At 76.0% G+C, this 56440-nt stretch carries 56 protein-coding genes, 1 tRNA gene, 1 pseudogene and 1 riboswitch (1 of these 59 cut by a window edge); of the genes and pseudogenes, 22 read left to right on the top strand and 36 right to left on the bottom strand.

The window, feature by feature from the left end:
- A protein-coding gene (locus ACI79V_RS17935) for a transglycosylase domain-containing protein (RefSeq protein WP_456891347.1) crosses the window boundary here: on the top strand, nt 1–2119 show its 3' portion. Its footprint begins 425 nt before the window's first position; only the last 2119 of its 2544 coding nucleotides appear in the window; its start codon lies beyond the left edge, outside the window; the stop codon is at nt 2117–2119.
- Between the two features lie 38 nt (nt 2120–2157).
- On the opposite strand, the pseudogene ACI79V_RS17930 reads toward ACI79V_RS17935, so the two are convergent.
- Both ACI79V_RS17930 and ACI79V_RS17925 read right to left on the bottom strand, forming a co-directional pair.
- Nucleotides 2158–2976, bottom strand: a pseudogene (locus ACI79V_RS17930) (YhjD/YihY/BrkB family envelope integrity protein); the annotation flags it as partial.
- Between the two features lie 55 nt (nt 2977–3031).
- Nucleotides 3032–3253 carry a hypothetical protein gene (locus ACI79V_RS17925; RefSeq protein WP_456891345.1) on the bottom strand — a complete coding sequence of 74 codons (222 nt, stop codon included), beginning with the start codon at nt 3251–3253 and terminating at the stop codon, nt 3032–3034.
- A 189-nt stretch (nt 3254–3442) separates the two neighbouring features.
- Nucleotides 3443–3578: riboswitch (cyclic di-AMP (ydaO/yuaA leader) on the top strand.
- A gap of 7 nt (nt 3579–3585) precedes the next feature.
- On the opposite strand from ACI79V_RS17925, the gene ACI79V_RS17920 reads away from it, so the two are divergent.
- The 3 genes from ACI79V_RS17920 (at nt 3586) to ACI79V_RS17910 (ending at nt 6508) form a co-directional block, all read left to right on the top strand.
- On the top strand, nt 3586–4713 hold the full coding sequence (locus tag ACI79V_RS17920; RefSeq protein ID WP_456891343.1) for a C40 family peptidase: 1128 nt from the start codon (nt 3586–3588) through the stop codon (nt 4711–4713).
- Between the two features lie 136 nt (nt 4714–4849).
- Nucleotides 4850–5167, top strand: coding sequence for a DUF3817 domain-containing protein (locus ACI79V_RS17915; RefSeq protein ID WP_456877639.1), 318 nt, complete (start codon nt 4850–4852; stop codon nt 5165–5167).
- A 15-nt stretch (nt 5168–5182) separates the two neighbouring features.
- On the top strand, nt 5183–6508 hold the full coding sequence (locus tag ACI79V_RS17910; RefSeq protein WP_456891341.1) for a serine hydrolase domain-containing protein: 1326 nt from the start codon (nt 5183–5185) through the stop codon (nt 6506–6508).
- An 83-nt stretch (nt 6509–6591) separates the two neighbouring features.
- Here ACI79V_RS17910 and ACI79V_RS17905 read toward each other — a convergent pair whose 3' ends face one another.
- A complete protein-coding gene (locus ACI79V_RS17905) occupies nt 6592–7110 on the bottom strand; it encodes a hypothetical protein (protein WP_456891339.1) in 519 nt (172 codons plus the stop codon).
- A 53-nt stretch (nt 7111–7163) separates the two neighbouring features.
- Here ACI79V_RS17905 and ACI79V_RS17900 point away from each other — a divergent pair, with 53 nt between their 5' ends.
- Nucleotides 7164–7418 (top strand): DUF3253 domain-containing protein, encoded by a 255-nt coding sequence (locus tag ACI79V_RS17900; RefSeq protein ID WP_456877636.1) that lies wholly within the window; start codon nt 7164–7166, stop codon nt 7416–7418.
- Here ACI79V_RS17900 and ACI79V_RS17895 read toward each other — a convergent pair.
- Nucleotides 7408–8484, bottom strand: a complete 1077-nt coding sequence (locus tag ACI79V_RS17895; RefSeq protein WP_456891337.1) for a M42 family metallopeptidase — start codon at nt 8482–8484, stop codon at nt 7408–7410. The two genes, ACI79V_RS17900 and ACI79V_RS17895, sit on opposite strands and share 11 nt — an antisense overlap.
- Before the next feature lie 9 nt (nt 8485–8493).
- Complete coding sequence (locus ACI79V_RS17890) at nt 8494–8991, bottom strand: Lrp/AsnC family transcriptional regulator (RefSeq protein WP_456877634.1); 498 nt, start codon at nt 8989–8991, stop codon at nt 8494–8496.
- 216 nt (nt 8992–9207) lie between these two features.
- On the opposite strand from ACI79V_RS17890, the gene pdhA reads away from it, so the two are divergent.
- The 3 genes from pdhA to ACI79V_RS17875 are packed head-to-tail and all read left to right on the top strand — an operon-like array spanning nt 9208 to nt 12887.
- Nucleotides 9208–10347 carry a pyruvate dehydrogenase (acetyl-transferring) E1 component subunit alpha gene (gene pdhA, locus ACI79V_RS17885; protein ID WP_456891335.1) on the top strand — a complete coding sequence of 380 codons (1140 nt, stop codon included), beginning with the start codon at nt 9208–9210 and terminating at the stop codon, nt 10345–10347.
- Complete coding sequence (locus ACI79V_RS17880; protein WP_456877632.1) at nt 10347–11324, top strand: alpha-ketoacid dehydrogenase subunit beta; 978 nt, start codon at nt 10347–10349, stop codon at nt 11322–11324. Before pdhA ends, ACI79V_RS17880 begins: the two co-directional genes overlap by 1 nt.
- A gap of 3 nt (nt 11325–11327) precedes the next feature.
- Nucleotides 11328–12887, top strand: a complete 1560-nt coding sequence (locus ACI79V_RS17875; protein WP_456891333.1) for a dihydrolipoamide acetyltransferase family protein — start codon at nt 11328–11330, stop codon at nt 12885–12887.
- 61 nt (nt 12888–12948) lie between these two features.
- Here the strand turns inward: ACI79V_RS17875 and ACI79V_RS17870 are convergent, their stop codons facing one another.
- A complete protein-coding gene (locus tag ACI79V_RS17870; protein WP_456891332.1) occupies nt 12949–13512 on the bottom strand; it encodes a hypothetical protein in 564 nt (187 codons plus the stop codon).
- A 199-nt stretch (nt 13513–13711) separates the two neighbouring features.
- On the opposite strand from ACI79V_RS17870, the gene ACI79V_RS17865 reads away from it, so the two are divergent.
- The 4 genes from ACI79V_RS17865 (at nt 13712) to ACI79V_RS17850 (ending at nt 17289) form a co-directional block, all read left to right on the top strand.
- Nucleotides 13712–14908: a sensor histidine kinase gene (locus ACI79V_RS17865; RefSeq protein ID WP_456891330.1), complete on the top strand. Its 1197-nt coding sequence runs from the start codon at nt 13712–13714 to the stop codon at nt 14906–14908.
- The gene (locus ACI79V_RS17860; RefSeq protein ID WP_456891329.1) at nt 14905–15576 is read left to right on the top strand and encodes a response regulator; all 672 of its coding nucleotides are present in this window, start codon (nt 14905–14907) and stop codon (nt 15574–15576) included. The genes ACI79V_RS17865 and ACI79V_RS17860 overlap by 4 nt, the downstream gene beginning before the upstream one ends.
- A gap of 4 nt (nt 15577–15580) precedes the next feature.
- On the top strand, nt 15581–16744 hold the full coding sequence (locus tag ACI79V_RS17855) for an AGE family epimerase/isomerase (protein ID WP_456891327.1): 1164 nt from the start codon (nt 15581–15583) through the stop codon (nt 16742–16744).
- A gap of 77 nt (nt 16745–16821) precedes the next feature.
- Nucleotides 16822–17289 carry an SRPBCC family protein gene (locus ACI79V_RS17850; RefSeq protein ID WP_456877626.1) on the top strand — a complete coding sequence of 156 codons (468 nt, stop codon included), beginning with the start codon at nt 16822–16824 and terminating at the stop codon, nt 17287–17289.
- 173 nt (nt 17290–17462) lie between these two features.
- Here the strand turns inward: ACI79V_RS17850 and ACI79V_RS17845 are convergent, their stop codons facing one another.
- From ACI79V_RS17845 to ACI79V_RS17830, 4 genes are read right to left on the bottom strand one after another with little or no spacing between them, the layout of a single operon-like run.
- Nucleotides 17463–17723 (bottom strand): HPr family phosphocarrier protein, encoded by a 261-nt coding sequence (locus tag ACI79V_RS17845; RefSeq protein WP_089402746.1) that lies wholly within the window; start codon nt 17721–17723, stop codon nt 17463–17465.
- A 54-nt stretch (nt 17724–17777) separates the two neighbouring features.
- Nucleotides 17778–19931 carry a PTS fructose transporter subunit IIABC gene (locus ACI79V_RS17840; protein WP_456891324.1) on the bottom strand — a complete coding sequence of 718 codons (2154 nt, stop codon included), beginning with the start codon at nt 19929–19931 and terminating at the stop codon, nt 17778–17780.
- A 17-nt stretch (nt 19932–19948) separates the two neighbouring features.
- Entirely contained in the window at nt 19949–20965 is a 1017-nt protein-coding gene (locus ACI79V_RS17835) for a 1-phosphofructokinase family hexose kinase (RefSeq protein ID WP_456891322.1), read from the bottom strand.
- Nucleotides 20962–21729, bottom strand: a complete 768-nt coding sequence (locus ACI79V_RS17830) for a DeoR/GlpR family DNA-binding transcription regulator (RefSeq protein ID WP_456891320.1) — start codon at nt 21727–21729, stop codon at nt 20962–20964. Before ACI79V_RS17830 ends, ACI79V_RS17835 begins: the two co-directional genes overlap by 4 nt.
- Nucleotides 21730–21890: 161 nt before the next feature.
- On the opposite strand from ACI79V_RS17830, the gene ACI79V_RS17825 reads away from it, so the two are divergent.
- Nucleotides 21891–23573 (top strand): putative PEP-binding protein, encoded by a 1683-nt coding sequence (locus ACI79V_RS17825; protein ID WP_456891318.1) that lies wholly within the window; start codon nt 21891–21893, stop codon nt 23571–23573.
- On the opposite strand, the gene ACI79V_RS17820 is transcribed toward ACI79V_RS17825, so the two are convergent.
- The gene (locus tag ACI79V_RS17820; protein WP_456891316.1) at nt 23560–24258 is read right to left on the bottom strand and encodes a MerR family transcriptional regulator; all 699 of its coding nucleotides are present in this window, start codon (nt 24256–24258) and stop codon (nt 23560–23562) included. The genes ACI79V_RS17825 and ACI79V_RS17820 overlap by 14 nt on opposite strands.
- 63 nt (nt 24259–24321) lie before the next feature.
- Here ACI79V_RS17820 and ACI79V_RS17815 point away from each other — a divergent pair, with 63 nt between their 5' ends.
- From ACI79V_RS17815 to ACI79V_RS17805, 3 genes are all read left to right on the top strand, one after another.
- Complete coding sequence (locus tag ACI79V_RS17815; RefSeq protein ID WP_456891315.1) at nt 24322–24852, top strand: DUF6194 family protein; 531 nt, start codon at nt 24322–24324, stop codon at nt 24850–24852.
- 91 nt (nt 24853–24943) lie between these two features.
- Entirely contained in the window at nt 24944–25081 is a 138-nt protein-coding gene (locus ACI79V_RS17810; RefSeq protein ID WP_456877940.1) for a hypothetical protein, read from the top strand.
- 142 nt (nt 25082–25223) lie between these two features.
- Nucleotides 25224–27353 (top strand): diguanylate cyclase domain-containing protein, encoded by a 2130-nt coding sequence (locus ACI79V_RS17805; protein WP_456891313.1) that lies wholly within the window; start codon nt 25224–25226, stop codon nt 27351–27353.
- Here the strand turns inward: ACI79V_RS17805 and ACI79V_RS17800 are convergent.
- Entirely contained in the window at nt 27350–28171 is an 822-nt protein-coding gene (locus ACI79V_RS17800) for a tyrosine-protein phosphatase (RefSeq protein ID WP_456891311.1), read from the bottom strand. The genes ACI79V_RS17805 and ACI79V_RS17800 overlap by 4 nt on opposite strands.
- A gap of 169 nt (nt 28172–28340) precedes the next feature.
- The gene (locus ACI79V_RS17795) at nt 28341–29219 is read right to left on the bottom strand and encodes a 3-methyladenine DNA glycosylase (RefSeq protein WP_456891309.1); all 879 of its coding nucleotides are present in this window, start codon (nt 29217–29219) and stop codon (nt 28341–28343) included.
- Between the two features lie 93 nt (nt 29220–29312).
- Here ACI79V_RS17795 and ACI79V_RS17790 point away from each other — a divergent pair, with 93 nt between their 5' ends.
- A complete protein-coding gene (locus ACI79V_RS17790; RefSeq protein WP_456891307.1) occupies nt 29313–29495 on the top strand; it encodes a hypothetical protein in 183 nt (60 codons plus the stop codon).
- On the opposite strand, the gene ACI79V_RS17785 is transcribed toward ACI79V_RS17790, so the two are convergent.
- The 12 genes from ACI79V_RS17785 to ACI79V_RS17730 all read right to left on the bottom strand — a co-directional run bounded on the left by ACI79V_RS17785 (nt 29492) and on the right by ACI79V_RS17730 (nt 38828).
- Nucleotides 29492–31441 (bottom strand): helix-turn-helix domain-containing protein, encoded by a 1950-nt coding sequence (locus tag ACI79V_RS17785; RefSeq protein WP_456891352.1) that lies wholly within the window; start codon nt 31439–31441, stop codon nt 29492–29494. The two genes, ACI79V_RS17790 and ACI79V_RS17785, sit on opposite strands and share 4 nt — an antisense overlap.
- Nucleotides 31442–31458: 17 nt before the next feature.
- On the bottom strand, nt 31459–32211 hold the full coding sequence (locus ACI79V_RS17780; RefSeq protein WP_456891305.1) for a 3-hydroxybutyrate dehydrogenase: 753 nt from the start codon (nt 32209–32211) through the stop codon (nt 31459–31461).
- Between the two features lie 110 nt (nt 32212–32321).
- Complete coding sequence (locus ACI79V_RS17775; protein WP_456876380.1) at nt 32322–32513, bottom strand: hypothetical protein; 192 nt, start codon at nt 32511–32513, stop codon at nt 32322–32324.
- Nucleotides 32513–32764 (bottom strand): hypothetical protein, encoded by a 252-nt coding sequence (locus ACI79V_RS17770; protein WP_456891303.1) that lies wholly within the window; start codon nt 32762–32764, stop codon nt 32513–32515. The genes ACI79V_RS17775 and ACI79V_RS17770 overlap by 1 nt, the downstream gene beginning before the upstream one ends.
- A 226-nt stretch (nt 32765–32990) precedes the next feature.
- Complete coding sequence (locus tag ACI79V_RS17765) at nt 32991–34835, bottom strand: acyl-CoA dehydrogenase (RefSeq protein ID WP_456891301.1); 1845 nt, start codon at nt 34833–34835, stop codon at nt 32991–32993.
- A gap of 179 nt (nt 34836–35014) precedes the next feature.
- Nucleotides 35015–35401, bottom strand: coding sequence for a LapA family protein (locus tag ACI79V_RS17760; RefSeq protein ID WP_456876377.1), 387 nt, complete (start codon nt 35399–35401; stop codon nt 35015–35017).
- Between the two features lie 65 nt (nt 35402–35466).
- Entirely contained in the window at nt 35467–35655 is a 189-nt protein-coding gene (locus ACI79V_RS17755) for a hypothetical protein (RefSeq protein ID WP_456891299.1), read from the bottom strand.
- Nucleotides 35656–35701: 46 nt separating this feature from the next.
- Nucleotides 35702–36127 (bottom strand): hypothetical protein, encoded by a 426-nt coding sequence (locus ACI79V_RS17750; protein WP_456891297.1) that lies wholly within the window; start codon nt 36125–36127, stop codon nt 35702–35704.
- Between the two features lie 57 nt (nt 36128–36184).
- Entirely contained in the window at nt 36185–36817 is a 633-nt protein-coding gene (locus tag ACI79V_RS17745) for a TetR/AcrR family transcriptional regulator (protein ID WP_456876374.1), read from the bottom strand.
- Nucleotides 36818–37080: 263 nt separating this feature from the next.
- Nucleotides 37081–37233 carry a hypothetical protein gene (locus tag ACI79V_RS17740; RefSeq protein WP_456876373.1) on the bottom strand — a complete coding sequence of 51 codons (153 nt, stop codon included), beginning with the start codon at nt 37231–37233 and terminating at the stop codon, nt 37081–37083.
- Nucleotides 37234–37301: 68 nt separating this feature from the next.
- Nucleotides 37302–38228, bottom strand: a complete 927-nt coding sequence (locus ACI79V_RS17735) for a PfkB family carbohydrate kinase (protein WP_456891296.1) — start codon at nt 38226–38228, stop codon at nt 37302–37304.
- Between the two features lie 33 nt (nt 38229–38261).
- Nucleotides 38262–38828, bottom strand: a complete 567-nt coding sequence (locus ACI79V_RS17730; RefSeq protein ID WP_456891294.1) for a DUF6328 family protein — start codon at nt 38826–38828, stop codon at nt 38262–38264.
- 113 nt (nt 38829–38941) lie between these two features.
- Between ACI79V_RS17730 and ACI79V_RS17725 the strand changes: the two genes are divergently transcribed.
- The 4 genes from ACI79V_RS17725 (at nt 38942) to ACI79V_RS17710 (ending at nt 41843) form a co-directional block, all read left to right on the top strand.
- The gene (locus ACI79V_RS17725) at nt 38942–39286 is read left to right on the top strand and encodes a DUF3140 domain-containing protein (RefSeq protein ID WP_456891292.1); all 345 of its coding nucleotides are present in this window, start codon (nt 38942–38944) and stop codon (nt 39284–39286) included.
- A complete protein-coding gene (locus ACI79V_RS17720) occupies nt 39286–40110 on the top strand; it encodes a methyltransferase domain-containing protein (protein ID WP_456891290.1) in 825 nt (274 codons plus the stop codon). The genes ACI79V_RS17725 and ACI79V_RS17720 overlap by 1 nt, the downstream gene beginning before the upstream one ends.
- On the top strand, nt 40107–41135 hold the full coding sequence (locus ACI79V_RS17715; protein WP_456891288.1) for a type III polyketide synthase: 1029 nt from the start codon (nt 40107–40109) through the stop codon (nt 41133–41135). The genes ACI79V_RS17720 and ACI79V_RS17715 overlap by 4 nt, the downstream gene beginning before the upstream one ends.
- A 66-nt stretch (nt 41136–41201) precedes the next feature.
- Entirely contained in the window at nt 41202–41843 is a 642-nt protein-coding gene (locus tag ACI79V_RS17710) for a response regulator (RefSeq protein ID WP_456876367.1), read from the top strand.
- Between the two features lie 10 nt (nt 41844–41853).
- Here the strand turns inward: ACI79V_RS17710 and ACI79V_RS17705 are convergent, their stop codons facing one another.
- The 8 genes from ACI79V_RS17705 to ACI79V_RS17670 form a co-directional block, all read right to left on the bottom strand.
- On the bottom strand, nt 41854–43563 hold the full coding sequence (locus ACI79V_RS17705) for a GAF domain-containing protein (RefSeq protein WP_456891286.1): 1710 nt from the start codon (nt 43561–43563) through the stop codon (nt 41854–41856).
- Nucleotides 43560–44021 (bottom strand): universal stress protein, encoded by a 462-nt coding sequence (locus ACI79V_RS17700; RefSeq protein ID WP_456876365.1) that lies wholly within the window; start codon nt 44019–44021, stop codon nt 43560–43562. The genes ACI79V_RS17705 and ACI79V_RS17700 overlap by 4 nt, the downstream gene beginning before the upstream one ends.
- 61 nt (nt 44022–44082) lie before the next feature.
- Complete coding sequence (locus ACI79V_RS17695; RefSeq protein WP_456891284.1) at nt 44083–44892, bottom strand: putative protein N(5)-glutamine methyltransferase; 810 nt, start codon at nt 44890–44892, stop codon at nt 44083–44085.
- A gap of 72 nt (nt 44893–44964) precedes the next feature.
- Nucleotides 44965–45705 carry an alpha/beta fold hydrolase gene (locus ACI79V_RS17690; RefSeq protein ID WP_456891282.1) on the bottom strand — a complete coding sequence of 247 codons (741 nt, stop codon included), beginning with the start codon at nt 45703–45705 and terminating at the stop codon, nt 44965–44967.
- Nucleotides 45706–45983: 278 nt separating this feature from the next.
- Nucleotides 45984–46054, bottom strand: a tRNA-Gly gene (locus ACI79V_RS17685).
- Between the two features lie 76 nt (nt 46055–46130).
- Nucleotides 46131–48833 carry an ATP-binding protein gene (locus ACI79V_RS17680; protein ID WP_456891280.1) on the bottom strand — a complete coding sequence of 901 codons (2703 nt, stop codon included), beginning with the start codon at nt 48831–48833 and terminating at the stop codon, nt 46131–46133.
- 161 nt (nt 48834–48994) lie between these two features.
- Nucleotides 48995–49945 carry a methyl-accepting chemotaxis protein gene (locus ACI79V_RS17675; RefSeq protein WP_456891278.1) on the bottom strand — a complete coding sequence of 317 codons (951 nt, stop codon included), beginning with the start codon at nt 49943–49945 and terminating at the stop codon, nt 48995–48997.
- A gap of 1 nt (nt 49946) precedes the next feature.
- Entirely contained in the window at nt 49947–50525 is a 579-nt protein-coding gene (locus tag ACI79V_RS17670; protein WP_456891276.1) for a PAS domain-containing protein, read from the bottom strand.
- Between the two features lie 144 nt (nt 50526–50669).
- On the opposite strand from ACI79V_RS17670, the gene dcd reads away from it, so the two are divergent.
- Nucleotides 50670–51260: a dCTP deaminase gene (dcd, locus tag ACI79V_RS17665; RefSeq protein WP_456891274.1), complete on the top strand. Its 591-nt coding sequence runs from the start codon at nt 50670–50672 to the stop codon at nt 51258–51260.
- On the opposite strand, the gene ACI79V_RS17660 is transcribed toward dcd, so the two are convergent.
- The 3 genes from ACI79V_RS17660 to ACI79V_RS17650 form a co-directional block, all read right to left on the bottom strand.
- Nucleotides 51226–52503, bottom strand: coding sequence for a CynX/NimT family MFS transporter (locus tag ACI79V_RS17660; RefSeq protein WP_456891273.1), 1278 nt, complete (start codon nt 52501–52503; stop codon nt 51226–51228). The two genes, dcd and ACI79V_RS17660, sit on opposite strands and share 35 nt — an antisense overlap.
- A 65-nt stretch (nt 52504–52568) precedes the next feature.
- Entirely contained in the window at nt 52569–53540 is a 972-nt protein-coding gene (locus tag ACI79V_RS17655) for a DUF389 domain-containing protein (RefSeq protein WP_456891270.1), read from the bottom strand.
- Between the two features lie 97 nt (nt 53541–53637).
- Entirely contained in the window at nt 53638–55932 is a 2295-nt protein-coding gene (locus ACI79V_RS17650; RefSeq protein ID WP_456891269.1) for a heterodisulfide reductase-related iron-sulfur binding cluster, read from the bottom strand.
- Nucleotides 55933–56440 lie beyond the last annotated feature (508 nt).

Below are 56440 nucleotides of genomic sequence, written 5' to 3'. Positions count from 1 at the left end.
GACCCTGCTGCAGGCCGCCGACACCCCGGAGGAGCGGGTGTCGGCCACCGAGCAGACCGTCGGCCGCAAGGTGCGCGAGGCACGCCTGGCCCTGGCGATCGAGGACCTCTACACCAAGGACGAGATCCTCACCCGCTACCTCAACACCGTCTACTTCGGCTCCAACGCCTACGGCGTGCAGCCCGCCGCCCGCGCCCTGTTCGGCGTCGACGCCTCCGCGCTGACGCTGCCGCAGGCCGCGCTGCTGGCCGGCCTGGTGCAGAGCCCCACCGAGGACGACCCGTTCGTCGACCCCGAGGCCGCCACCGCGCGGCGCGACGAGGTCCTCTCGCGGATGGCCGAGCAGGGCATGGTCACCGCCGCCGAGGCCGCCGCCGCGCAGGCCGAGCCCCTGGGCCTCGCGCCGGGGCCGCCGCCGCGCCGGGGCTGCGTCGAGGCCAGCGTCGGGCCGTTCGTCTGCGACTTCGTCCAGCGGTACCTCATCCAGGAGCTGGGGCTGACCCAGGAGCAGCTGGACAACGGCGGCTACGTCGTCCAGACGACGCTGGACCCGGACCTGCAGCGCTCCGGTGACGCCGCGGTGCTGCGGACCGTGCCGCTGGAGGACTCGCTGGCCGGCATGTTCACCGCCGTCGAGCCCGGCACCGGCCACCTGCTGGCGATGAGCGTCAACCGCACGTTCGGCTACGACCGGTCCGACCCGACGCAGGAGTCGTTCAACCTCAACACCTGGCCCAGCCAGGGCTCGGGCTCGACGTACAAGGTCTTCGTGGCCGCCGCGGCGCTGGCCCGGGGATACTCCTCCACCTACACGCTCACCGCCGCCGACCCCTACGTCTCCCGCGTGTACTCCGGCCCCTGTCAGGGCCGCGACACCGACGGCCGGTACTGCGTGCGCAACGCCGGGTCGGGCTACCGCCCGACGCTGGACCTGACCACCGCGCTCTACCAGTCCTCCAACACCTACTTCCTCGCGCTCGAGGACGCCCTCGGCAGCGTCGAGGAGCCGGTGCGGATGGCCGAGGCCGCGGGCCTGTTCCAGTTCAGCCCGCCGGAGCTGCCGCAGCAGATCATCGACGAGAACCGCGGCTCGTTCACCTTCGGCGCCGAGGCCACCAGCCCGCTCGCCCTGGCCAGCGCCTACTCGACGTTCGCGGCCGGCGGCACGCAGTGCGACGTCGTCCCGGTGACCGCCGTGCTCGACGCCGCCGGGCAGCCGGCCCGGGGTGCCGACGGCGAGCCGCTGCCGGTGGGCGACCGGTGCACGCCCGAGGCCATCCCTCCGGGCGTGGCCACCACGATGAACCAGATCCTCCGCAAGGACGTCGAGCCGGGGTACCGCGGGCAGACCGGGGCGCGCGCCTACGTCCGCGGGCACCAGATCGCCGGCAAGACCGGGACCTCGCAGGACAACTACTCGGTGGCCTTCGTCGGCTACACGCCCGAGATCACCGCGAGCGTCATGGTGCTCAACCCCAAGGAGAACGAGGACGTCGGCGGCTTCGGTGGCGGCAAGGGCGCCACGATCTGGCGGGACGCGATGGAGCCGATCCTCACCGCCCGGGGCAGCGGTGAGTTCCCGCCGGCCGACGAGACGGTGGAGCACGGCAACACCAGGCCGGTGCCCGGCTGCTCGGGCGCGCGCAGCTGCGAGCGGGTCCTCGCCGAGGCCGGCTTCACGCCGCAGACGCTGCGGGTCGACAGCGACGAGCCGGCCGGCGCCTTCCTCGGGACCAGCCCGCCCCGGGGTGCCCGGGCGGTGCCCGGCCAGGTCGTGTCGATCCTGGTGAGCAACGGCAGCGACTACGTCGAGCCGGCTCCCGAGCCGGTCACCCCCGACCCCGCCCCCGATCCCGAGCCGCCCGCCCCGGCGCCGGAGCCCGCTCCGGAACCCCCGCCCGGGCCCCCGCCGCCGGAACCGGCTCCGGAACCGGCTCCGGAACCGGCTCCGGAACCCCCGCCCGGACCCCCGCTGCCCGGCACCGTGCCGGAGGATCCGGCCGGGGCGCTGCCGGCCCCGGGGGAGGGCGCGCCCCCGGCGCCCGCGGCGCCGCCGCCCCCGGCGCCCGCGGAGCCGGCACCCGCGCCGGCCGAGGGGGCGCCCTGGAGCCCGGGGTAGTGGGCGCCGGCCCGACGCCGGGCGAGCCGCTCGTCGAGCGACTGGGTGAGCAGCCACCCGGCCAGCAGCACCAGGTGCAGCAGGAACAGCCACAGCCCGACGGCGACCACCGCCCCGACGACGACCAGGCCGCCGAACGGGGCGCCGAGGTCCAGCGGCAGGGACAGGAACAGGACGAAGCCCTGCAGGAACCCCGACAGGCAGGCCGCGGTGAACAGCGCCCCGCTGGTGAGCGCCGTCCAGCGGAAGCGCCCGCCGGACACCACGCCGTAGCCCCACAGCAGCGGCACCGTGAGGACGAACAGCACCGAGTAGTAGCCGACGGCGAGGCGGCCGACCACCGCCCCGGCGCCGTCCTCGCGGGCCAGGTCGGCCATCACCCGGGCCGCGAGCAGCAGCGGGTACAGCAGCAGCGGTGAGACGACCACCAGCGGCAGGCTCAGCAGGCGGCCGCGCCAGCCGGTCAGGCTCTCCCGGCGGGGGCTGAACCGCAGCAGCGCCCGGCGCAGCCCCTCGCCGTAGAACGTCAGCGGCACCAGTGCCAGCACGAAGCCCAGGAGGTCCAGGCGGGTGCCGGCGTCGACCAGGCGCTCGACCGCCTCCGGGGCGCCCAGCGGGGTGGGCAGCAGCTCGGTCAGCCGGGCGGCGAGCGCGCGCACCTCGTCGGCCGAGGTCGCCAGCGCGGTCAGCCGCACCGCGACCAGCAGCAGCGGCACCACCGCGATGCCGGCGTAGAAGGTCAGTCCCGCCGCGATCAGGGCGAGGTCGCGCCCGCGGAGCAGCTGCTGGGCGCCGGCCAGCAGGCCCCTCGTCTCGGTTCGTAGGCGGGCTGCGGTCCACCTGCGTTCCGGAGTCACCCGCCCATGCCACCAGCCCCCGCGACCGGGCGCCCGTCGGGGGGCCGGTGGACGGTCAGTCCTCGGAGGTGTCGTCGGTGGTGGGCGCGTCGTTGCCGGGGTTGGGGCCGGTCTCCTGGCACGCGGCGTCGTTCTCGTTGCTGGCGTTCTCGCCGCTCGCGTCGCAGTTGGTGGGCCCGCGGGAGAAGTCGGTGTTGTCGCCGCAGGCGGTCAGGGAGCCGAACAGCGCGAGCACGACCAGCGGCCGGGTCAGGCGCATCCGGGTGGAGGTGGACATGCCTGACTCCTACACGCCCCGGAGCCCGGCCAAACCGCCAGGGGCAGGCAGTCCGGTGACCGGGCGACCACGGAATGTCACCGATGTGATTACACCGGGGTGATTGTCACGCGTCCGTCACGACCCTTACTCTGTGTGCGTCCAACGGGGCGCTCCGTCACTGACCTGGGTGACACCCCGAGGACGCCGTCGAGCCGGTCGCCCCGCGGGGCGCCGGGCCGGGGACCCACCGCAGTCCTGGGGTGCAGCGCGTGTCCGCACGCGCCGGGCGAGTCCACGCCCGAACCCGTCAGCTAACCCGGTAGGCGGCCTGGGAAGAGGAGAACCGCCGCGTGGCGTCCCTGCGCACGTCTGTCCCCGGCACGCCCGTGACCGGCCGCCCGGCCCGCCGCCGGCAGGGTCGCCGCGCCGCCCTCGTCCTCGCCGGGGCCGTGGGGCTCGGCGTGGGGGTTGGGGTGGTCCCCTCGTCCGCCCTGGCCGAGGAGCCCACGACGGCGGCTGAGGCCGCACAGCTCGTGGCCGCCCGCGGGCACGAGCTCGAGGTCGTCACCGAGCAGTTCAACGAGGCCCGCGAGGTGCTCGCCGCGCAGCAGGCCGCGGCCGAGACCGCCGCCGCCTCCCTCGCCCAGGCCCAGGCCGCCGTCGGCACCGCCCGCGAGCAGGTCGTCGGCATCGCCCGCTCCGCCTACACCGGCAACGGCATGGGTTCGCTGCAGGCGCTCCTGACCAGCGAGGACGCCGACGAGTTCGTCAACCGCGTCAGCCTCCTGCAGGGCGTCGCCGGCTACCAGGGCGAGCTGCTCGGCCAGGCGGTCGCGGCGACCGACACCGCCACCGCCGCCCAGGCCGCCGCCACCGATGCCGCCGTCGAGGCGCAGCGCCAGTACGACGCCGTCGCTGCCCAGCAGGTCGACCTCGAGGACCAGATCGCCGCCTACCAGGCCGACTTCGCCCGGCTGACCGCCGAGGAGCAGCGCGCCGCGCTCGAGGCCGCCGCGGCCGCGCACGCCGCCGAGGACGAGCGGGCCAGCCGCGACGACGAGCGCGAGGAGCCCGCCGCGGCGCAGCCCGCCGAGGAGGCGCCGGCAGCGGCGGCCGCGCCGGCCAGCGGCGTCGCCGGCACCGTCGTGGCCACCGCCATGGCGCAGCGGGGCGACCCCTACGTGTGGGCCGCCGCCGGCCCGGACTCCTTCGACTGCTCGGGCCTGACCCAGTACGCCTTCAAGGCCGCCGGGATCAGCCTCCCGCACTCGAGCCGGATGCAGTCGCAGATGGGCACCGCGGTCTCCCGGGCCGACCTGCAGCCCGGTGACCTGGTGTTCTTCTACAGCCCGGTCAGCCACGTGGGCATCTACATCGGCAACGGCCAGATGGTGCACGCGCCCACCTCCGGCGACGTCGTCAAGGTGGCCGGCGTCGACTCGATGGGCGGCTACGCCGGCGCCCGCCGCATCGGCTGAGGAAGGGCCACCCTCCTCCCCGGGAGGGTGGCCGTTCCGGCGCGTTGCCGGGGTCACACCCGGTCCGGGACCTCCGGCGGAGCCTGCCGCGTTGCACCCTGCGGAGCCGCCGCCGATCCGTGAGGACCGCATCCCCGTGAACCCCCGCACCGTCGCCACCGCCTTCCGCGTCGTCGCCGTCGCCGAGGCGCTGTCCTGGGTGGGCCTGCTGGCCGGGATGTACGTGAAGTACGTGCCGGAGACCTCCGAGGTCGGCGTGCAGGTGTTCGGCCCGGTCCACGGCGCGGTGTTCGTCGCCTACGTCGTCGTGGCGCTGGTCGCGGCCCGGGTGCTCCGCTGGTCCCCGGGGACGACGCTGCTGGCGCTCGCCGCCTCGATCCCGCCGCTGGTCACCGTCGTCTTCGAGCGCTGGGCCGGCCGCACGGGGAGGCTGGCGGTCCCCGCGCGGGCCTGACCTACGGTTCCGGGCATGCCGACCGTGCTGCCCGCCACCGCCCGCACCCTGCTGGCCCGCACCGCCCGGGTGCAGCGCGACGGCCGCGCGCCGAGCCTGGTGGCCGGCGTCGTACGGGACGGCGGCCTGGCGTGGTCGGCCGGCCGCGGCGACGTCGCCGAGCCGCACACCGACGTCCAGTACCGGCTCGGCTCGATCAGCAAGACGGTCACCGCGGTCGCCGTCCTGCGGCTGCGCGACGAGGGCCGGCTCGGCCTCGACGACCCGCTCGACCGGCACCTGCCCGGCACCCCGCTGGGCGACCGCTCGATCGGGCAGCTGCTGTCGCACCTGGCCGGCGCGTCCGCCGAGAGCCCCGGCGGCTGGTGGGAGCGGGTGCCCGGCGGGTCCCTGGCCGACCTGGCGCTCGGCGGGGACGACGTCGTCCTGGGCGAGGCCCGGCGCTTCCACTACTCCAACCTCGGCTTCGGCCTGCTCGGCGAGCTCGTGGCCCGGCTGCGCGGGCGGGCGTGGGACGACGTCGTCACCGCCGAGGTGCTCGGGCCGCTGGGCATGACCCGGACGACGCCACGCCCGTCCGGCCGCGCCGCGCAGGGCTGGGCCGTGCACCCGTGGGCCGACGTCGCGCTGCCCGAGCCCGAGCACCACGCCGGCGTGATGGCCGCCGCGGGTCAGCTGTGGGCCACCCTCGCCGACCTCGCCCGGTTCGCCGCGTTCCTGCTCGGCGACACCGGCGACGTGCTGTCCCCGGCCACCCTGGAGGAGATGGCGGTGCCGGCCGGCGTCGACCCGTCGTCCCCGGCCTGGTCGGCGTACGGGCTCGGGCTGCAGGTGCTGCGGGTCGACGGCCGCACGCTGACCGGGCACGGCGGCTCGATGCCGGGCTTCCTCGCCGGGGTGTTCGTCGACCGCGAGGAGGGCACCGGCGGGGTCTCCCTGGCCAACACCACCAGCGGCCTGGACGCGCTGCTGCCCGGGCTGCTCGCCGACCTGCGCGCCGCCGAGCCGCGGGTGGTCGACCCCTGGCGCCCGTCGGAGCCGCCAGTACCGCTCGAGCAGCTCGGCGTCTGGTACTGGGGCCCGGCGCCGCACGCCCTGCGGGCGGTGGCCGGCGGACTGCTGCACCTGGGGCCGCTGCCGGGACGGGCCGGACGGGCCAGCCGCTTCCGCCGGGGCGACGACGGCCGGTGGGTCGGGCTGGACGGCTACTACGCCGGGGAGACGCTGCGGATCGCCCCTGACCACCTCGACCTGGGCACGTTCGTCTTCACCCGGCAGCCCTACGACCCCGCGGCCCCCGTCCCCGGCGGCGTCGACCCCCGCGGCTGGACGGTGCCCTGAACCGTCGAGATCACGTGATCTCGACGCCATCGACGCCCTGGACCGTCGAGATCACGTGATCTCGACGGGCATCGTGTACACGGTCAGGGCCGGTCGAAGGCGTCCATCGTGGTCTTGACGACGGCGCCGTAGGCCAGGTGCGGCACGAGGTCGCTGACCCAGTCGGTGGCCGACCACGTGCGGGGGTCGGTGACGCCCAGCGCCGTCATGGGCCCGTTCGCGGCCACCAGCACGCCGAGGGTGGTCAGCAGCGTGCCCACCAGCGGCTGTGACCGGAACCCCGACGCCCGCGCCAGCCCGGTCAGCACGCCGACGCCGACGCCGGCGACCAGGCCGGTGATCGGCCCGAGGCCCTGGAGCCGGTTCTGCCGGTGCTCCTCGTCGCCGGGGATCGGCACGTGCGCCTTCTCGGCGAGCCGCTCCACCGTCTGCTCGGGCGTGGAGCTCGTGCCGCGGCCGCGGACGGTCATGTCCAGGTAGGTGACGGCGTTCAGCGCGGTGGACCCGGCCGCCCCCGCCGCCGCGCCGCGCAGCGCCCAGCCCAGCGTGCTGATGCCCCGCCTGCCCTTGCCGAAGGTCCCCACCGGGGTGCGCCTTGCCATGGCTCCGCCGGTACCCGGGCGCGCGACCTGCGCAAACGGCGCACCATGGGCGGGTGGACGACGCCGGCCCGGCCCTCGAGCGCGCCATCGACGCGCTGCTCGACGCCCGCGCAGCGGGGGCCACGATCTGCCCGTCGGAGGCGGCCCGCGCCGTCGACCCGGAGGGCTGGCGGGCGCTCATGCCGCAGGCGCGCGCGGCCGCGGGCCGGCTGGCCGCACGCGGCGCGGTCGAGGTGACCCAGCGCGGCGCGGTGGTCGACGTCGGCACCGCGCGCGGGCCGGTGCGGATCCGGCGGGTCAGCCGCTGACCGGCAGCGGCCGGGACAGGAAGGCGGCGAGCAGCCGGGCGGTGCGGTCGACCGTGCCGGCGTGGAGCACCTCGTAGCCGTGGGTGCTCAGCGTGGGCAGGCTCAGCAGGGCCGCCCGCGCCGTCTGGCCCGACGCCTGCGCCTGGGAGGCGTCGGAGTCGAAGGACTGCCACACCGCCGTCTGCGGGTCCAGGCCGAGCTCGGTGCCGACGTCGACCAGCGCGTCGGCGACGGCCCGGTCGTAGACGACGGCGTCGTCGGCGTAGGCCACCACCGGCCCGCCGTCCAGGGTGACCTGGTACTCGGGCTCCGCGGGGCCGACGTCGAGGGCGAGGGTGAGGTCGCCGGGCAGCGTCCGGGCGGCGTGGGAGGCGCCGATCCCGCCCATCTCCTCGTTGGTGGTGGCCACCAGGTACACGTCGCCGTGCGGGCGCCCGCGCAGCAGCCGCGCCGCCCCGACCAGCGCGGTCAGCGCGGCCCGGTCGTCGAGGAAGTACGAGCCGACGTGGTCGCCGAACCGGGTCAGCCCGCGCCGGTCGGCGTGCACGCAGACCCGCGTCCCCGGGTGCACCCCGGCGGCGGTGAGGTCCTCGGCCGGGCAGCCGGTGAAGACGTACACGTGCGACCAGTCCATCGCCTTGTCGCCCTGGTCGGGCTTGGTCTGCCAGATCCGCTGGCTCTCGGCGGTCGTGTGCTCCGAGCCGAGCGTGAGGACGCCGGTGAGCGTCCGGTGCCGGCCGAGGACGGCGACCGGGCCGAGGCCGAAGTTGCCCGGGTACATGACGCCCAGCGAGGTCACCCGCAGCGTGCCGTCGGGCTCGACCCGCTTGACCATCATCGACAGCTCGTCGAGGTGGGCCACGACCCGGACGGCGGGGGCGGACCGGTCCGTCCCGTGCAGGAGCGCCACGAGGTTCCCGGCGGCGTCGACGGTCACCTCGTCGGCCAGCGGCTCGAGCTCCCGGCGGACGACGTCGCGCACCGCCTCCTCGTGCCCGCCGGGGCCGTACGTGCGCAGCAGTTCGTCGAGCAGGTCGGGCAGCGGGGTGGGCGCCTCGGAGGTCACCCCGGACCCCTACCCGGACGGCGGGCGCTCTCCCGCCGCGCGCTCGAGCAGCGGGTCGACCCGGTGCTCGACGTAGCGGCGCAGCGCCAGGGCGGTGTCGGTGCGCTCCACCCCGGGCAGCGCGAGCACCTGCTCGGTCAGCCGCCAGAGGTCGTCGGCGTCGACGGCGACCACCCGCACCAGCAGGTCGGCCGCCCCCGACAGTGCCGTCACCTCCAGCACCTCGGGCATCGCGGCGAGCGCGGCCGCGACCTCCTCGAGACCGCGCTGCACGACCTGCACCGTCACGTAGGCGCCCAGCCGGTAGCCGAGGGCCTCCGGGCGCACGCGGGAGGCGAAGGGGGCGAGCAGTCCGCCGGACTCCAGCCGGGCCAGCCGCGCCTGGACGGTGTTGCGGGCCAGCCCGAGCTGCTGGGACAGCGCCAGCACCGTGGCCCGCGGGTCGGCGTCCAGCGCCTGCACGAGCCGTGCGTCGGTGGCGTCGAGGCGCTCGGGGCCGGCGGGCACGGTGGCAGTCTGACACGTCCGGAGGACGCGGGGCACGCATCCTGCTCAGAGCACCGTCGCGGGCTTGCGCATCGCGCCTCCGGGGTGGTGTGCTCCTCCGCGGCGTGGGACGTGTCACGATGTGTGAGTGGAGCCACAACCCCGGCGCCACAGGACGTCCAGCACCGCGACCGGCCGGCGACCCCGGCAGCCGCGGACGACGGCGAGGAGCAGCGCGTGAGCGTGTCGAGCGCGACCACCGAGATGGTCGACCCCGTACCCGGGGCGGCCGCGCCCCACCTGCCGCAGCAGCCCGACCTGGTGCAGCTGCTCACCCCCGAGGGCGAGCGCGTCGAGCACCCCGACTACCCGCTCGACGTCTCCGCCGACGAGCTGCGCGGGCTCTACCGCGACCTCGTGCTGGTCCGGCGGTGGGACGTCGAGGCCACCGCGCTGCAGCGCCAGGGCGAGCTGGGCATCTGGGCCTCGCTGCTGGGCCAGGAGGCCGCGCAGATCGGCGCCGGCCGGGCGATGGCCCCCGACGACATGGCCTTCCCGACCTACCGCGAGCACGGCGTCGCCTGGACCCGCGGGGTCGACCCGCTGCACGTCATCAGCCTCTTCCGCGGCGTGGACAACGGCGGCTGGGACCCGGTGGCGACCGGCTTCAACCTCTACACCGTCGTCATCGGCGCGCAGTGCCTGCACGCCACCGGCTACGCCATGGGCCTGCAGCGCGACGGCGCCGAGACCGCGACGCTGGCCTTCCTCGGCGACGGCGCGACCAGCCAGGGCGAGGTCAACGAGGCGCTGATCTGGGCGGCCAGCTTCTCCGCGCCGGTCGTCTTCTTCTGCCAGAACAACCAGTACGCGATCAGCGTGCCGCTGGAGCGGCAGACCCGGATCCCGCTGTACCAGCGCGCGGCCGGGTTCGGCTTCCCCGGCGTGCGGGTCGACGGCAACGACGTCCTCGCCGTGCTCGCCGTGACCCGGGCGGCGCTGACCGCCGCCCGCGAGGGCCAGGGCCCGACGTTCATCGAGGCCTTCACCTACCGGATGGGCGCGCACACCACCTCCGACGACCCCACCCGCTACCGGCTCGCCAGCGAGCTGGAGGAGTGGAAGCTGCGCGACCCGATCGCGCGCCTGAAGGCCTACGTCTCGCGCACCGGGGTCGCCGACGCCGGGTTCTTCGACGCCGTCGAGGCCGAGGCCGACGAGCTGGCGGCGCGGATCCGCTCGGGCACCACCGAGATGGCCGACCCGCCCGGGACGGCGATGTTCGACCAGGTCTACGCCGAGCAGACGCCGCTCGTCGCCGCGCAGCAGGCGGAGTTCGAGGCCTACCAGGCGTCCTTCGAGGAGGGCGGGCACTGATGTCCGAGACGCTGACCATCGGCAAGGCCCTCAACCTGGGCCTGCGCCGCGCCATGGAGGACGACGCCAAGGTCGTGCTCATGGGGGAGGACATCGGCCGCCTCGGCGGGGTCTTCCGGATCACCGACGGCCTGCAGAAGGACTTCGGCGAGGACCGCGTCGTCGACACCCCGCTGGCCGAGGCCGGCATCCTCGGCACCGCCGTCGGGCTGGCCATGCGCGGCTACCGGCCGGTCTGCGAGATCCAGTTCGACGGGTTCGTCTTCCCGGCCTACAACCAGATCGTCACGCAGGTCGCCAAGATCCACGCCCGCTCGCGCGGCCGGCTGCCCATGCCGATCGTCATCCGGATCCCCTTCGGTGGCGGCATCGGCGCGGTCGAGCACCACAGCGAGAGCCCGGAGGCGTACTTCGCGCACACCCCGGGGCTGAAGGTGGTCGCCGTCAGCAACCCGGTCGACGCCTACTGGGGCATCCAGCAGGCCATCGCCCACCCCGACCCGATCGTCTTCCTGGAGCCCAAGCGGCGGTACTGGGAGAAGGCGGAGGTCGACACCGACGCGACGCCGGACCCGCTGTTCGCCTCCCGGGTCGTCCGCGGCGGCGACGACGTCACCGTGCTGGCCTACGGCCCGATGGTGAAGACCGCGCTGCAGGCCGCCGAGGCCGCCGCCGAGGAGGACCGCTCGCTCGAGGTCGTCGACCTGCGCACCCTCTCGCCGCTGGACCTCGACCCGGTGTTCGACTCGGTACGGCGCACCGGGCGCTGCGTCGTCGTCCACGAGGCGCCGGTGACCCTGGGCCTGGGTGCGGAGATCGCCGCGCGGGTGACCGAGACGTGCTTCCACTCGCTGGAGGCGCCGGTGCTGCGGGTGGGTGGTTACGACACCCCGTACCCGCCGTCGAAGCTCGAGGAGGAGTACCTCCCCGACCTCGACCGGGTGCTCGACGCCGTCGACCGCGTGATGGAGTTCTGACCGATGGCACTGCGCCAGTTCAAGCTGCCCGACGTCGGGGAGGGCCTGACCGACGGGGAGATCCTGCAGTGGCTCGTCGCGGTGGGTGACACCGTGACGGTCAACCAGCCGCTGTGCGAGGTCGAGACGGCCAAGGCCGCCGTCGAGCTGCCCTCCCCGTACGCCGGCACGGTGACCGAGCTGCTGTTCGAGGCGGGCACGACCGTCGACGTCGGCACGCCGATCATCACGATCGACACCGGTGGGGACGCCCCGGCGCCCGCGCCGGCGGCCGGCGGTGCCGCGCCCGCGGCGGAGTCCGCCGAGCCCGCCGCCGGGTTGATCGGCGGGGCGGCGCCCGGCGGGCGGACGGCGGTGCTCGTGGGCTACGGCCCGCGGAACACCGAGGCCCGCCGCCGGCCGCGCCGCGCGGTGCACTCCGCGCCGGCCCCGGTCGGCGCCGACTACGGCTCGGGCGGGCAGGACCGGCCGCCGCTGCTGGCCACCGCCCCCGACGCCACCGTCAAGCCGGTGCGGCACGGCGGGCTCGAGGTCGGCCGGCAGGCCGAGGCGCACGCCCGCGCCGAGGCGGCCGCCCCCTCCCGGCCGGTCGCGCCGGGGCACGGGCGGGTCCGGCCGCTGGCCAAGCCGCCGGTGCGCAAGCTGGCCCGCGACCTCGGCGTCGACCTCACCGCGCTCACCGGCAGCGGCGCCGGCGGCGTGATCACCCGCGAGGACGTCACCGCCGCGGCCGCGGCACCGCCGGCGGAGGCGACCGCTCCGGCGGCGGCCCCCGCGCCGGCTGCCGACCCGGCCCGGGACCTCGCCCAGGACCTCACCCAGGACCTGGTGCCCGACCTCGCCACGGTCCCGGCCGGTGCACCGGCCGCCGGCGAGCGGGTGCCGGTCAAGGGCGTGCGCAAGGCGACCGCGGCGGCGATGGTGGCCAGCGCGTTCACCGCGCCGCACGTCACCGAGTTCCTCACCGTCGACGTCACGCGGATGATGAAGCTGCGGTCGCGGACCGCCGCCCGGCCGGAGTTCGCCGGGGTGAAGGTCAGCCCGCTGCTGTTCGTCGCGAAGGCGCTGCTGCTCGCGGCCAACCGGCACCCGATGGTGAACAGCTCCTGGGACGAGGCCGCGCAGGAGATCGTCGTCCACGGGCAGGTCAACCTCGGCATCGCCGCGGCCACCCCGCGCGGGCTGATCGTGCCCAACGTCAAGGGCGCCGACCGGCTCTCGCTGCGCGAGCTCGCCGCGGCGCTCACCGAGCTGACCGAGACCGCCCGGGCCGGGCGGACGGCGCCGGCCGACATGTCCGGCGGGACGATCACGATCACCAACGTCGGCGTGTTCGGCGTCGACACCGGCACGCCGATCCTCAACCCCGGCGAGTCGGCGATCCTGGCCTTCGGCGCGGTCCGCGAGACGCCGTGGGTGCACAAGGGCAGGGTGCGGGTGCGGCAGGTGACCCAGCTCGCGCTGTCGTTCGACCACCGGGTGATCGACGGGGAGCTCGGCAGCCGGTTCCTCGCCGACGTGGGCGCCCTGCTGTCCGATCCCCGGACCGCGCTCGCCTACTGATCGCACACGCCAGCGGGCCCTGCCGGATCACCGGCAGGGCCCGCCGGCGTCGCCGGGAGGGTCAGGCCCGGCGGTCGAGCTGCCCGCGCAGCAGCAGCCAGCCGACGACGGCCAGGTAGGCGCCCACCGGCACCCCGCCGCCGGTCTGGGACAGGACCAGGAAGACCGGCGTCACCAGCGGCAGCAGCGCCACGAGCGGGCGGGACACCCGCCGCGAGCGCCACAGGGCGACGGCCAGGGCGACCGATCCGAGGAACCACAGCGCGTTGGCGACCAGCGCCACGGCGGGGAAGAAGGACAGGTCCTCGCCGTTGACGGCGCTCGACAGCATGCCGCCGCTGAGCAGCACGGTGCCGGCCGAGGCGACGTACGCCGTCCACCGCGCGCCGGCCAGCGTGGCGAGCCGGAGGTAGAGCACCGGCAGCGCCCACAGCATGACGCTGGTGCCCACGAGGATCGCGGCGGTCCGCGGCTCGATCGCCGGGTCGGTGTCCTGCGGGTGGAGCACCTGGGTGACACCCACGGCGACGGAGATGCCCGCGGCGACGAGCGCGGCGGTGCCGGCCCGGGTGTCGGGGCGCCGGCCGGCCGGGGCGGTGGCGGGGGTGGGCAGCGTGGTGGTCACGAGAGCTCCTCGGGGTGCAGGGAGTCGCCTGGTCAGGCGGTCGCCGAGGACGCTAGGGACGGCCGGGACCGGCGACATCGGCCTGCGGTCCACATCCGCACCGCGGCCGGTCGCGACCGCGGTGTCGACCATCGTCGAACCCCCGTGTCGCCCCGAGGTGGACGTGCGGGCGGGCCGGTGACCCGTAGGTTCGGCGTCCGTGACGACGACCGCCGGGGCCGCCCGGCACCCCGCCGTCGCCGCGGCGTCGGTGCCCCGCTGGACCAGCGGGCTGGACCTGGCCGTCGCGGCCGGCCTCGCGGTGTGGGGGCTGGTGGAGGTCGTCCTCTCACCCGACCTCGCCCCGGTGCCCGGCACGCTGTTCGTCCTGGTCGCGACCCTCCCGCTGGCGCTGCGCCGCCGGTTCCCCGGATCGGTCACCGCCGTGGTCGCGGCCGCCCTCGTCGTGCACGCGGCGACCGCGGAGGCGGCGGCGACCTTCACGCCGTTCCCCAGCCTGCTGCTGGCGGCCTTCACCGTCGCCGTGCACGTCCGCTCGCTGCCCGCGGCCGTGGGCCTGGGTGCGCTGCCGGTGGTCGCGATGGGGGTGGCCGGGCAGCTCGGCTACTTCGGCGTCGAGGCCGCCCGGCCGCGCTCGCTGGTGCTGCTGCTCTTCTTCGTCGCCGGCGCCTGGACCGGCGGGCGCGTCGTCCACCACCGGGCACTGGCCGCGCTGCGGGCCGAGGAGGACTCGGCCGCCGCGGCCGGCGAGGCCGTCGCGCTCGAGCGCGCCCGCATCGCCCGCGAGCTGCACGACGTCGTCGCCCACTCGGTCTCGGTCGTCGTGCTGCAGACCGGTGCCGCCGAGGCGTTCGTCGTCCGCGACCCCGACCGCGCGCTCGCCCACCTCGGCATGGCCCGGCGCACCGCCGCCGAGGCGATGCGGGAGATGCGCCACCTGCTCGACGTGCTGCGCGAGGGGCACCCGGACTACACGCCGCAGCCGGGCATCTCCCGGCTCGAGGACCTCGCCCGCGACGCCCGCGACGCCGGTCTCGACGTCGACCTGGCCGTGGGCGGTGAGGTCGCCGCGGTCCCCGACGGGCCCTCGCTCGCGGTCTACCGGCTGGTGCAGGAGTCGCTGACCAACGTGCTCAAGCACGCCCCCGGCGCCCGGGTCGGCGTGCGGGTCGAGGTCGATGAACAGGAGGTGCGGCTGCGGGTGCGCGATGACGGCGGCCACCGGGTCGGGAGCGTGCCCGCCGTCCCCGGCGGCGACCTCGCCGACGGCGGCGGCGGACACGGCGTGCCGGGGATGCGCGAGCGGGTGCGGGTCTACGGGGGCTCGCTGACCGTGGGCGCCGTCGACCCGGCCGGCTGGGAGGTCCGCGCGGTGCTGCCGCTGGTGGGGCCGTGACCGGGCCGGCCCCGCTGCGCGTGGTGGTGGCCGACGACCACGCGCTGGTCCGGTCGGGCATCGCCGGCGTGCTCGAGGGTGCCGGGCTGGCGGTGGTGGGCGAGGCCGCGGACGGGCAGGAGGCGGTCGAGCAGGCGCTCGCGCACCGGCCCGACGTCGTCGTCATGGACGTGCGGATGCCGCGGACCGACGGCATCGAGGGCACCCGCCGGCTGCGCCGGCTCGCCGAGCCCCCGCAGGTGCTGGTGCTGACCACCTTCGACCTCAACGAGTACGTGTTCCGGGCGCTGGAGGCCGGGGCCGCCGGCTTCCTCCTCAAGGACGCCCCGCCGGACCGGCTGGTCGAGGCGGTGCGGGTCGTGGCGACGGGGGAGGCGCTGCTGGCGCCCGTGGTGACCCGGCGGCTGATCGAGCGCTACCTGCAGGCGCCCCCGGCCACGCCGGGACCCGACCCGGCCGCCGACCTGAGCCCCCGGGAGCGTGAGGTCTGGCACTTGCTGGCCCAGGGCCTGTCCAACACCGAGATCGCCGCCGCGCTCGTCGTCACCGAGGCGACGGTGAAGGCGCACGTCACGCGGCTGCTGGCCAAGCTCGGCGTGCGGGACCGCGTCCAGGCCGTGGTGCGCGCCTACGAGACTGGCCTGGTGCGGCCCGGGCGACCACGATGACCCGGTGACCGACCTGGACGGGCTGCTGGCCCTCGCCGCGCGCTCGCGGCTGCCCGGCGGCGGCTTCGGTTACCTGCGGAGCGACGGCTCGGTCGAGCCCGGCCGCCCGCAGGAGACCTGGATCGTCGCCCGGATGACCCACGTCTTCGGCCTGGCGCACCTGCTGGGCCGGCCCGGCGCCGGGGAGGTGGCCGCCTCCGGGGTGGCCGCGCTGCGCGGCGGGCCGCTGCACGACGGCGCGCACGGGGGCTGGCGGGCGGCCGAGGACGACGACACCAAGTCCGCCTACGTGCACGCCTTCGCCGTCCTGGCGGGGGCCACGGCCACCGCCGCCGGCGTCGAGGGCGGCCGTGCGTTGCTGGAAGAGGCTCTGGAGGTCTGGGAACGGCGGTTCTGGGACGACGACGCGGGCCTGGCCGTGGAGGAGTGGACCGCCGACTGGTCCCGGCTGTCGGACTACCGCGGCGCCAACGCCAACATGCACGGCGTCGAGGCCACGCTGGCCGCCGCCGACGCGCTCGGCGGGGACGAGGCCGTGCGGCTGCGGCATCGGGCGCTGCGCAGCACCGAGCGGATCGTGCACGGCCGGGCCCGCGAGCGGGACTGGCGGCTGCCCGAGCACTTCACCGCGGAGTGGACGCCGCTGCCGGAGTTCAACCGCGACCGGCCGGCCGACCCGTTCCGGCCCTACGGCGTCACGGTGGGCCACCAGTTCGAGTGGGCGCGGCTGACCCTCCACCTGCGCGCGGTCCTCGACGACCCGCCGGGCTGGCTGCTCGACGACGCCGTCGCGCTGTTCGACGCCGCCGCGGGGCGGGGCTGGGCGGCCGACGGCGAGCCGGGCTTCCCCTACACGCTCGGCTGGGACGACCGCCCGGTGGTGCCCGCGCGGATGCACTGGGTGCTGTGCGAGGCGGTGGCGGCGGCGACCGTGCTCGGCGCGGTCACCGGGGAGCCGCGGTACGGCGAGCTCGCCACCACCTGGTGGGCGCACGGCGAGGAGCGGTTCGCCGACCCCGCCACCGGCAGCTGGCACCACGAGCTGACGCCGACCGGGGAGGTGGCCACCGGCACCTGGTCCGGCCAGCCCGACGCCTACCACCTCGCGCAGGCGCTGCTGCTGCCCGGCCGGCCGGTGCGGGGCAGCGTCGCCGCAGCCCTGCGCTGACCGGTGTGTCCGCCCGCGCGGGGCGGGGTAGGCCGGGATCGCCCACAACGAGATCCCGAGCAACGAGGAGCGTTCCCGTGGCCAGCGTGCAGGAATCCGTCGACGTCGACGTCCCGATCCGGGTCGCCTACGACCAGTGGACGCAGTTCGAGTCGTTCCCGCAGTTCATGGGTGGCGTCGAGCGCATCACCCAGGTCGACGACACGCACACGCACTGGATCACCAACATCGACGGCGTCAAGCGCGAGTTCGACGCGGAGATCACCGAGCAGCACCCCGACGAGCGCGTCGCCTGGGCGAGCACCGGCGGTGACGCCAAGCACGCCGGGGTGGTCACCTTCCACCGCCTCGACGACACCAAGACCCGCGTCATGATCCAGATCGACTGGGAGCCGACCGGCGTCGTCGAGAAGGTCGGGGCCGCGCTCGGCTTCGACGACCGGCAGGTCAAGGCCGACGCCAAGCGGTTCAAGGAGTTCATCGAGAGCCGCGGCACCGAGACCGGCGCCTGGCGCGGCGACGTCCCGCGCCCCGACCAGCGCTGAACCGGCCGGCGCGATGATCAGGTGACCTGATCCCCGGGCGTCCTCCCTCACGTCCCACCGTGAGGGAGGACGCTCCACGATCAGGGACCCTGATCCCCGCGCAGCGCAGCACCCACACGACGACGGCGCCCGCCCCCTCCGCGCGAGGGGGCGGGCGCCGTCGTCCGTGCTGCCTACTCGGCGTCGAGGTCGGCGGCCACCATGCCGGCGATCTGCTCGACGACGGCCTGGTCGTCGCTGGTGACGGTGACCTCGGCCCCCTTCTGGGCACCGAGCGTCATGATCATCAGCGGCGAGCCGGCGTCGACGGGGTTGCCGCCGGGGGTGGCCAGGGTGACCGGGACGCCGGCCTTGCCCACGGCCTCGGCGATGAGCGCGGCCGGGCGGGCGTGCAGGCCGACCCGGGAGCCGACGGTGACGGTCTGACTGGGCATTCGACGTCCTCGCTTCTCGGGGGATCGGTGGGTGTCGGGGTCGAGCCTGCCCTGTCAGGCGCGAGCGGGCGCGCTGACGGTGGAGCCGGGCGTCGCGGTGTGGGCGTGCGCCAGGTCGACGGCGTCCTCGGGCACCGCGTCGGCCTTCCGGCGGCCGATGCTCTTGGCGATGGTGACCGCCAGCGCGCCGACGATCGTGCCGGCGATCAGCGCCAGGACGAACACGAGCACGTTGCTCATCGCGAAGAACACGAAGATGCCGCCGTGCGGGGCGCGCAGCTCGACGCCGGAGGCCGCGACGATGGCGCCGGTGGTCGCACCGCCGAGCATCATCGACGGGATGACCCGCAGCGGGTCGGCCGCCGCGAACGGGATCGCCCCCTCGGAGATGAACGAGGCACCGAGCAGCCAGGCGGCCTTGCCGTTGTCGCGCTCGGCCGGGGTGTAGAGGCCGGGGCGGATCGCGGTGGACAGCGCCATCGCCAGCGGCGGGACCATGCCCGCGGCCATGACCGTCGCCATGATGACCAGCGAGCCGCTGGTCTGCGAGGCCAGACCCGCGGTGGCGAACAGGTAGGCCGCCTTGTTCACCGGGCCGCCGAGGTCGAAGCACATCATCAGGCCGAGGATGATCCCCAGCAGCACCGCGGACGTGCCGCTCAGGCCGTTGAGCCAGTTGCCCAGGCCCTCGACGGCGGCGGCCAGCGGGCGGCCGAGCACCGCCACCATGAGCCCGCTGGAGATCAGCGTGGCCAGCAGCGGGATGATCACCACCGGCTGCAGCCCCCGGACACCGGCGGGCAGCTTCCAGGAGGCGATCCACCGGGCCACCAGGCCGGCGAGGATGCCGCCGACCAGGCCGCCCAGGAAGCCGGCGCTCATGGTCACCGAGACGGCGCCGACGACGAAGCCCGGCGCGATGCCCGGGCGGTCGGCGATCGCGTAGGCGATGTACCCGGCCAGCGCCGGGACCAGGAACGCGAACGCGGCCTGGCCGAGGACGGTGCAGAGCGCACCGAGGTAGCCGAAGAACCCGTCGTTGAGGCCCTCGAGAGGCGCCGCGGACGGCAGGTCGAGGAAGGAGTTGTCGAGCGCCCAGCTCAGTGCGTAGCTCTGGCCCTCGGTGACCGCGTCGGGGTTCGTGCTGACGATCTGGTAGCCGCCGAACAGGAAGCCCAGCGCGATCAGCAGACCGCCGGCCGCGACGAACGGGATCATGTAGCTGACTCCGGTGAGCAGCCAGCGGCGGATCTCCGTGGCGGTGCTCGGCCGGCCGGCCGGGGCGACCGCGGCGGACTCGCCGGCGGCGGCGCCGGGCACCCGGCGGGCGTTCGGGTCGTCGGCGGCGGCCAGCGCCTCGCGGATCATGACCTCGGGCTCGTTGATGGCCCGCTTGGTGCCCGACTGGACCACCGGCTTGCCGGCGAACCGCTCGCGGTCCCGTACGCCGACGTCGACGGCGAAGATCACCGCGTCGGCGTCGCGGATGACCGACGGGTCCAGCGGCGTGGACCCCGAGGAGCCCTGCGTCTCGACGGCGAGGTCCACGCCCTGCGCCTGCGCGGCCGCGGTGAGCTTGTCGGCGGCCATGTAGGTGTGCGCGATGCCGGTGGGGCAGGCGCTGACGGCGACGATCGTGCGCCGCGCGGCCGGAGCGGCGGCGGGAGCGCCGGCGGGGGCAGCCGACGGCGCCGCAGCGGCCGGGGCGGTGGCGGGCACGGGGGTGCTGGTCGCCGCGGTGGCGCCGGTGGTCGGCTTGGGCGAGACGACCTCCTCGACGAGCGAGACGACGTCGGCGGGCGTCGCGGCGGCGCGCAGCGCGGCGACGAAGTCCGGCCGCACCAGGGCCCGGGCCAGGGCCGACAGCAGCGTGAGGTGGTCGGCGTCGCCCTCCGCGGGGGCGGCGATGAGGAACACGAGGTCGGCCGGGCCGTCGGCGGCGCCGAAGTCGACGCCCGGCGCCAGCCGCGCGAACGCGAGCGAGGCCTGCGTGACGGCGGCCGACCGGCAGTGCGGGATCGCGATCCCGCCGGGCAGCCCGGTCGCGGCCTGGGCCTCGCGGGCCAGGGCGTCACCGGCGAGTGCCTCGGCTCCGGTGGCCCGGCCGGCGTCGGCCACGAGACCGGCCAGCCGGCGGACGACGGCCTCCTTGTCGGAGCCGAGATCGGCGTCGAGGACGACCAGCTCCGGGGTGATCAGTGCTGTCATGACGGACCCTTCGGGCGTCAGGGGACGTCCCGGCCGGCGGCCGGGACGGGTTCCGGGGTGGGCGGGGGAGACCCGGGCAGGCCGGGCGAGACGGGAACGGCGGCCGGGTCGACCTGCTCCGGGGTCGGGACGGCCGAGCCGGGCAGGGCCGCGGCGGCCGAGCCGGTGGCCACGGCGCGGCGCAGCCGGTCGGGAGCCGGGGCGCCGGCCAGGTCGGCCAGCAGGTGCCCGGCCAGGCTGGAGTCGCCGGCGCCGACGGTGCTGCGCACGGCGATCCGCGGGGCGCGGGCCGACCAGACCTCGCCCGCGGCGGTGGACAGCACCGCGCCGCCACCGCCGAGGGTGAGCAGCACCTCGGCGACGCCACCGCCGTGCAGCTGCGCGACGGCGGCCGAGAGCGCCGCGGGGTCGGCGAGCAGCTCGGCCTCGCTGGTGCCGGTCACCTGGGCCAGCTCCTCGGCGTTGGGCTTGAGCAGGTCGGGTGCGGCGTCGGGCCCGGCGGCCAGCAGCGCGCGCAGCGGCGCCTCGGAGGTGTCGACGGCGATCCGCGCGCCGGTGCCGCGGACGGCGCGGACCAGCTCGGCGTACCAGTCCTCGGGCGTACCGGGCGGCAGCGAGCCGGACAGCACCACCCAGCGGGCGCCCGCGGCGGCCGCGGCCACGGCGGCGGCGAGGGCGGCGCGCACGCCGGCGTCGAGCGTCGTGCCGGGCTCGTTGAGCTTGGTGGTGGTGCCGTCGGGCTCGGTGAGCGAGTAGTTGGTGCGCACCGGGGCGCCGGTGGGGACGGTGACCAGCGGCAGGCGCAGGGCGCCCAGCGCGGTGACCAGCGGGTCGGTGGGGTCGGCGGGGACCACGGCGAGGACGTCGGCCCCGGCCGCGGCCAGCGCGCGGGCCACGTTGACGCCCTTGCCGCCGGGCTCGGTCGAGCTCGGGCCGAGCCGGGCCACCTCCCCGCGGGTCAGGGGACCGGGCAGGGCGAGGGTGCGGTCGAGGCTGGGGTTGGCCGTCAGCGTGACGACGCGCCCGCCGCTCACGCGACCACGACCTCGACGCCGGCGTCCTCGAGCCGCTCCACGACGGCGGGGTCGGCGCCGCCGTCGGTGACCACCGTGTCGACGTCGCCGAGCGTGGCGAAGCGGACCAGGTGCTCGCGCCCGAGCTTGCTGCTGTCGGCCAGCACGACCGCGCGCTGACCGGCCGCGACCATCGCCCGCTTGACCGCGGCCTCGGCCTCGTCGGGCGTGGTGAGGCCGTGGTCGGGGGTGATGCCGTTGGTGCCCAGGAAGGCGACGTCGGCGCGCAGGTCGGCCAGCGCGCGGACCGGGGTCTCGCCGACCGCACACTGGGTCAGCCCGCGGACCCGCCCGCCGAGCACGTGCAGCGTGATGCCCGGGACGGTGGCCAGCCGGGCCGCGATCGGCACCGAGTTGGTGGCCACGAACAGGCCCCGGTCGGCGGGCAGGACCTCGGCCAGCGCCGCGGTCGAACTGCCGCCGTCGAGCAGGACGCTCCCGCCCGGACCGGGCAGCAGGTCCAGCGCCGCCGCGGCGATCTTGCGCTTGGCCTCCGCCCGGGTGGCGTGGCGCTCGGCCAGCGCGGTCTCGACCAGGGTGAGCGCCCCCGTCGGCACCGCGCCGCCGTGCACGCGGCGGAGCACACCGGCCCGTTCCAGGACGGCGAGATCGCGGCGGACGGTCTCGGTGGTGACGCCGAAGTGCTCGGCCACCGCGGTGACCGCGATGCGGCCCTGCTCGACGACCAGCGTGGCGATCGCCTGCTGTCGCTCCTCGGCGTACACGGCTTCCTCCGATCGGCGTCCCGTGGTGCCCGAACCCGTGGGATCTGACTTGCGTCTGTGTTGTTCTACGTGGGATTGGTTGACAAGTCAACACGAAGTCGTGACTCTGGTCACCGACGGACGACGGTGTCCCCCTACCCACCACCGACGCGGAGGTCCGCATGTCCACCACCACCGCCCCCGTGCTGACCGGCACCCCCGTGGTCCCCGGGGTCGTCCTCGGCCCGGTCGTGCGCCCGGCCGGCGCGGTCCGGCTGCCCGAGGCCGAGTCCGCCGAGACGCTCCCCGAGGCCGCGCGGGCCGCGGAGCGGAGCCGTTTCGCCGCGGCCGCCGAGACGGTGGCCGGCCGGCTGGCGGCGCGGGCCGCGGCGGCGACCGGGATGACCGCCGAGGTCCTCTCCGCCACCGCGGGTCTGGCCCGCGACCGGGGGCTGCTGTCGGCCGTCGAGCAGCGCATCGACACCGGCACCCCGGCCGCGGTCGCGGTGGTGCAGGCCGCTCAGCAGTTCGTCGACGTGTTCACCTCGCTGGGCGGGGTGATGGCCGAGCGCGTCACCGACGTCCGGGACGTCCGCGACCGCCTCGTCGCCGAGCTGACCGGCCAGGGGGAGCCCGGTGTCCCCGCACCCGGGACGCCGTCGGTGCTGCTCGCCGACGACCTGGCGCCGGCCGACACCGCCGGGCTCGACCCCGCCCGCATCGTCGGGCTGGCCACCCGGCTCGGCGGCACGACCAGCCACACCGCGATCATCGCCCGGCAGCTGAACCTGCCCCTCGTCGTCGCCGTGGAGGGGCTCGACGTCGTCCCGGCGGGGGCCACCGTCCTCCTCGACGCCGAGGAGGGCACCGTCACCGTCGACCCCGAGCCGGAGTCCGCCGCCGCCCAGGTCGCGGAGGCCCGGCGGCAGGCCGAGGCGCTGGCGGGCTACCGCGGTCCGGCCGCCACCCGCGACGGCGTGACCGTGCCGGTGCTCGCCAACGTGCAGGACGGCGCGGGGACGCGAGCCGCGATGGCCGCGCACGCCGAGGGCGTCGGCCTGTTCCGCACCGAGCTCGCCTTCCTGGGGCGGGCCGCCGAGCCCAGCGTCGAGGAGCAGGCCACGGGCTACGCCGAGGTGTTCCAGGCCGCGGCCGGCCGCCGCGTCGTGCTGCGGACCCTCGACGCCGGCTCGGACAAGCCGCTGGAGTTCGCCACGCCGCCGGAGGAGGCCAACCCGGCGCTCGGCGTCCGCGGCCTGCGGGTGGCCCGCCGCGACCCCGGGCTGCTCGACCGCCAGCTCGACGCCGTCGCCGAGGCCGCCCGCCGCACCGGCACCGCGCCGTGGGTGATGGCGCCGATGGTGGCCACGGTCGCCGAGGCCGCCGACTTCGCCGCCCGCGTGCGCGAGCGCGGCCTGGTGCCCGGGGTGATGGTCGAGGTGCCGTCGGTGGCGCTGCTCGCCGACCGGTTCCTCCAGCACGTCGACTTCCTGTCGATCGGCACCAACGACCTGTCGCAGTACGCGCTGGCCGCCGACCGGCTCTCGGCCGACCTCGCCGACCTCACCGACCCGTGGCAGCCGGCACTGCTGGCGCTGGTGGCGGCGACCGCGGCCGCAGGCCGGCGCGCCGGCAAGCCGGTCGGCGTCTGCGGCGAGGCCGCCGCCGACCCGCTGCTCGCCTGCGTGCTCGTCGGCCTGGGGGTGACCTCGCTGTCCTGCGCCGCACCCGCGGTCGCCGGTGTCGGGGCCCGGCTGGCCGGGGTCGACTCCACCGCCTGCCGGGAGGCCGGCGAGGCCGCCCTGGCCGCCGACGACCCGCGCACGGCCCGCGCCGCCGCCCGCGCCGTCCTCACCCGCGGCTGACGTCCCCCGGCGGCCGGCCCGTCACTGCCGGTGTTCCTCGCGCGTCGCGGGTGCTGCAGGACCGGCAACGCACGAGGAACACCCGCACGGCCCTACGGATCGAGCAGGGCGTCCAGCCGCGCCGTGCCCCGATCCCGTAGCCGGCCCGCCGCAGCTGGTGCACGACCCGGGCGTCCCGGACGTCGCCGGGCGTGTAGGTCCGCGCCCGTCCGGGGGACGAGCGGCACGGGACCACGAGCCCCTCGGCGTCCCAGTGGCAGGAGGTCGAGGGCCTGACGCCGAGGGCGCCGGCGAGCTCGGAGACGCTCATGGCGTCGGAGGGCCGCGGGTCGTCGACCGGCTCCGCCGCGATCGCCCGGGCCGCCTCCTGCGCCAGCTGCAGGTCACGGCGCTCGGTGTGCAGCCGCGCGTGGGCGCCGTCGACGAGCGCCAGGAGCTCCGTCACCGGCCCCCGGTTCGCCGTGCGCACGATCCGCCGGGCCTCCACCGGGCCGACCGCCGCGGCGAACGCCCGGTAGGCCAGCGCGGCCTGCACGTGCCCGTCGGTGAGGACCCGGTTGCCGGCCGGGGTCCGTCCGGCCGGCGGCAGCGCGCCCTCGCGCTCGAGGTCGCGGACCTGCTGCACCGAGTACCCGGCCCGCCGCGCGACGTCGACCGTGCGCAGGCCCGACGTGCGACTCCGCACCGCGTCCTCCTTGGTCGAGCCGGTCCGGGTCGCCACAGGGACCCGAGTGCCACGCTCGAACCCGTGAGCACCGACCGCACGAGCATCGACGACGTCGTCGGCCTGGTCGAGGGACTGGGCGGCGTCCTGACGCTGCGCCCCGGCCCGGGCGACGGCTCGCCCGAGATCGCCTGGGGCGACCTGTTCTTCTACTACGCGCCCGACGGGGTGGTGCCGCGCACGCAGCCCTTCGCCACGGTCGTCACCGAGGACCACCCCGGCGAGCCGGCGTCGGGGCTGGACCGTCCCGGGGCGTTCCGGCTCAACATCGCCGCCGGTGCGGCCGAGTACTCCCGGTGGACCGGTCGGGCGCCGGGGGAACCGGCACCCGAGGGCGTCGACCCCGCCGCGACCGACACCGTCCTCGCCCACCCGGTCTACGGCCGGCTCGGCTGGCTCGCGGTCGTGGACCCGGGTCCGCGGACGGCGGGACCGGTCCAGGAACTGCTGCGGACCGCGCACGCCGCGGCCCGGCAGCGGTGGGGACGCCGGGCCGGGAGGGCTCGGGAGGTGTCCGGCCTCCCCCTGAGGGGTGAACGATCGTCGGGAATGTGACGACGCTCCCTACGGATCGTCGGAACATCCTCGCTCTCGCCTGCTTTACTACAGGTGCACCCCCACACAGCACCGAAGAGGAGAGACGGACATGTCGATCGGGACCACCTGGCGTCAGCGTCGGCAGGCTGTTCGCACGCGGCGGGCCCTCGACCGCGCGCTCGCCCGCACCAGCAGCCCCGCCATGCGCGAGGAGCTGCTGACGATGGCCAACAACAGCGGGTTCTGAACCGCGGGGTCCCCAGGACCCCGGCGCCTCGGAGCGCCTCCCGCACGGCCCCGGACTGCCCCGCAGCCCGGGGCCGTTCGCTGTCCTCCCCCCTTCGGGTCGGCGGCTCAACCCGGAACGGCGGGGTGCCGATACCGCTGCCGTGACTGGACGACGCCGGGGAGCCGCCCGGACCCCCGGCCGACCGGGGGAGGGGGACCCGGTACCGGGCGAGGCCCACGAGACCTCCGGCGCCACGACCGGGCTGCTGCTCGCCTTCGTGCGCCAGCACGCCGGCGACGCCGCGGCCGAGGAGGTCGTGCGCCGGGCGGGCGTGCCCTTCACCGCCGCCGAGCTCGCCGAGCCCTCGACCTGGAGCAGCTACGACACCCGGATCCGCCTGTTCACCGCGGCGACCGAGGTCCTCGGCGACCCCGGCGTGCTGTTCCGGGTGGGCGCCGAGGCGCTGCGGACCGGCATGAACCCGAGCGTGGTCGTGCTGGTGCGCGCCATGGGCTCGCCCCGGCAGGTCTACGCCAAGCTGCCGCGCGCCGTCGCCAACTTCTCGACCACCTCCACCATGGAGGTGCTCCACTCCGACGCCACGTCGGCGACCATCCGCTACCGGCTGCACGAGGGCTACGTGCACTCGCGACTGGACTGCGACTACGCCCGCGGCCTGATCAGCATGGTCCCCACCGTCTTCGGGCTGGCGCCGGCGCACGTCGTCCACGAGGAGTGCGAGTCCTCCGGCGCGGACGCCTGCCTCTACCACCTCTCGTGGGACCGGCGCTCCCGCCTGCCGTGGCGCCGCCGCGGCGAGGTGGCCGCCGACGCCGAGCTGGCCGCCCTGCGCAGCCAGGTCCGCGCCCTGCAGTCCGCGGCCACCGACCTGGTCGACGGCGAGGACCTGGAGAGCGTCCTGCCGCGCATCGTCGAGCGCGCCGCCGCCGCGGTGCTGGCCCCCGCCTACCTGCTCGCCGTCTCCTCACCCCGCGGCGGTGCCCCGCTGGTGCACAGCGCCGGCCTCCCCACCGCCGACGTCCCGGTCCTGACCGCCCGGCTGCTCGCCGGGGAGGACCTCGGTCCCGGCGCGGTCGTGGTGGACGTGGCCTCCGCGCGGCGGACCCACGGCCGGCTGGCCGCGCTCGGCCGCTCCGCCGAGGGCGGGCTGGGCGACGAGCACGCGATGCTCGCCGCCTACGCCGGCCACGCCGCGGCCGCGCTCGACCTGGTGATGGCGCTCGAGGGGAGCCGGTCGGAGGCCCGCCGGGCCGGTGCGCTGCTCGAGCTCGCCCACGGCCTGTCCCAGGCGTCCGACGTCGCCGGGATCTGCGAGGTCGTGGCCGGGGCGCTGCCCAGCGTCGTCGGCTGCACCAACGCCGCGGTCATGCTGTGGGACCCCGCCGCCGGGACGCTGGCCACGGCCGCCACCGTGGGGCTGCGCCCGCAGCAGGAGGCCGTCATGCGCGCCACGTCGCTGCGGGCCGAGGACGTCCCCGAGCTGTTCGGCATGCTCACCGACCGCGCCCCGCGGATCGTCAGCGCCACCGGCGCCAGCGTCCCCATGCGCGACCTGCTCACCGCGCTGGACCTCACCGACGTCGTCGCCGTCCCCCTGCTGGCCGGCAGCAGCTTCCTCGGCGTGGTGACCGCCAGCTGGTCGACGGGCGAGGTGAGCGGCGCGCTGGACGCCGACGTGCTCGCCCGCCTGCGCGGCGCCGGCGACCAGGCGTCGACGGCGCTGCAGAAGGCCCGGCTGCTGGAGACCGTCCGCCACCAGGCCACCCACGACGCGCTCACCGGCCTGCCCAACCGGGTGCTCTTCCGGGAGCGGCTGGCCGCCGCGCTGGCCGCCTCGGCCGGGTCCGGGCACGTCGGCGTGCTGTTCTGCGACCTCGACCGGTTCAAGGCGGTCAACGACACCCTGGGTCACGCGGCCGGCGACGAGCTGCTGCGCCAGGTGTCGGCCCGGCTGCGCGCCGCCGTCCGGCCCGGCGACACCATCGGGCGGCTCAGCGGCGACGAGTTCGCCGTCCTGGTGCCGAGGCTGTCGACGGCCGCCGCCGCCGACGCGGTGGTCGCCCGGGTGGCGGAGGCGTTCGCCGTGCCCTTCCGGCTCGAGGGCACCCCGGTCGACGTCGGCACCAGCAGCGGTGTGGCCGTCCACTCCGGCCCGGCCGCCGACCCCTCCGCCGTCGCCGAGCGGCTGCTGCGCGACGCCGACGCCGCCATGTACCGGCACAAGCAGCGCGAGCGTGGGTCGGCGCCGGCTCCACGGAGCGCGGACTAGCGCAGGCGCCTCCGGAGCGCGGCCTGCTCGTCGGGGCCGAAGCCGTGCTCGGTGAGCCAGCCCAGCGGGCCCCCGTGCCGCTCGTCGAGGATCTCCAGCAGCCGCCGCATGGTCTGCGCGCGCGGGGTGTGGCTGGCGACGTCGCGGTTGGTCATGTCCTCGGCGTAGGTGGGCGAGGTCCGCAGCTTGGCCACCAGCGCGTCGATGACCTCGGCGGTGAGCGCGTAGTCGGCGACGATCTCCTCGTCCGGCACACCGGCCGCCGCCAGCGCGAACATCACCACCACGCCGGTCCGGTCCTTGCCCGCGGCGCAGTGCACCACCGTCGCCCCCTCGCCGTCCGCGATCACCCGCAGCGCGGCCAGCACGTTCTCCGGCCGGTGGTGCAGGTAGCCCAGGTAGGAACGCACGGCCGGCGGCTCGACCTCGTCGGCCTCGGTGGTCTGCCGCGGCAGCAGCGTCTCCGCCCAGTCCGCGGGCAGGTCGGGGACGTCGTCCTCCTCGACGGCGAAGACGTCGGTGTGGTGCCCCTTCTCCGGCAGCAGGCTCAGGTGCCGGTGGGTGACGCCCTCGACCGCGCGCAGCGGGCCCCGGCCCTCCAGCAGGACCTCCGCGGTGGTGCGCAGGTCGATGACGTCGCGCAGCGGGAGCTCGGCGAGCCGGCGCAGGTCGTCGTCGCTGAGGGTCTGCAGGTTGTCGCTGCGCAGCACCCGGCCGAACGCGGTCGTGCCGCCGTCGGTGGTCGGCAGGCCGCCGAGGTCGCGCGTGTTGGTCGTCCCGTCGAGTCGCAGCCAGCGGTCGGCGCGGGGTGAGGTCACCCCCCGACCGTACGGCGGCCGGACCGGGGTGTGGCCGGCCGCCACAGGGTCCGCGAGCGGCGTCCGGGCGACGGGGCACGATCAGGTGACCTGATCGTGCGGCGTCCTCCCTCACCGCCCACCGTGAGGGAGGACGCGCTGCGGTGGGGGAGGACGTCGACCGAGTGCCTCAGGACGTCAGCAGGGAGTCGCAGACGTCGACCAGCCGCTGCCGCAGCGGGGCGGCGCGGTGGGCGAACCCGCGCTGCGCGGCCACGTACTCCGCCTTGCCCTCGGGCGTCTCGATCCGCACCGGCGGGTACCCGCGGTCGGCGAGGTCGTACGGCGAGGCCCGCATGTCGAGCTCGCGCACCTCGACGGCGAGCGCGAAGCAGTCGGCCACCAGCTCCCCGGGCACCGCGGGGGAGAGCTTGTACGCCCACTTGTAGAGGTCCATCGTCGCGTGCAGGCAGCCCGGTTGCTCCATCGCGACCTGCGTCTCCCGCGTCGGCCGCAGCCGGTTGAGCGCGACCGCCGACGGCGTGAAGAACCGGTAGGCGTCGACGTGGCTGCACCGGATCGCGTGCGACTCGACGACGGCGTCGGTGCCGGCCCGCCCCAGCCGCAGCGGGACGGCGTGCCGGCGCTCGTCGGCGCGGTGGACCATCGCCCACTCGTGCAGGCCGAAGCAGCCGGTCTGCGGCGGCCGCGACGCGGTGGCCGCCAGCAGGTCCCGCACGAACCGCACGGTGCGCTCGCGGCCGGCGAGGTACGCGGCGACGTCGAGGGACACCGTCCCGTCGTCGCCGGTGGCGTACCAGCGCCAGGCGGCGTGCGGGGCCGGGCCGTCGGCCGACGGCGCCAGCGCGACGCCCGGACCCGGGTGCCAGCGGCGCAGCCGGCTCGGCGTCTCGGAGTAGTAGGTGAACAGGAAGTCGAGCACCGGGTGGCTCTCGCCGCGGCGGCGGCGCCCGCGGTGCGGCCCGGTCCAGCGCTCGACCCGGGCGTCGTGGGCCGCCGCGCGCGCCGTCCACTCCTCGGCGGGCAGCAGGACGGCGACGTCGGGCACCGGACCAGCGTAGGTGCCGCCGGCGCGCGTCCAGGGCTCCCACCGGGAGGCCGGCGGTGCCACCCTGGGCGTCCCGACGAGGAGGCGATCGCCATGGCCGGCGACGCGAGCGCCGTCCGCATGCCCCTGTCGTGCCGGCTGGGGTTCCACGCCTACGTGCAGCGCCATCCCGAGGACGAGCGGCTGCGCGGCCCGGACCACGAGATCTGCCGGCGCTGCGGCAGGGAGCACGACATCCAGAGCACCGTCTTCCCGCCCGGAGGCGCACCTGGCTAGCCGACGGCGCCCTCGGCGGAGGTCAGCCGGTGCAGCCGCAGCGCCAGCTGCACCTCCAGCGCCCGCTCGGGTGCCGACCAGTCGCGGCCGAGCAGCCGGCCGACCCGGTCCAGCCGCTGGGTCACGGTGTTGACGTGCACGCCCAGCGCCTCGGCCGCCCGCGCGGGTGAGCCGCCGGTGTCCGACCACGCCCGCAGGGTGGCGACCAGGTCGGTGCCGCGGCGGGCGTCGTAGTCGAGCACCGGCCCGAGCGTCGCGGTGACGAAGCCCGGGACGTCACGGCCCTCGCCGACGAGCAGGCCGACGAAGCCCAGCTCCTCGGCGCTCGCTGACTGGCCGCTGCGGCCCAGAGCCTCCAGGGTCGAGGCGCAGCGCCCCGCCTCGGCCGCCGCGGGGGCCACCGCGGCCGGGCCCTGCACCGGCCCGGCGCCGCCGGCGGTCACCGGCCTGCCCAGCGCCGCCGCCAGCTCCCGCCGCACCAGGGCCGCAGCCGGGCCGGCGGGCAGATCGGGCAGGCACAGGACGACGCGGCCGTCGCGCAGCCCGGCGAGCCCCGCGCGGGTGGCCGCCAGGTGCCCGGCGGCGGCCAGCGCCCGGCCGCGGCAGCGCTCCTCGACCCGGACGACGACGACCGACAGCGGCCGGTCCAGGTCCGCGCCCAGCCGCCGCGCCCGCTCGCGCAGCCCGTCGGCGTCGCGCAGGGGGACGCCGAGCAGCTCGTCGAGCAGCTCGCCGCGCACCCGCCCCTCGGCCTCGCTGGCGGTGCGCCGGATGAGCAGCAGCAGTGCGGTGACCAGCGCGGCCCGCTCGAGGATGCGCTGGTCGGCGTCGGAGAGGTCGCCCGGGCGGTGCAGCACCAGGCCGCCGATCAGCTCGCTGCCGACCGTGACCGCCGCGGTCCACCACTCGTCGTCGCGGACCGTCCGCCCGGTGGAGCGGGCCAGCGCCAGCGCCCCGGCGGGGTCGGGCGGCAGCGCGTCGTCCCCGTCGGCCGCAGGGGAGGGCCGGCCCTCCTCGTCGAGGACGGTGATCCGCCCGCCCAGGGCCTCCGTCACGGCCGCGGCGACGTCGTCCACCCCACCGCCGCGCAGGACGAGGTCGATGAACCGGTCGTGCGCCCCGGCGGCCCGCTCGACCGACTCGGTGTGCGCCCGCAGTTCCCGGGTGGCCGCGGAGAGCTCCTCCAGCGCCGTCCGGGTCTCCTCGAGCAGCCGGGCGTTGTCGAGCGCGATGGCGGCGTGCGCGGCCAGCGAGCCCAGCAGCGCCACCTCCGAGCGGTCGAAGGTCCGCTCGGTGCGGTCGGCGGCGTAGAGCACGCCGATGACCTGCGACCCGCGGATCAGCGGCACGCCGAGGATGGCGACCAGGCCCTCCTCGCGGACCCCGCCGTCGATCTCGTCGGTGTGGTGGAACCGGGTGTCGGCGGCGTAGCTCGCCGTCCAGTACGACGCCGCCGTCTGGGCCACCAGGCCGCCCAGGCCCGCGCCCATCGGCAGCCGCAGCGCCTGGAACCGCGCCGAGACGGTGCCGTCGGTGACCCGCATGTAGGTGTCGCCGCGGGCGTCGTCGTTGAGCGTCAGGTACGAGACGTCGGTGCCCAGCAGCCGGCGGGCGCGGCGGACGATCGCGGTGAGCACCGAGTCGACCCCGCGCAGCGTGGCGAGGTCGCTGGCGGTCTCGAACAGCGCCGACAGCTCCGACTCGCGACGCCGCCGGGCGGCGAAGGCGGCGCGCACCTGCAGGGCGAGCAGCCGCACCCGCTCCAGCTCGGCCAGCGTCGCGGCGTCGGCGCCGCCGGCCCGGGCGCGCACCAGCGGACCCTCGTACTCGATCGCGGCGGCGTCGTCGAGGACCAGCTGCAGGTACTCGGCCGCTGCAGAGGGGACGCCGGGCGGGCGGCCGGAGCCGTCGGTGGGCCGCGCGGCGCTCCGGGTCACGACCGGCATCCTGCCCGGCCGGACCATCAGTGGGCGGTCCACCCGCCGTCCATGCGCAGGGACGTGCCGGTGACCGACGCGGCCGACGGCGAGCACAGCCAGGCGACGGCGTCGGCGACCTCGGCCGGCTCGATCAGCCGCTTGACCGCCGCCGGGGCCAGCATCACCCGCTCGACCACCTCGTCCTCGGAGATCCCGTGGGTGCGGGCCTGGTCGGCGATCTGCCCCTCCACCAGCGGCGTGCGCACGTAGGCCGGTGCCACGCAGTTGGACGTCACGCCGTGCGGGGCGCCCTCCAGCGCGACCACCTTCGACAGCCCCTCGAGCGCGTGCTTGGCCGTGACGTAGGCGGACTTGTACGGCGAGGCGCGGTGGCCGTGCACCGAGCTGACGTTGACCACCCGTCCCCAGCCGCGGGCGTACATGTGCGGCAGTGCGCCGCGGACCAGCCGGAAGGGCGTCTCCACCATCAGCCGCAGGATCGCCGAGAAGACCTCCGGCGGGAACTCGTGCAGTGGGGACACGTGCTGGAAGCCGGCGTTGTTGACCAGCACGTCGACGTCGAGGTCGAGGCCGCCGAGGGCACCCAGGTCGGAGAGGTCGACGGCGACCGCGGTGCCGCCCACCGCGCGGGCCACGTCCTCGGCCGCGGCGGCGTCCCGGTCGACGACGACCACCGCGGCACCGGCTTCCGCCAGCCGGGCGGCGATCGCCCGGCCGATGCCCGAGCCGCCGCCGGTCACCATCGCCCGCCGCCCCGCGAGGTCCTCCGTGCCCATGGGAGGACGTTAGGGTCCGCTCACCCCGCCTCCCACGGCGTACGGACACACACTCCCCGCCGTCCCCGTGGGTGCCGGGCACACCGTCGGCTGGGGCCGGCGGGGCGGCGTCAGCCCGCCTGGTTGCCGCCGCGCACCACCGAGTCGTCGCGCTGGGCGTCCTCGTCGGTGGTCAGGGTGACGTCGCGCTCGCCGCCGTCGGACCGGTCCTGGCCCGGGACGCCGTCGACCATGTTGGTGTCGGTCGGCCCGTCCGTGGTGTCGGGGGACTCGCCGTAGCCGCTGTCGTCGGTCTGGCTCATCAGTCGGTGCCTCCTCCGGCGCGGGGGGTGGGGCCCGGGACCTCGCCGGACGCACCGGCGCCCCGGGCACGGGCGACGTCGCCGTCGGCGCGGGCCGGCAGGTCGTCGCCCGAGGCCGCGTCCCGCTCGATCGCCTCGTCGGCGGTGAGGGGGACGTCCTCGAAGCCGGACCCGGTGCTGCTGTTGTCGCCGGTGCCCGACGCGGTCGGGATGTCCTGCTGGATGCGGTCACTGCCCTGCGGGTCGGTCATGGTGCCTCCGCTCCGACGACGCCGTCCCCGGGGCCATGCCCGTGCACCCGGCCGAGAAAACGACCCGCACGGGGCTGGATGCGCCCCGCGGTGCCCGACCCCACCCCGCAGCGCGAGGCCGGGCACCACACGGCGACGGCCGCCGTCCCGGATCGGGACGACGGCCGTCGGCAGGTGGGGTGCCGGCGTGCACGTCCGCGGAAGTGCACGGCCTCAGGACGCGGCCTCAGAACGCGGCCTCGGGGACCTCCATGAGCGCGTTGTCGGTGGCCTCGACGATCGCCCGCTCGCCCGCCAGGCGCGGCAGCACCTGGGTCGCGAAGAACCGGGTGGCGGCGAGCTTGCCCTCGTAGAACAGGCGGTCCTTCTCGCCCACCTCGCCGGCCAGGGCGGCCAGCGCCACCTCGGACTGGCGGACCAGCAGCCACCCGGTGACCAGGTCGCCGACGGCGAGCAGCAGCCGGGTGGTGTTCTGGCCGACCTCGTAGAGGCTGGTCATGTCCTCCTGGGCACCGCTGAGCTGCCCGAACATGGCCGTGAGCATCGCCTGGACCTCGCCGAGGGCGGTCGCCAGGTGCGCCCGCTCCTCCTTGAGTCGGCCGTTGCCGGCCTCCGCGTCGATCGTGGCCTGGATCTGGCCGGCCAGCCAGGTCAGCGCGACCCCGCCGTCCTTGACGATCTTGCGGAAGAAGAAGTCCTGGCCCTGGATCGCCGTGGTGCCCTCGTAGAGGGTGTCGATCTTGGAGTCGCGGATGTACTGCTCGATCGGGTAGTCCTGCAGGTAGCCCGAGCCGCCCAGGCACTGCAGCGACTCGCTGGTGAGCAGCTCGGTGGCCCGCTCCGAGCCGAAGCCCTTGACCACCGGCAGCAGCAGGTCGTTGACGCGGGCGGCGAGCCGGGCCTGCTCGCTGTCGGCGGTGCCGGCGGCCTCGGCCTCGGTGACCTGGTCGCGGAAGGTGGCGGTGTAGAGGTAGAGCGCCCGCATCCCCTCGGCGTAGGCCTTCTGCAGCATGAGCGAGCGGCGCACGTCGGGGTGGTGGGTGATGGTGACCCGCGGGGCGTCCTTCGACGTCGCGGTGAGGTCGGCGCCCTGCACGCGGTTGCGCGCGTAGTCCAGGGCCACCTGGTAGCCCGCCGACAGCGTGGCGATGGCCTTCGTGCCCACGAACATCCGGGCGTGCTCGATGACCTTGAACATCTGCGCGATGCCGTCGTGCACGTCGCCGACCAGCCAGCCCCGCGCCGGCACCGGGCCGTCGCCGAAGGTCAGCTCGCAGGTCGTGGAGACCTTCAGGCCCATCTTCTTCTCGACGTTGGTGACGTACACGCCGTTGCGCTCGCCGAGGGCGCCGGTCTCGAGGTCGACGTGGAACTTGGGGACGACGAACAGCGACAGGCCCTTGGTGCCCGGCTTCGCGCCCTCGGGACGGGCCAGCACCAGGTGGACGATGTTGTCGGACAGGTCGTGCTCGGCGGAGGTGATGAACCGCTTCACGCCGGTGAGGTGCCACGAGCCGTCGGGCTGCTGGACCGCCTTCGTGCGGCCGGCGCCCACGTCGGAGCCGGCGTCGGGCTCGGTGAGCACCATGGTGGCGCCCCAGCGGTGCTCGATCATGAGCTCGGCGAGCCGCTTCTGGTCGGCGTTGCCCAGTTCGTGCAGGACGGCGGCGAAGGCGGCCCACGCGCCGTACATGAAGACGGCGGGGTTGGCGCCGAGCACCATCTCGAACGCGCCCCAGGTCAGCGCGTGCGGTGCACCGAAGCCACCGAGCTCCTCGGGCAGGTCCAGGCGGTACCACTCCCCGTCCTCGATGGCCCGCACCGACGCCTTGAAGCTCTCGGGAAGGGTCACCGAGTGGGTGGCCGGGTCGAACACCGGCGGGTTGCGGTCGGCGTCGGCGAAGCTGTCGGCGATCGGGCCCTCGGCCAGCCGGCGGATCTCGGCGAGCACGCCGCGCGCGGTCTCGGCGTCCATCTGCTCGAACGGGCCGGTGCCGAAGCGGTCCTTGGTGTCGAGGAACTCGAACAGGTTGAACTCGAGGTCCCGCAGGTTCGCGGTGTAGTGGCTCATGGCGGTCTGGCTCCGTTGCTCCCGTGCCGATGGGCGACGAGCGCTTGCTACTCGTCGGTAACCAACGTTATTACCGGTCGGTAACCAGGAGCAAGGGAGCGGCCCGGGACACGCTCGCAGGGGTCAGGGGCGAGCGGTCCCGGGCCGTCGGGATGGTGCCGGGTGCGGCCCGGCGCGGGTCAGCGGTTGCGGCGCCGGGCGGCGAGGACCGAGGCGGCGAGCAGGCCGATCAGCGCACCGAGGCCGGCCGCGATGAGCAGCGCCACCACGAGGGGCGCGCGGACGTCGGTGAAGACCAGGCTGATCGGCACCGTCTCGCCGTTGAACACGATGAACAGCACGAGGATCACCGTGACGGCGATCAGCAGGGCCAGCGCCAGGCCCCGGCCCAGCGTGCGGCCGGCCGACCGGGCGCGCGACGGCGTCCGGGCGGGCGGGGTCGCGGGCTGGCCGGTGCCGGGGGTGGACGCCGGGGTGCCCGTCGCGTACGGGTTGGTGCCGGTGGCGAAGGGGTCGGTGCCCGGCGCGGAGGGCCGGGGCTCGGCAGGCGATCCGGGAGCGGTCACGCTCCCGATCTTGTCCGCGCGAGGGCGTGCTCAAACCGCCGCGGGACCCGGCGGCCGGGTGCCCGTCAGTCGCGGCGGTGGGCCGCCGGCTCGGTCTCCGCCGGCGGGTAGGACGGGCCGGCGGCGCCGTCGGCCGGGCCGGTGCCCTCGGGCCCGTCGGAGTCGGGTGCCGGCGGGCCGGACGTGCTGCTGCCGAGGGGCCCGACCGAGCGCGGGGACTCCGGCTCGGGCATCTTCTGCTCGCGCGTGCTCACCGGTCCGAGTCTGGGGCCGGGGGAGCGGGGCGGCGACCGGAGGCGGTCACTCCGCCAGCGCCGGGCCGGCCTCGTGGGCGGGGTGTCCCTGGGTCCGCTCGCGCTGCTTCATGCGGGCCTCGTAGACGTGCCGGTCGCCTCCGGCGAGCTCGTCCCGGGCGCGCTCGTCGAAGGCGCGGAAGACCGACCAGTAGTTCGCGTCGTAGTCCTCGACGATCTGGAACGTCCACCGGTCGGCGATGACGTTGCGGCCGACCAGGTCGCGCTCGAGGTCGTCGGCGAGCTCGGTGTGCCCGGCCTTGCGGAACAGCTCGACGGCGTCCTGCAGGAGCAGGTCGGCCTTCCCCGAGTGCTGGTGGAACCCGTAGAGCTGGCCACGGGCCTGCTCGATCGTCTCGAGGGCCTCGGAGAGCTTGCCCAGGCCCTCGACGGTCGTGTCGTCCAGGTCGGGGCGGCTGCGGTCGACGGTCACCGGCTCATCCTGCGGTCCCGGACCCGCCGTCGCCCGACGAGCCGCGGACAGGGCCGGTCAGGCGGCCGCGGACCGGGCGACGGCGATGTCCACGAGCCGCTCGGCCAGGTCACGGCCGTGCGCGGCCGGGCCGTCGGGGCCCAGCAGCCCGCCCGACAGGTACATCCCGTCGATGATCAGGTGCACCTGCGCGGCGAGGTCCTCACCGCTGCCGGGGGCGACCTCCTCGGCCAGCCGCTCCAGCCGGGCGTGCAGCTCGAACTTGTAGTCGGCGGCGGCGCTGCGGGCGGGGTGCTCCGGGTCGTCGTACTCGCTGCTGACGTTGGTGAACGGGCAGCCGCGGAAGCCGGCCCGGGTGACGTCGGCCTCGACGGACCCGACGACGGCCAGCAGCGCGGCGCGGGGGTCGGGCTCGGACCCGATGATCGCGTCGATCTGGCCGAGCTCCGTGGCGGCCTTGCGGGCCAGGTAGGCGCCGACGAGCTCGTCCTTGCTCCTGAACAGCCGGTACACGGTCATCTTGCCCAGGCCGGTCTCCCGCACGAGCTCGTCCATGCCGACGCTGCGCGAGCTGCGGGTGGCGAACAACCGCTCCGCGGTGTCCAGGACGATCGACTCCCGCTCGGCGCGGCTGCGGCGGACCGGGCCGGGGGCGTCGGTGTCGGCGAGGGAGAGGGCGGCGGCGGTCACGACGGCGATGCTGCCGCCTCCCGTGACGGATCAGTTCGCGGCACGCCGGATCACCGGCACGATCGCTGGCTCCTGGGTGCCGAGAGGCGAACGCGCAGTTCGGGACGCCGGTGGACGGTGGGACCGCTGTGACTGGGCGCCGGCCCGATCGCCCTCCTCCCTCACCGCCGGGCGTCCTCCCCCACGTCCCACCATGAGGGAGGACGCGCCACGATCAGGTCACCTGATCCCGGACGGACGCGGCGGACCGGTCCGTTCCGCCGTCAGGAGCCGGGGGTGTCCGCTCCGGCGCCGCCGGCGTCGCCCCCCTCCGCGGGGTCCTCGGCGCGGGGCGTGCGGCCGTCGTCGGTCTGCGGGTCGCCGGGGTCGCCCTCCGCGCGCTCGGGCGTGCGCGGCGGCCGTTCGGGCTCGGTCACGTCGTCCTCCTCGGGTCCGGGACTCGGTCGCCGGGAGCCTTGCCCAGCCCGGTCGGCGTCGAACCGGGTCAGCCCACCGGTGTGGCCGCGGGCAGCCGGGGCAGCAGCGTGCGGACGGCGTCGGCGTCGGGGAGGGCCCCGCGCGCACCGGGCCCCGTGGTCGACAGCGCCGCGGCCGCCACCGCCTCGCGCACCGCGTCGGCCGGCTCCGCGCCGCGGGCGAGGGCGGCACCGAGCGCGCCGGTGAAGCAGTCACCGGCCCCGGTGGTGTCCACGGCCTCGACCGGAGGCGGCGCCTGCAGCGACGCCGGGCCCTCGCCGGGCACGAGCAGCGCGCCGCGGTCGCCGAGGGTCACCACGACCGCGGGCACGCCGAGGGTGCGGGCCAGGGCGGCCAGCTCCTGCGGGGAGCGCGCGCCCGGCTCGGCGCCGGCCAGCTGCACCAGCTCGTGCTCGTTGGGCACCAGCACCGCCACCCGCTGCAGCAGCCCGGGCGGCAGCGGCCGGGGCGGGGCGGGGGTGAGCACCACCGTCCCCGCGGCGGCGTCGGCGGCTGCCTGCACCGCGGCCAGCGGCACCTCGAGCTGCAGCAGGACGACGGCGGCGCGCCGCACGGCCGGGACGTCGACGTCGGCCGGCGCCAGGGCGGCGTTGGCCCCGGGGACGACGACGATCAGGTTCTCACCGCTGCCGTCCTCCACCGGGATCGTGGCCGAGCCGGTCGGGGCGCCCGGGGTGCGCTGCACGTGCGCGGTGTCGACGCCCGCCTCCTCCAGGGCGGCCACCTGGCGCTCCCCGGCCGGGTCGTCGCCCACCCGGCCGACCATCGCGACCCCGGCCCGCGCCAGGCGGGCAGCGGCCGCGGCCTGGTTGGCACCCTTCCCCCCGGCGGCGAGGACGGCGCCGCGGCCGACGACGGTCTCCCCGCGACGGGGCAGCCGCTCGACGGCGACCAGCACGTCCTCGTTCAGGCTGCCGACGACGGTGACGGACACGGGGACCCCCGGGGGACGCAGGTGGGCGGGCCCTCATCCTGCGGAGTCGTCGACCGTCCCCCGCGGGTCGGGGGCCCCCGCGCCCGGCGCGCGCCGGGCCCAGACCGGCATCCCGTACCAGGTCACCGCCGCCACCAGCAGCACCGCGCCGCCGGCCACGAGGCCCGGGCCGCGCCCGAGGACGACGTCGAGGACGAGCAGCACGCCGCTGCAGATGGCGAGCACGAGCAGCGCCAGACCCGCGACCAGCATCCGGTCGGCCACCGTGATCAGCGCGGCCTTGAGCCGCCGCCGGAACACCAGCCGGTGGAAGGAGACCGGCGCGATGAGCAGCACCGTGGCCAGCGCCGTGGCCAGCAGCGTGACGGTGTAGACGGTCCGGGCGAAGTCGTCGAGGTCGGCGAAGCGCTGGGTGAAGGCCAGGCCGAGCAGGAAGGCGAAGAGCACCTGCACCCCGGTGATCGCCACCCGCAGCTCCTGCAGCAGCTCGGCGAGGTTCCGGTCGAGCAGCTGGTCGACGGTCTCCCCGCGCGCCTCGGCGCTGCGGACGGCGGCCGCCGGGGCCGTCGGGGCGATCGGCTCCTGCGGGATCCTCGTCACCTCCACTCCGTTCGCGGTCACCCTCCCCCGGTACCCACCGCGCGGCTGCTCCGACACCCGTTTCCCGAGGTCGTGATGGAGGTACCGCCGGGGCAGGCGATCGAGGAGGAACCGTGGCCGACGACGACCCGAGGACGATCGAGAAGGACTTCGCCGAGGCGGTCAACATGAGCGCCTCGGAGCTGGAGGAGTGGCTCGAGAGCGACGAGTCGCAGTCGGTGGGGCAGAAGAGCGGCGGGTCGGGCGAGTCGACGGGACACGCGTCGGGACGGCGGATCGTCGAGTTGCTGCGGAAGAAGAAGGGAGACCTGACCGAGGACGACCACGCGCACATGCGGAAGGTCCACGGGTACGTCCGGCGTCACCTCGCGCAGGAGCCGGCGAAGGAGGACGTCGAGACCTCGAAGTGGCGCTACTCGCTGATGAACTGGGGCCACGACCCGCTCAAGAGGAAGTAGTGCGCACCGGCGAGCTCCGGCGCAACGACCCCGCCCAGTACGACGGGCTGGCCGACCAGTGGTGGGAGGCCTCCGGCGGGTTCGCCGCGCTCCACTGGCTGGCCGCCTCGCGCGCCGAGCACATCCCGTCCGCGGAGGGCCCCGACGCGGTACTGGTCGACCTCGCCTGCGGCGGCGGGCTCATGGCCCCGCACGTCGAGCGTCTGGGCTACCGGCACGTCGGGGTCGACCTCGGCGCCGCCGGGCTGGCGGTCGCCGCGGCGCACGGGGTCACCGCCGTCCGGGCGTCGGTGCTCACCGTCCCGCTGCGCGACGGCTGCGCCGACGTCGTCGTCGCCGGGGAGATCCTCGAGCACGTCGAGGACGACGTCGGCGTGCTCGCCGAGTGCGCCCGGCTGCTGCGCCCCGGCGGCACGCTGGTCATCGACGCCCTGGCCGACACCCGGATCGGGCGGTTCCTCATGGTCACCGTCGGCGAGCGGCTGCCGGGTGGCCCGCCCCCGGGCATCCACGACCCCGAGCTCTTCGTCGACCGCGCGCGGCTGCTCGCCGCCGCCGACGACCTCGGCCTGGACCTGCGGCTGGTCGGGTTGCGGCCGTCGGTGCGCGACGCGGTCGCCTGGCGGCTGGGCCGGCGTCCGGCGGTCCGCATGAAGCCGGTCCGCTCGACCGCCGTCGTCTTCGCCGGCTACGGCCGCAAGCGCGGGCTCCCGCCGGCCGGCGAGGGCCCGCCCCCCGCGGGAGCGGACCGGGCTGCCCGGCCGTACGGTCGGGCGATGACCCCGCACGTGAGCAGCACGTTCGTCCCGGGTCCGCGCGGGTGAGCGCCGCACTGCTGACCGGGGCGGGTGCCGCCCTGCCGGCGCCGCTCGACCAGGACGCCGCGTGGGAGGGGTTCTTCGCCCGCCACTACGAGGGCGTCCGCGCCGCCCGCCGCATCTGGTCCAGTGCCGGGGTGCGCACGCGGCACGCGGTGGCGAACCCGATCGACGAGGACCTCAGCTCCTGGACCACCGGTGCTCGCATGGCCCGCTACGTCGAGGAGGCGCTGCCGCTGGGCAAGCAGGCGGTCGCCGGCGCGCTCGACGCCGCCGGCCTCGCGCCGGGCGACGTGGGCCTGTTCGCCGTCGCCACCTGCACCGGCTACGCCACCCCCGGCCTGGACATCCGGCTGGCCAGCGACCTCGGCATGCCGCCGGGGCTGCAGCGGCTGCTGGTCGGGCACATGGGCTGCTACGCGGCGATCCCGGGCCTGGCGGCGGTGGGCGACTTCGTCACCGCCCGGTCCCGCCCCGCGGTGCTGCTGTGCTGCGAGCTGACCAGCCTGCACGTGCAGCCGGCGCAGCGGGACCTCGACCAGGTCGTCGCGCACGCGCTGTTCTCCGACGCCGCCGCGGCCGTCGTCGTCGAGCCCGCCGCCGGGCGCGGCCGGCGGCTGGCCGGTGTGGTCGCCCGGACCGACCCGTCGACCGCCGACCACATGACCTGGGACGTCACCGATCTCGGGTTCCGCATGGGGCTGTCCCCGCGGGTGCCCGACGTGCTCTCCCGGCACGTCGGCGACGTCGTGACCGAGCTGCTCGGGGGAGCGGGTCTGCGGGCCGAGGACGTCGCCGGCTGGGCGGTGCACCCGGGCGGCCCGCGGATCCTCGACGTCGTCCGCGACGAGCTGGGGCTGACCGAGGAGCAGGTCGGCGCCTCCCGCCGGGTGCTGGCCGAGCACGGCAACTGCTCGTCGGCCACCGTGCTGCTGGTGCTGCAGGAACTGGCCGACGTCGACGGCCCGGTGGTGGCCATGGCCTTCGGCCCGGGGCTGACCCTGTACGCAGCGTTGCTCGTGCCGGAGTAACGGCCCAGGACCCCTCGTCGGCGCTACCCTCTGTGACCGCCGGCACGGTCAGGGAGGGAGGCGCCCATGGCCGCAGCGTTGCCGCTCATCCGGGTGTTCCTCGTCGACGACCACGAGGTGGTCCGCCGCGGCGTGGCCGAGCTGCTCGAGGACGACCCCGCGCTGGTGGTCGTCGGCGAGGCCGGGACCGCCGCGGAGGCGCTGGCCCGCGGCCCCGCGGTCCGGCCCGACGTCGCCATCGTCGACATGCGGCTGCCCGACGGGGACGGCGCCGACGTCGTCCGCTCCCTGCGCGAGCGGGTGCCCGGCTGCTCCTGCCTGGTGCTGTCGAGCTACGCCGACGAGGAGGCGGTCGCCTCGGCGCTGGGCGCCGGAGCCGCCGGGTACCTGGTCAAGCAGGTGCGCGGCGCCGACCTCGTGTCGGCGGTGCACACCGTCGCGGCCGGCGGCACGCTGAGCGGGACCCCCGGCCGCCCGGCCCGGCCCGGCACCGACCGCCGGCTGGCCGGGCTCACCGAGCAGGAGCGCACGGTGCTCGGGCTCATCGGCGAGGGGCTGACCAACCGGCAGATCGGTGACCGCATGGGCCTGGCCGAGAAGACGGTGAAGAACTACACCAGCCACCTGCTGGCCAAGCTCGGGCTCGAGCGACGCACCCAGGCCGCGATCCTCGCCACCGAGCTGCGCGGACGGCGCCCCCGCGGCTGATCCGGCGCGGTCAGCGCCCGCCGGCCCGGGGCGCCCGCCAGGTCACCGTGGTGCCGCCCGCATCGCCGGTGACCGCGAGCCCGCCCCCGCGGCGGCGGGCCCGCTGCTCGAGGTTGGCCAGGCCGCTGCGGACGGGGACCGCGGGCAGGCCCCGGCCGTCGTCGGTCACCACGACCGCGACGTCGTCCCCGGAGCGGCGGCCGGCGTCCACGGTGACCGTCACCCGGGTCGCCGCCGCGTGCCGCACGACGTTGCTCACCAGCTCGCGCACCACCGCGAGCAGGTCGTGGGCCAGCGCGCCGGACACCCCGTCGACGTCGCCGTGCAGCGCCACCCGGCAGTCGACGCCCGAGCCCTCGGTCACCCGCGACACGACGTCGGCCAGCCGCCGGCCCAGCGCCTCCGGGACCGCGTCACGGTCGTTGAGCTCGAAGATGGCCGAGCGGATCTGCGTGATGGTCTCGTCGAGCTCGTCGACGCTGCGCTCCACCCGGCGGGCCGCGTAGGGGTCGACCTCCTCCAGCGACCGGGCGACGCGGTCGAGGCTCAGCGCCGTCGCGTAGATCCGCTGCACGACGTGGTCGTGCAGGTCGCGGGCGATGCGCTCGCGGTCGGCCTGCACCTGCAGCCGCCGCTCGCGGCGCTGGCTGCGGGCCAGTTCGAGGGCCAGGGCGACCTGCGCGGCGAAGGAGGCCAGCGCGTCGAGGACCTCGGCGTCGAAGGGCTCCCGCTCGGCCGCGCGCAGGCACACGATCGTCCCGACGGCCGGGCCGAGCGGCACGACGAGCGCCGAGCGGGTGCCGGCGGTCAGCTCCACGGCCACCTCGGCGTGCCGGCCCAGCACCGGCTGCACGCGGACGTCGTCGAGCAGCTCGGCGGTGCCGGAGCGGTGCACCCGGCCGACGTGGGTGTCGGCCAGCGGCACCCGGACGCCCTCCAGGTCCCCGGACAGGGGACCGGCCACCGCGGCGATGGTCAGGGCGCCGGTGTCGTCCTCCCGCGGGACGAGCAGCGCGGCGCCGTCGGCGTCGCTGAGCGCGGCCACCCGGTGCACCAGCGCCGGCAGCACCTCGTCGAGCTCGTCGCCCGAGAGCAGGGCCGTGGACACCTCCGTCGCCGCCTGCACCCATGCGCGCCGCCGCTCGGCGGCCTCGGCGAGCCGGGCGTTCTCGATGGCCAGCCCGGCGACCTCCGCCAGCGCCTCGACCGCCTCCTCGTCGGCGGGGGTGAAGGAGCCTCCGGAGCGCTTCTCGGTCAGGTAGAGGTTGCCGAAGACCGCGTCGCGGACGCGGACCGGCACGCCCAGGAACGAGGTCATCGGCGGGTGCCCCTCGGGGAAGCCGACCGACGCCGGGTGCGTCCCCAGGTCGTCGAGCCGGAGGGGCACCGGCCGCTCCACCAGCAGGCCGAGGATGCCGGCGCCGGCCGGCGGGCGGCCGATGGCCACCTGCGTCTCGGCGTCGATGCCCACGATGACGAAACGGTCCACCCGCCGGCCGTCGGGCGAAAGCACCCCGAGGGCGCCGTAGGTGGCGTCGGCCCGCGCCACCGCCGCCTCGACGACGTCGCGCAGCGTCGCCTCCAGGCGGCCGCCCGCCGCGACGGCGCGGACGGCGCGGACGGCAGCGGCGAACGCGGGCTCACCGGCCCCGGCGTCCTCCGGGCCGGGCGGGGTCAGGGCCCGTCCCGAGGAGGCCGGGCGTGGGGCGGGAGCGCTCACGCGCCGGGGGCGAGGCGGCGGCCCGGGAAGCGCGGCGCCACCGGCCGCAGGAGGGTGCGGCCGGTGGCGCCGACGAGGACCAGGTCCCCGCCCCGGCACGCGTTGGCCAGCGTGTCCAGCAGCGGCCGCTCGACGGCGACGGTGCGGACGCGACCGGTCACGCCGGTCTCGGCGATGGCGCGGACCACCGACGCCTCGGCCTGGGCGAGCGCCGCGGTGCGGGCGGCCTCGGCCGACGGACGCCCGGTCAGCGGGTCCTCGGCGGGCACGTCGACGGCGGCGGCGGCCAGCACGGTGCCCTCCCGGCGGGCGGCCTCGCGCAGCGCCCACACGAGGGCGCGGTGGGCGGTCGCGGACCCGTCGACGTCCACCAGGAAGGACGGCCCGGGGCGGCGAGGCAGCAGGGGGACCAGCCTGATCGACTCGAGGGGTGGCTCGACGGGGGGTTCGGCGGCCATGACCGGATCATGACCCGGCACTCTCCGACCGGACAGGGCACAAGGGCCCAGATACCGGAACTCAGTCGCACGAAATCCTGGGGAGCGTCCCGGTGACCACGGTCGTCCCGTCCTCCTGGGGCGGGCTCGTGTCGGCCCGCAGGCCCGCCCGCGCCAGCAGCCCGGCGAGCACCGGCGCCTGGTCCGCGCCGACCTCCGCCAGCAGCACCCCGCCGGGCGCCAGCCAGCCCGGTGCGCCGGCGACGATCCGCCGGTGCACGTCCAGCCCGTCCCCGCCGCCGTCGAGGGCGCGGCGCGGCTCGTGCAGCCGTGCCTCGGGCGGCAGGAGGCCGATCGCCCCGGTGGGCACGTAGGGGGCGTTGGCGACCAGGACGTCGACCCGGCCGCGCAGCCGCGCCGGCAGGGCGTCGTAGAGGTCCCCGCCGTGCACGACCCCGCCGACCGGACCGAGGTTGCGGCGGGCCCACGGCAGCGCCGCGGGGTCGACGTCGGCGGCGTGCAGCTCGGCGAGGTCCACGGCGGTGGCCAGCGCCAGGCCGACGGCGCCGCTGCCGCAGCACAGGTCCACGACGACCGGGCGGCGTGCGGGTACGGCCCGGGCCACCGCCACCGCCCGCGCGACGAGGGCGGCGGTGCGCTGCCGGGGCACGAAGACGCCCGGGCCGACGGCCACCCGCAGGCCGCAGAACCCGGCAGCGCCCACCACGTGCTCCAGGGGCTCGCCGGCGACGCGGCGGGCCGCGGTCGCCGCCAGCTCCGCGGGGGTGGTGGCGGCGTCGGCGAGCACGCGGGCCTCGTCCTCGGCGAACACGCAGCCTGCGGCGCGCAGCCGGGCGGCGAGCGCGTCGAGGACGGCTGGGGTCGGCTGCACGCGGTCCAGGCTGCCAGCGGGGTGGGCCGTCGCGACGGGGGCGGTCGCGACGGCCCGGTCCGGGGGCGGTGACTACCCCGCCAGCGCGGCCAGCGCCTGCTGGATGACCTCGGTGACCGCCTTGGGCTGGGTCACCATGATCACGTGCGAGCCCTCGGCCTCGGTGATGGTCGCCCCGGCCCGCTCGGCCATCCGGCGCACGACGTCGCTGCCGGCGGCCCGGTCGGAGGTCGGCACGATCGCCCACGAGGGCAGGCTGCGCCAGGCCGGGGTGCCGGTCCGCTCGGTGAAGCCGCGGGCGGAGATCGGCCGCTGGGTGGCCGCCATGACCCGCGCCTGCTGCTCGGAGACGTCGGCCGCGAAGGCGTCGTGGTACTGCTCGGGGTCGATGGCGAACTCGACCTCGGTCTGCCCGCCCTCGCCCGGGTACTGCCACTGGAGGAGCGCCGAGTTGAGGACGCTGTCCTTGGAGTCGGCCTCGATCTCCTGCAGGGCCTCGCCCTCGTCCGGGGCGAAGGCGGCCACGAAGACCAGGCCGACGACGTTGCTGGCCCGGAGCGCGGCGTTGGTGATGACGGCGCCCCCGTAGGAGTGGCCGACCGCCAGCACGGGCCCCGGTATCTGGCCGAGGGCGCTGGCGACGTACGCGGCGTCGTACTCGATCCCCCGGAGGGGGTTCGAGACGGCCTGGACGCGCACCCCGGCGGCGAGCAGGGCGCTCACCACGTCGTTCCAGCCGGCGCTGTCGGCGAAGGCGCCGTGGACGAGCGCGACGGTCGGGGCCTGGCCCGCGGCGGACGATGCCTCGGTCATGGTGGTCTCCATCCTCGATCGGGCGACGAGGACGAGCCTGGGGACCCGCAGGAGGGCCGGGCATCGGTCGTTCGACTCTCGACCGGCCCGGGACCGGGGGTGGGGCCGGGGACCCGGGGATCGGTGCCACGCGCACCGCGTCTCCCGGCGCCCGTGCCGGCTTGAGTCATCTGACTGTGCCGCCCGGTGTGTCGTCGCCGGGCGGCCACGGCCGTGCCGGCACGCAGGAGGGACCGGTGGAGGATGCCGCTCGCCGAAGACGCCGGCGGGGCGGTGAGAGCGGGTGACGAGAATCGAACTCGCACTGTCAGCTTGGGAAGCTGATGTTCTGCCATTGAACTACACCCGCGGTGGCCCAGGGCCGATCGTCAGAGTAGCAAGACCGGACCCCGTCCGGTCAGGACCCACCCCTCGGTGGGGTGTGGTCAGCGCTCGGGGCGGGGGCTGCGGATCGTGACCGTGGTGCCGGCCGGACCGGGGACGGCGGTGACGTCGGCGAAGGCGCTCATGAGCATCGAGCCGCGGCCGCGGTCCATGCTCGACGTCCGCTCCCGCCACTGGCCGGTGTCCCGCACCTCGAGCTCGACCGCGCCGTCGCGCACCGTCGCCCGGACCGTGACCACCGGCTCGGCCGGGTCCTGCGCGTGCTCGATGGCGTTGGTGGCCGCCTCGCAGGCTGCCAGCACGAGGTCGTAGGCGCGGTCCTCTGCCAGGCCGGCCTCGGCCAGCAGCGCCCTCAGCCGCCGCCGCAACGGCGGGATCGAGGAGGCGCTGGACGGAAAGCGCCAGGTCCGGGTCACCCCGTCCGCCTCGTCTCCCGCCTCGGCGGACGGGGCAGCGGGGACGTCCACCGGACCGGCCGGCTCACCGGCGCGCGGGCGCGGTGGGGGAGCGGCCGCGACCGGGCGGGCGCCGGTCACGACGGGGGGCGGCGGTCCGGCCTCCCGGCGTCCCCGCGCGCGCTCGAGCACCGACCGCAGCCGGCCGAGCAGCTCGGCGGACTCGAACGGCTTGGGCAGGTAGTCGTCGACGCCCGCGTCGAAGCCCTCGACCGCGGCCTCCTGGCCGGCCCGCGCGGTGAGCATGACCACCGGGACCGCCCGGGTCGCCGGCTCCGCACGCAGCGCCTTGAGCAGGGCGAAGCCGTCCAGCCCCGGCATCATCACGTCGGTCAGCACCACGTCGGGCCGGTCCGTGATCGCGTCGGCCAGCGCCTCCGCGCCGTCGGTCGCCGTCCGCACCACCCACGACGGCGACAGCAGCCGGGTCAGGTAGGCCCGCATGTCGGCGTTGTCGTCGACGACGAGGACGGTCCCCAGCGGCTGCGCCGGGACGGGGGTGCCGGCCTGCCAGCCCAGGTCGTCGTCCCACGGGGTGAGCGCGGCGGCCCGCACCGGGGCCGTGGTGGGCAGGGGCGGCGCGTCGGTGTCCGGCTCGCCGAAGGGCAACCGGACGGTGAACGTGCTGCCGACCCCGGGCCGGCTCGCCACCGCGACGGTGCCGCCGTGCAGCTCGACCAGCTCGCGCACCATGGCCAGGCCCAGGCCGGTGCCCTCGCGGCTGCGCGCCGGGGAGTCGGCGACCCGGTGGAACCGGTCGAACAGGTGCGGCAGCTCGTCCGCGGGGATGCCCACGCCGGTGTCGGAGACGCGCAGCACCACCTCGTCGTCCTCGGCGGTGAGCGCCACGGTGATGCCGCCGACGAAGGTGTACTTGACGGCGTTGGCCACGAGGTTGAGGACGACCTTCTCCCACATCCGGGGGTCGACCGCGGCGGGGCGGCCCAGCGGCGGGCAGTCCACGGTCAGCGTCAGCCCGGCCCGCTCGGCCGCGGCGCGCAGCACGCCGGCCAGCTCGGCGGTGTCGGCCGCGAGGTCGGTGGCGACCCGCACCGGCGCGGTGCGCCCGGCCTCGATGCTCACGAACTCCAGCAGGTCGTTGACCAGCCGCTGCAGGCGCTGGCCGTTGCGCAGGGCGAGGGTCAGCTGGTCGTGGACGGCGGACGGGAGCTCCGCGCCGGACTCGGCGAGGACGTCGGCGATCGGCCCCAGCAGCAGGGTCAGCGGCGTGCGCAGCTCGTGGCTGACGTTGGCGAAGAACGTCGTCTTGGCGCGGTCGAGCTCGGCCAGCGCCTCGGCCCGGGCGCGCTCGCTGGCGTAGGCCCGGGCGTCGGCGACGGCGCCGGCGAGCTGCCCGGCCAGCAGCTCGTGGAAGGTGCGGTACTCCGCGTCCAGCGCCCGGGCGGGGCTGACGCCGACCAGCAGCGCACCCACCGGCTCGCGGCCCGCCCCGGCGGTCAGCGGCAGCACGACGGCGTCGGTGACCGGGTCCCCGAACGGGCCGCCGGTGACGCCGAGACCCGCGACGGCGACGTCGTCGAGGTCCCCGGCGTGCCGGGTGGACGCGGGCACCCGGGCGGCGTCGACCCCGACCGTGGCCACCCGCCGCAGCTGCGTCCCGCCGTCCTCGGTGAGGTAGACCGCGGCGAAGGGCACGTCGAGCGGGTCGGTGGCCAGCGCCGCGCAGACCCGGACGGCGAGGTCGTGCTCGTCCTCGCGGCGGCCGGCCGCGGCGGACACCTCGTGGAGCAGCTGCTGCCGGCGCTCGGCGACCACCTGGCGGGTGACCTCGGTGCACACCGCGTGCATGCCGGCCACCTCGCCGTCGTCACCGAAGGCGGGGGCGTGGGAGACGGTGAAGTAGGTCTCCTCGCGGTACCCGGCCCGCTCCAGGAGCAGCAGCAGCTGCGGGATCCAGGACGCCTCACGGGTGGCCATGGCCCGCTCGACCGGCTCCTGCAGCGCGGCCCAGCCCTCGGCCAGGGTGACCCGCAGGTCCTCGCCGAGCGCGGCGGGGTGCTTGGCGCCGATGAGCGTGGCGTAGGCGTCGTTGTAGAACTGGGTGTACCGCGGACCCCAGGTGAGGATCATCGGGAACCGCGAGACCAGCACCGTGCGGATGGCGTAGCGCAGGCTCGCCGGCCAGGTGTCCACCGGCCCGACCGGCGTCGCCGCCCAGTCCAGCGCCGCCATGAGCCGGCCGTTCTCGCTGCCGCCGGCGAACACGTCCTCGACGGCGGGTGCCCCGGTGCCGTGGGTCCCGGTCCCCGCGGCGGGATCCGGGGTCACGCGCACCTCCCAGGACACGACGGCGCCGGCGGCGGAGGGGAGCTCCGCGGCGGCGCCAGGGCCTGGTGGCCGCACCGGCCACCGACTTCCTGCACCGTACATGCGGGAGCTGGGGGTCCGCCCGGGAGCGCCCGGACGGGGGACGGCCCCGTCGGCCCGGCTCAGCGCCGCATCTCCGCGAGGAACCCGGTGGCCTCCGAGCGCAGCTGCTCGGCCATCCGGGACAGCCCGGTGACGTCGGTGCCCGCGACGCCCAGGGACGCGGTGCCGTCGACCGCCGCGGCGATGCCGTCCACGAGGCCGTTCATCTCGCCCACCGTCGTCCCCACCGAGCCGATGACCGCCGTGACCTCGTCGCAGGCGGCGCGGATGGCCTCGACCTGCGCGGTCACCCGCTCGGTGGCCCGGGCGGTCTGGTCGGCGAGGTCCTTGACCTCCGAGGCCACGACGGCGAAGCCCGTGCCGGCCTCGCCCGCCCGGGCCGCCTCGATGGTGGCGTTGAGCGCCAGCAGCCGGGTCTGCGCGGCGACCGACTCGATGAGCGCGATGACCTGGCGGATCTCCGCGGAGGTGCGGGTCAGGGAGGTCAGCGTGGTGGAGGCGGCGCCGACCGCGTCCGACGCCGCCGACGACGCCGTCGTCAGGCCGGAAGCCGAGGCGCTCATCTCCGTCGCCGCCGTCGCCACCTGCTCGCTCATCGCGAGCACGACGGACTCGAACTCGTCGGCCAGCCGCAGCCGCGAGGTCTGGGCGTCGGTGACCCGGCCGGCGGTCGCGCGCATGGCGTCGCGGGCGGCGTTGATGTCGGTGGCCGCCTGGCGGTAGGCGCCGTGCAGGCCGGTGAGCAGCACCCTGCGGTGGTAGCGGCCCTCGGCGGCGGAGGTCAGCGCGGCACCGGACTCGCGGACGAAGGCGTCGCTGACGTCGAGCGCCCGGTCCACGCCGTGCTGCAGCGCGACCAGGTCGGGGACCGCCTCGGAGCCGGCGACGGGGACGGCGCGGGCCTCGAGGTCGCCGCGGGCGGCGGCCTCGCAGGTCTCGGTCAGCCCGCGGACGAAGGCGCGGTAGACCTCGAGCTCCTCGGCGTCGGAGCGGTTCCGGGAGCGGCCCACGTCAGTTCTCCTCCTGGCTGATGATCGCCCAGACCAGGTCCTCGTAGGACGCGGCCTGCTCGGCGACGAGCCGGTCGAGCAGCGCCGAGGACGCCGCGACGGCGGCCCGGGCGGTGGGGTGGCGCCGCTCCTCGGCCAGCAGGCTCCGGTAGAGCGGGCGGACCCGGTCCACCGCCCGGCGCGAGGGCCGGCGGCGGTTGGAGTGGTAGCCGACCACCGCGCCGTCGGGCCCGTAGGAGGGGGTGACGTGCGCGAGCACCCAGTAGTGCGCCCCGTCGGCGGCGAGGTTGACGACGTAGGCGAACAGCTCCTGCCGGGCGGCCAGGGTGTCCCACAGCAGCGTGAACACCGCTCGCGGCATCTCGGGGTGCCGGATGAGGTTGTGCGGCTGCCCGATCACCTCGTCGCGGGTGTAGGCCCCCACGCGGAGGAAGACGTCGTTGGCGTAGGTGATGACGCCGCGGGTGTCGGTCTTGGAGACGATGACCTCCTCGGGCGCGAAGAACCGCTCCTCACCGGTCGGCCGGACGGCGGGGCGGCCGGCGCGCGGTGTCCCGGTCCGGGGGTGGGTGTCCAGCACCGCGGTGTCCTCCTGGGTCGATCGGTCCTCTCCCGGGTATCGGCAGGGCCGGTCCGGGCGCGACCCGAGACCCGCAGGAGGGGACCAAGGTCCCGACCCGCCGCTGCGGCGGACCGCGGCGGTCCCCTCCCTAGACTCCGCGCCATGCTGCTGTCCGACCGCGACATCCGCGCCGCGATCGCCGAGGGGCGTCTCGGCATCGAGCCGCACGACGCGGGGCTGGTGCAGCCCTCGAGCATCGACGTCCGGCTCGACCGCTACTTCCGGGTGTTCAACAACGCCCGCTACACCCACATCGACCCCGCGCAGCAGCAGGACGACCTGACCACGCTGGTCGAGCCGGACGGCGACGAGCCGTTCGTGCTGCACCCGGGCGAGTTCGTGCTCGGCTCCACGCTCGAGGTGGTCTCGATCCCCGACGACCTGGCAGCGAGACTCGAGGGGAAGAGCTCGTTGGGCCGTCTGGGACTGCTCACGCACTCGACCGCGGGCTTCGTCGACCCGGGTTTCTCCGGCCACATCACGCTGGAGCTGTCCAACGTGGCCAACCTGCCGATCACCCTGTGGCCGGGCATGAAGATCGGTCAGCTGTGCCTGTTCCGGCTCACCACGGCGGCCGAGCACCCGTACGGCTCGGCGGTGTACGGCTCCCGCTACCAGGACCAGCGCGGCCCGACGCCGTCCCGGTCGTTCCGCAACTTCACCCGCGCGGCGACGCAGCGTCCGCAGGGCTGACCCCCGCCGGCGACCAGCCGGGCAGCTCGTCGTCGACGAAGCGGGCCCGGGTGGCCAGCAGGCCGGTGACGGTGAGCCCGACCGTGGCGACGGCGACCAGCGCGAACATGCCGGTGTAGCCGCCGGTGACGCCGCGCAGCACGCCGACGAGCAGCGGGCCGGTGCCGGCGAGGACGTAGCCCCAGCCCTGGGTGACCGTGGAGAGCGCGGCCACCGTCTCCGGCGTGCGGGCGCGCATGCCCAGCAGCGTGAGCACCATCGAGAAGGTGCCCATGCCGACGGCGAGCACGCTCATCCACAGCCACGGCGCGGTGCGCGGGGCCAGCCACAGGCCGGTCCAGCCGACGGCGTAGCAGGCCATGAAGCCCAGCAGGAGCGGCCGCTGCCACCGCTGGCGCACGGTGAGCGAGGGGACCACGGCGTTGATCGGGATGACGACGACCGAGTTGACGCCCAGCAGCAGGCCGGCGGTCGCCGCGCTGAGGCCGGAGTCGCGCAGGTACTGGGCCGACCAGCCCATGACCACGTAGGCCTGCATCGCCTGCAGGCCGAAGAAGGCGGCCAGGGTGAGCGCCAGCGGACTGCGCAGCAGCGGCGCCATCGGCACCGACCGGTGGGCGCTCCGGGAGGCGCCCGGCCGGTGCGGGGTGAGGAACCACGGCAGCGCGGCGAGCAGCGCGAGCACCGCCCAGATCCCCAGCGCCCAGCGCCAGCCGCCGGGCCCCACCGCGGCGGCGATCGGTGCGGTGCTCACCGCGGCGACCGCACCGCCGATGGCCATGCTCGCGCTGTAGGCGCCCACCAGCAGCCCGGTGCGCTCGGGGAACCAGCGCTTGACCAGGCCGGGCAGCAGCACGTTGCCCAGCGCGCCGCCGGCCATCGCCAGCGTCGTCCCCACGAGGAACAGCGGGAAGGAGTCGACGACGGCGCGCAGCACCAGCCCGGCGGCCATCGTGAGCAGTGCGCCGGCGAGCACGTGCGCGTCGCGGAACCGGGCGGCCAGCGGAGGACCGGCGAAGCCGATCGCCGCGAAGCAGACCACCGGCATCGTCGTCACCACGCCGGCCGCCGCGCTGGAGACCCCCAGGCCCCGCTCGAGCTCCTCCAGCACCGGCCCCACCGAGCTGACCGCCGTCCGCAGGTTCGCGGCGGTGAGCACGATGGCCACCGCGATCAGCAGCAGGCCGCGCCGGCGGTCGCTCGCGGTCGGCGCCGGGGCGGGTGCGGGGGCGGTGCGGGTCACCCGTCGATGGTGCGCCCCGCCCCGTTCCCACCCGCAAGCGGATGCACTGTGCAACCAGTCACGTGTCAGGCGCGCAGCCGGGTCCGCTCCACCGGCTCCAGGCGCGGCGCGACCTGGGGAACGCGCTGCCACAGGGACCGCTGCAGCGCCAGGGTGACCACCGCGGCCACGAGGATGCCGACCACGTTGATGCCCAGCTGGAGGGTGGCGCTGCCGAACTCGTCCCAGCCGCCGAGGGCCAGCGCGACGGCCATGTCCGCGGCGGCCGGCACGGTGGTCACCGAGATGAAGACGCCGACCAGGGCGCCGCTCTTGGCCGAGGTGAGCGACAGCACGCCGGCGATCCCGGCGAGCACCGCGACCACGGCCGACCAGTGGTCCGGCGCGGTGATGAAGCCGGTCTGCGGCCGGTCCATGGTCAGCACCCCGGTGCCGACCCAGCCCAGCCACCGGGCGACCAGGGTGGCGACGGCGGTCACCACGACGGCGACGGCGAACCCGGTGCCCAGCGCGCGCGCCGCGGCCCGCGCGACCCCGCGGCGGTGGTGCACCAGCGCGACGGCGAGGCCGGCCAGCGGTCCGAACTCGGGCCCGAGCACCATCGCGCCGATCAGCAGGATCGCCGAGTCGTTGACGATGGCCACGGCGCACAGCAGCGTCGAGATGGCCAGGAAGGACAGGTAGGCCACCGACAGCGAGGAGTCGGCGGCCGTCGTCCGCACCACCTGCTCCCACACGACGGCGTCCGAGCCGTCCCCGGGTGCGGCGTCCTCGGCCCGCTCGGCGGTCGCCGACACCGCGGTGTCCACGGCCTCGATCACGATCGCGCCGTCCCGGTCGACGTGCAGCTCGCGCAGCCCGGCCACCAGGGCGTCGGCGGACTCGCGGGCGACGTCGGCGAGCACCAGGTCTCCGAGCGGGCTGACCGAGGCGCCCGGGAGCACGGCCAGGTGGGCGGTCCCGGGACAGCGGTCGAACAGGTCGCGGACGTCGTCGGTCCGGTCGGGCGGCACGGTCACCCGCAGCTGCAGCAGCACGGCGCGTGTTCTACCGGAGGGAACGGCCCCGCAGACGGCGAACGCCACCGGCGAGGAGTGCCTCGCCGGTGGCGTCCGTCTCGTGGACGCGCTCGGTCTACTGGGCCGGGCGGTGTCCCGTGGCGGCCGAGCCGGTGCCCGCGACGTCGTCGTCGGCGGTGCCGACCTCGGCGCCGTGCTCGGTGCCCGGGGTGCCGGCCGGCGCCATCGAGCGGAGCAGGATCTGGCTGACGTCGAGGACCTCGACGTGCTCGGCGGCCTCGCCGTTCTGCTTCTTCGACGTGAGGGCGTCCGACAGCATCGTGATGCAGAACGGGCACGCGGTGGAGATGACGTCCGGGTCGAGGCCGAGGGCCTCCTCGGTGCGCTCCACGTTGATCCGCTTGCCGATCTTCTCCTCCATCCACATGCGCGCGCCGCCGGCGCCGCAGCAGAAGCCGCGGTCCTTGCAGCGGTGCATCTCCTGGGTGGAGAGGCCCTGCACGCTGTCGAGGATCTCCCGCGGCGGCGTGTAGACCTTGTTGTGCCGGCCGAGGAAGCACGGGTCGTGGTAGGTGACCTTGCGGTCGACCGGCCTCACCGGGGTGAGCCGGCCCTCCTCCACCAGCTGGCTGAGCAGCTGGGTGTGGTGCACGACCTCGTACTCGCCGCCGACCTGGGGGTACTCGCGGCCCAGCGAGTTGAAGCAGTGCGGGCAGGTGGTGACGATCTTGCGGGTGCCCGGGACGCGGCCCTCGAAGACGCCGTTGAGGGTCTCGACGTTCTCCTGGGCCATCATCTGGAAGACGAACTCGTTGCCCATGCGGCGGGCGGGGTCGCCCGAGCAGGTCTCGCCGGAGCCCAGGACGGCGAACTCGACGCCGGCGGTGTGCAGCAGCTCGGCGACGGCCTTGGTGACCTTCTTGGCGCGGTCGTCGATGGCGCCGGCGCAGCCGACCCAGAACAGGTACTCGACGTCGTAGGGCAGCGGGCCGTCGGCCATGCGGACCTCGAAGTCGACCTCCTTGATCCAGTCCTCGCGGGTGCTCGGGCTCACGCCCCAGGGGTTGCCGCGGTTCTCGAGGTTGCGCAGCATCACGCCGGCCTCGGACGGGAAGTTCGACTCGATGAGCACCTGGTAGCGGCGCATGTCGTCGATGTGGTCGACGTGCTCGATGTCGACCGGGCACTGCTCGACGCAGGCGCCGCAGTTCGTGCAGCTCCACAGGACGTCGGGGTCGATGACCCCGCCCTCCTCGAGGGTGCCGACGAGCGGGCGGTGCGCCTGCGCGTCGTTGGTGCCCTCGATGCGGGCGTAGCCCGACGCCCAGACCTGCTCGTCGCTGGGCTTGAGGACGTCGAAGTCCGGGGCGGTCTCGGCCGCGGTCTTCTCACCGAGCAGGTACGGGGCCTTGGCGTACAGGTGGTCCCGCAGGTCCATGATCACCATCTTGGGAGACAGCGGCTTGCCCGTGTTCCAGGCAGGGCACTGGCTCTGGCACCGCCCGCACTCGGTGCAGGTGGTGAAGTCGAGCATCCCCTTCCAGGTGAAGTCCTCGATCTTGCCGCGGCCGAAGACGTCGTCCTCGCCGGGGTCCTCGAAGTCGATCGGCTTGCCGTTCGAGGTCATCGGCTGCAGCGGGCCGAGCGCCACGCCGCCGTCGGCCTCCCGCTTGAAGTAGATGTTCGGGAAGGCGCTGAACCGGTGCCAGGCGACGCCCATGTTGAGCGTGCGGCTGATGACCACGAGCCACACCAGCGAGACGACGATCTTGACGAAGGCGACGACGCTGAGCAGGTCGGGGCTGTCGGGCAGGACGGTGGCCAGCAGGCCCGAGACCGGGTGCGACCAGGCCGGGGCGTCGGTGAGGTCCGAGGAGATCTTCAGCGCGCGGATCAGCAGGATGCAGACGCCGACGGTGAGGACGACGGCCTCGACGAAGTAGCCGCGGCCCTCGTTGGAGCCGGCGAAGCGGCTGGTGCGGCCCTGGCGGCGCGGGTGGTCCTTCTGGCGCCGGTAGATCAGGTAGAGGATGCCGATGATCGTGCCGGTGCCGATGAGGTCGGCGAAGAGGTTCCACAGGCTCCACTCGCCGATCAGCGGCAGGTGGAAGGCCGGGTTCCAGACCTCGCCGAAGGCCTCGACCAGCGTGAGGAACAGGCCGTAGAAGCCGACGAAGACGAACCAGTGGGCGGCGCCGATGGCCGACCACTTGAGCATCCGGGTGTGGCCGAGCGACTCGACGGCGAGCGTCTTGAGCCGCGTGCCGAGTGGCCCGTTGCGGGTGGAGTCCGGCTGGCCGGTGCGGATGATCCGCACCATCGCCCGCACCGCCCGGTAGGCCAGGACGACCGACACGATGAGGAACAGCACGCTGATCGTGCCCAGCACGACCTGCAGGGGGCCCGTCATGATTCCCTCTCCCCACGCCTCGCGGCGTCGGTTGGTCCCGTCCGCACGGACGGCGCGAGAGGGGTCTCGCCGCCGTCGTCGACCGGTCCGCGGACCGGCGGCGGATCCGCGCGGGCGCCTGTGCCCGCGCGACCAGCACGATAGCTGGCACGGGCAGAGGTTACCCGTCGGTAACCAGGGTGCCGCCCGCTGACCTGCGGTCCTCCCGTGGGGCGCGCCGCCCGCCGACCGGGCCGCTGAGCGGCCCGTTCACGTCCGCCACCAGCGGTGGGACGCCGTCGACCGACGTGCGGGGCGCGACGCGGCCGGGGTCGGGGTGACGGGGCTCACCTCGTGCGGGCGTCCGACCGTCCTCGTCCCGCGGTGCCCGACCTCGTCCCGCGGTGCCCGACCTCACCGGAAGTCCGTGCCGCCCTCGCCCCGGGGGGGGGGGGGGGGGGGGGGGGGGGGGGGGGGGGGGGGGGGGCGGGGGGCGGGGGGGGGGGGGGGGGGGGGGGGGGGGGGCGCG

Source organism: Geodermatophilus sp. SYSU D00700 (assembly GCF_054050255.1).
The sequence above is the reverse complement of the archived record's forward strand: the minus strand, read 5'-3'. Positions and strand labels throughout refer to the sequence as shown.

Coding starts and splice junctions, on each gene's coding strand:
- ACI79V_RS17925 (WP_456891345.1), bottom strand. CDS start 3,253: ATGTCCACCTCCACCCGGATGCGCCTGACCCGGCCGCTGGTCGTGCTC.
- ACI79V_RS17910 (WP_456891341.1), top strand. CDS start 5,183: ATGCCGACCGTGCTGCCCGCCACCGCCCGCACCCTGCTGGCCCGCACC.
- ACI79V_RS17905 (WP_456891339.1), bottom strand. CDS start 7,110: ATGGCAAGGCGCACCCCGGTGGGGACCTTCGGCAAGGGCAGGCGGGGC.
- ACI79V_RS17880 (WP_456877632.1), top strand. CDS start 10,347: ATGTCCGAGACGCTGACCATCGGCAAGGCCCTCAACCTGGGCCTGCGC.
- ACI79V_RS17875 (WP_456891333.1), top strand. CDS start 11,328: ATGGCACTGCGCCAGTTCAAGCTGCCCGACGTCGGGGAGGGCCTGACC.
- ACI79V_RS17845 (WP_089402746.1), bottom strand. CDS start 17,723: ATGCCCAGTCAGACCGTCACCGTCGGCTCCCGGGTCGGCCTGCACGCC.
- ACI79V_RS17840 (WP_456891324.1), bottom strand. CDS start 19,931: ATGACAGCACTGATCACCCCGGAGCTGGTCGTCCTCGACGCCGATCTC.
- ACI79V_RS17825 (WP_456891318.1), top strand. CDS start 21,891: ATGTCCACCACCACCGCCCCCGTGCTGACCGGCACCCCCGTGGTCCCC.
- ACI79V_RS17810 (WP_456877940.1), top strand. CDS start 24,944: ATGTCGATCGGGACCACCTGGCGTCAGCGTCGGCAGGCTGTTCGCACG.
- ACI79V_RS17790 (WP_456891307.1), top strand. CDS start 29,313: ATGGCCGGCGACGCGAGCGCCGTCCGCATGCCCCTGTCGTGCCGGCTG.
- ACI79V_RS17785 (WP_456891352.1), bottom strand. CDS start 31,441: ATGCCGGTCGTGACCCGGAGCGCCGCGCGGCCCACCGACGGCTCCGGC.
- ACI79V_RS17780 (WP_456891305.1), bottom strand. CDS start 32,211: ATGGGCACGGAGGACCTCGCGGGGCGGCGGGCGATGGTGACCGGCGGC.
- ACI79V_RS17775 (WP_456876380.1), bottom strand. CDS start 32,513: ATGAGCCAGACCGACGACAGCGGCTACGGCGAGTCCCCCGACACCACG.
- ACI79V_RS17770 (WP_456891303.1), bottom strand. CDS start 32,764: ATGACCGACCCGCAGGGCAGTGACCGCATCCAGCAGGACATCCCGACC.
- ACI79V_RS17765 (WP_456891301.1), bottom strand. CDS start 34,835: ATGAGCCACTACACCGCGAACCTGCGGGACCTCGAGTTCAACCTGTTC.
- ACI79V_RS17710 (WP_456876367.1), top strand. CDS start 41,202: ATGGCCGCAGCGTTGCCGCTCATCCGGGTGTTCCTCGTCGACGACCAC.
- ACI79V_RS17700 (WP_456876365.1), bottom strand. CDS start 44,021: ATGGCCGCCGAACCCCCCGTCGAGCCACCCCTCGAGTCGATCAGGCTG.
- ACI79V_RS17690 (WP_456891282.1), bottom strand. CDS start 45,705: ATGACCGAGGCATCGTCCGCCGCGGGCCAGGCCCCGACCGTCGCGCTC.
- dcd (WP_456891274.1), top strand. CDS start 50,670: ATGCTGCTGTCCGACCGCGACATCCGCGCCGCGATCGCCGAGGGGCGT.
- ACI79V_RS17650 (WP_456891269.1), bottom strand. CDS start 55,932: ATGACGGGCCCCCTGCAGGTCGTGCTGGGCACGATCAGCGTGCTGTTC.